The sequence below is a fragment of the Demequina sp. NBRC 110056 genome (genome assembly GCF_002090155.1).
In the GTDB taxonomy this organism is placed as follows: Bacteria; Actinomycetota; Actinomycetes; order Actinomycetales; family Demequinaceae; genus Demequina.
This window is the reverse complement of the sequence record NZ_BBRM01000003.1, coordinates 340,021-397,691: the sequence shown is the minus strand read 5'-3', so window position 1 is coordinate 397,691 and position 57,671 is coordinate 340,021. Positions and strand designations below refer to the sequence as shown.

Below are 57,671 nucleotides of genomic sequence, written 5' to 3'. Positions count from 1 at the left end.
GGGTCCTCCTCGACCAGCGCATCGGCGCCCTGGACGGGGGTGCCAGCACGCGCATCGGCGATGCGGGAGGTGACGGCCTCAAGGGAGGCGTCGGCGCCCTCGGCCTTGGCGCGCTTGACGCCGGCCGCGAGGACGAGCAGCTCGTTGCGGATGGCCTCGGCCTCGCCCAGGCGCAGGAACTGCAGGACGATGCCCGAGCCCTCGCCGCCGGCGACCTCGATCTTGAGCGCCGCGAAGCCGAAGATGCGCGCGAGCAGCGGCTGGACGACATCCACGGCCTGGAGGCGGTCGAGGCGCGCCTGCTTGAGCTGCTTGACGAGGATGCCCTTGCGCTGCTGGATCGCGTCGTCGCTGAGGCGGAACTCGTTGACGCGCCACTGGAGGTAGCCGAACCCGACCGTCAGCGCCATGATCACCAGCACGCCGGCGATGAACCACAGGATGGACCGCGTCACCACGTGGGCGATCTCCTGTACGCCGGGATCGACGCCCGTCCAGCTGGGGGCGATGTTGTACGCGGCGATGGTCAGCGCCACGGCCATGACGGCCCAGCCGCCCAGCAGCGGCGAGACGGGATGCATGCGCGACCACTCGCGCGGCGCGCGGTAGAGCACCTGCGGGCCGCGCGCGGGGATGACGGGGATCGGGTCGTTCACGCGGGGCTCACAGACCGGCCAGCTGGGCCTCGCCGCGGCTGGTGAGGCGGTCGCGCAGGCGGGCGGCCTCGGACTCGGGCACGCCGGCGATCGCGGCGTCGGTGCCGGGGGACGCGGTGTGCAGCTGGACGTTGGCGATGCCGAACGCGCGGGCGATGGGCCCGGCCTGGACCTCGACGTACTGCATGCGGCCGTAAGGCACGACCGTGACGGTGCGCCACATGCGGCCCTTCTTCACGACCAGGTCGTCCTCGCGCTCGACCCAGGCGTGCGCGGTGACCTGGCGGTAGACGAGCCAGCTGCCCCACAGGCCGACGATGAGCGCCACGCCCGCGGCGGTGAAGACCCACGCGCTCGCGAGGATGCCCAGCACGACGCTGGCGAGCAGCGGGATCGCGATCCACAGCCACAGCGTGATGATGCGCGCGGGGATCAGCTTGCGGGACACGTACTGCCAGTCGGCGGCATCGGGCTCGAACAGCGTCATGCGCCCAGTCTGCCAGGCGGCGCGAGGGGCCCGGGCGCGGGGCTCCCCCTACTGCCTCTGCCTCCGCTTCCCTGACAGTTTGAACCAATCGAGGCGACGACACCCCGGTGCATCCCGGCTCACGCGTCACGCACCGGGGTGTCGCGCCGCAGTTTGGTTCAAACTGTCAGGAGGAGGGCCAGTGCGCGGGCTGGGTTCCGCGGGCTCGATCAGGCCGGCTGGGCGTCCGTCTGCTCGAGCTCGTCGTCGCCCCCGTGGCGGCACCAGCGCTCGGCGATGATCCCGGCGACCATCATCGCGAGCGCGCAGGCCGCCGCGATGAGCGCCGAGATGATCACCTCGCGCCGCGGCCCGTGGCTCCACCCGTCGAGCAGGCCGAGCGCGTACCCGCCGCACGCGCCCGCGATGATGGCACCCACGTAGGCGCTCGCCTGCGCGTAGACCACGGTGCGGGCGGCGCGCAGCCCGTCGAGCTCGGGCTTCTTGCCCGCGAGGTACTGGCGGACCTGCCAGCCGAGCCACAGCGCGAGCACGCCGGCGGCCACGCACACGACGTCGAAGGTCCACGGCACCGCGAGGGGCGTCGCGCCACCGCGCTCGATCTGGTCCGTGAGGATCCACGCGAGCGCGAGCGCCGCCAGCCCGACGGCGGCGAGTCGCTGCCAGGTGAGGTGCTGCACGGCTACGGGGTGGGGTCGGCGCTCTCGGAGCTGGGCGGCGGGGTCTGCCGCGCGACCCCGAAGGACGTGCGCGTCGGGACGCCCGGCGTGCCCTGCGGCTGCGTGTCCGTCACGGGCGCCCACTGCGGCGCCGCGGGGGCGCTCGACGCGGAAGGCGTCTCGAAGGGGGCGAGCGGATCGTTCGGGTCGGCCGCCGGAGCCGATGCGCTGGTCGCCGGCTCACCGGCCGTCGCCTCGGGCGCAGACGAGGGCGGGGTGGGCGACTCGGGCGCGGAGGGCTGGAAGGTGGGGCGGGCGGGGGCTGCCGACTCCTGCGCCGGCGGAGTCGACGGTGCCGCGTACGGCGACACGGGCGGCACGTCCGAGGCGGGCGCGACGCTGGGCTGGGACGCGGGCGCGTACGGCGACACGGGCTGGCTGTCGGTCACGGGAGCCACGCTCGGCTGCGACAGCGCGTCTTGCGGAGCCTCGGTCGCGGGCAACGACGACGGGACGGAGGGCTCGGTCTCGTAGGTCGGCACGACGGTGTCCGGCGCCACCTGCTCGGGTGAGGCGGGGCCAGTCTCTCCGGCGAGCGCATCGGCGTCAGGGATCGGAGACGGCTCGGACACTGCCGACGCCGGCGTCTCGACGGGCGCGGGCGCCGACGCGGGGACGGACGCGGCCGCGACGGGGCTGGCGGCCACCGGGGTCGCGCCGGTCACGGGCGCGGTAGGCGCCTGCGCCTGCTCGCCGGTGTGGGCGAGCGCCTCGGGCGCGGGCACGCGGGGCCACTCGGCGCTGACGAGCGTCACGCCGTCGAACTGCGCGGCGCGCGCGAGGTCGGCGACGGAGCCGTGCGGCTCGAGCACCGCGTCGCGCTCCATGGCGACCCACGGCAGCACCACGAAACCGCGCTGGTGGGCGCGCGGGTGGGGCAGGACCAGGTCCTCGGTCTCGCCCTGCACGCCGTCGAACTGGACGAGGTCGAGGTCGAGCGTGCGCGCCGAGCCGGGCACGGTGCGGTCGCGGCCGTGCACCATCTCGATGCCGTGCAGGGCGGCGAGCAGCTCGCGCGGGGCGAGCGCCGTCTCGACGCGCACCACGGTGTTGAGGTAGTCGGGCTGTGAGGCGCCGCCCTCGGGCACGGAGCGGACCAGGGGCGCGACCGACAGGATCGTCACGCCGCTGACGCGGTGGATCTCGTTGAGCGCCTCGCGGAACGTGGGCTCCACCTCGCCGAGGTTGCCGCCCATCGCGATGAGCGCGCGGACCGGCTGCGCGGGGCGCACGTCCATGAGGTCGCGGGGAGGGTGCGAGCCTTCGGGCGAGTTGGGGTCGTCGGGGAAGCCCGCCGACGAGCCGATGCGCTTGTCCGCCCACAGACCGCCGCTCTTCGTGTCGCGACGGATGGTGACGGTCACGTCCTTGAACTCGACGTGCAGCGGCGCCTGGGGCTTGTGGACGGTGACGTCGACGCAGTGCACCCCGTCGAACTCGAGCAGCTCGCGCGCGATGTGCGCGGCGACGGCCTCGATGAGCTTGAACGGCGACCCGGCGAGCACCTCCGCGGCGCGGTCGGCGAGGTCCGAGTAGTTGACGGTCTTCGTCAGGTCGTCGCCGTCGCCGGCAGCGCGAGTCGAGACGTGCGCGACCACGTCCGCGTAGAAGAGCTGTCCTCCCTCGCGCTCGTTCGCGTTGACGCCGTGGAACCCGGTGACCCGGATGCCCTCGACCGCGATCTGGTCCAGCTCGATGCCGTCCTTGACGTACGGGCGCATGTGCACAGTCATGTCCTCACTCTGGCGTGGAAGTGGCGTTCTGCCAAGCAGACGCGACGGCGATGGCGTCGCGGGCGGCGCGGGCGTCGTGCACCCGCACGGCCCAGGCGCCGTGGTGGGCCGCGAGCGTCGTCACGGCCGTCGTGGCGTGCTCGCGCACGCTGGGGTCAGAGGCGTCGATCCCGTCGCGAGCGATCGCGGCGCCCAGGAAGCGCTTGCGGCTCGCGCCGACGAGCACGCGCGCTCCTCCCGACCACTCGCCCATCCGGGCGAGCAGCGGCCAGTTGGAGTCGGCGACCTTGGCGAAGCCCAGGCCGGGGTCGAGGATGATCCGGGCCGGGTCGACCCCTGCCGCGGTCAGGGCGCCGATGCGCTCGCTGAGCTCCGTACCCACCTCACCCACGACGTCGGCGTAGACGTCGAGGTCGTCCATCTGCGTGGAGTGGGCGCGCCAGTGCATCGCGACGTAGTCGCACTCGAGCTCCGCGACGATGCGGCCCATGTCCGGGTCGGCGAGGCCGCCGGACACGTCGTTGACCAGGCATGCGCCCGCGTCGACGGCGGCGCGAGCGGTGCGGGCGCGCATGGTGTCGATGCTCACGGGCACGCCCTCGGCGGCGAGCGCCTCGACCACGGGCAGGACCCGGGTGACCTCCTCGCCGGGCTCGACGCGGGCGGCGCCGGGGCGGGTGGACTCGCCGCCCACGTCGACGATGTCCGCGCCCTCGCGGGCGAGCTCGAGGCCGCGGGCGATGGCCGCATCGGCGCTGTCCCAGCGACCGCCGTCGCTGAAGCTGTCCGGCGTCACGTTGAGGATGCCCATGACGAGGGTGCGGCCCTGGACGGGCAGCGACGGCATGCGGCTCAGCGCCCCACGATGAGGCTCATCGCCTCCGCGCGCGTGGCGCCGTCGCGCATGACGCCGCGCACGGCGCTGGTGACGGTGCGCGAGCCCGGCTTGCGGATGCCGCGCATCGACATGCACAGGTGCTCCGCCTCGACCACGACGATCACGCCGCGAGCACCCAGGTGCTTCACGAGCGCGTCGGCGACCTGGGTCGTGAGGCGCTCCTGCACCTGCGGCCGACGGGCGTAGACCTCAACCAAGCGAGCCAACTTGCTCAGTCCGGTGATGCGGCCGTCCTCCCCCGGGATGTAGCCCACGTGGGCAACGCCGTGGAACGGCACCAGGTGGTGCTCGCACATCGAGTACAGCTCGATGTCCTTGACGAGGATCATCTCCTCGTGGCCCAGCTCGAAGACCGTGCTGAGGATCTCGCCCGGGTCCTGCGACAGACCGGCGAAGAACTCCTCGTAGGCGCGTGCGACGCGGCCCGGGGTGTCCTTCAGCCCGTCGCGGTCGGGGTCCTCGCCGATCGCGAGCAGCAGCTCGCGGACCGCGGCCTCGGCTCGCGCGTGGTCGACGCCCGCCTGACCTGCCGGGCGTACGGGCTCGTCGTCGACGGGGCCGTGAGACGACTGGCTGGGGGACGCCTGGCTGTGGGCACCGCCAGGCACCTCCATCGCCGGGACCACGGGGGGCGGGCTCTCGAGGCCCGCGCCGTCGAGGCGCAGGTCGTCGAACACGTCCCCGCCGTCCGAGGTCTCGTCCGCATCATCCCGAGAGTCCGCGGGCTCGCGCCCCTCCCAGCCCGGCTGCTCGTGGCCCGGCTCGGACTGACCCGGATCGGCCGGGCTCCCAGAGCCCGGCGCGCCGTTGCGCTCCTCGTCGTGGCCGCTCATGCGTCCACGCTACTCGGGGCGCTGCTGGTCGGTCGCGTCGTCCGCGCCCGACTGATGCGGCGCATCGGCGACGTCCGATGCCAGCCCGGCGGGCGCATCGGCGCTGCTGGCGTCGGTCGCCTCGGAGACGACCGCGTCGACCGGCTCCTCCTTGGGCGGCGGCGGGGCCGTGACGGGCTTCTTGCGCGGCGCGGTCTTGGGCGCCCAGTCGCCGCTGATCCAGTGCTTGCGCTTGGCGACCTTCTTGACGTCGGCGAAGATCTCGGCGAGCTCGTTCTCGCCCAGGGTCTCCTTCTCGAGGAGCTCCTCGGCGAGGCGATCGAGGACGCCGCGGTTGGCCTGGAGCGCCTTGGTGGCCTCCGCCATCGCGTTGTCCATGAGCTCGCGGATCTCGTGGTCGACGGTCGCGGCCTTGGCCTCGGAGTAGTCGCGGCCGTGGCCCATGTCGCGGCCCAGGAAGACCTCGCCCGAGCTGCCCGCGAGGCGCACCGAGCCGACGTCCGTGGACATGCCGTACTCGGTGACCATCTGCTTGGCGATCTCGGTGGCCTGCTGGATGTCGTTGCTCGCGCCGGTCGACGGGTCGCCGAACACGAGCTCCTCCGCGACGCGGCCGCCCATCGCGTACGCGAGGTTGTCGAGCAGCTGGTTGCGGGTCTTCGAGTAGCGGTCCTCCTGCGGCATCACCATCGTGTAGCCCAGGGCGCGGCCGCGGGGAAGGATCGTGACCTTCGTGACGGGGTCGGTGTGGTTCATCGCCGCCGCCACGAGCGCGTGGCCGCCCTCGTGGTACGCGGTCACCGACTTGTCGTGGTCGTTCATCACGCGGGTGCGCTTCTGCGGGCCGGCGATGACGCGGTCGATCGCCTCGTCCACCTCGCGCGGCCCGATCAGCTGCTGGTCCTTGCGAGCCGTGAGCAGCGCCGCCTCGTTGAGGACGTTCGCGAGGTCAGCGCCCGTGAAGCCGGGGGTGCGGCGCGCCATGGCCTCGAGGTCGACCTCGGGCGAGATGGGCTTGCCCTTGGCGTGGACCTCGAGCACCTTGCGGCGGCCCTTGAGGTCAGGGGCCTCGACGCCCACCTGGCGGTCGAAGCGGCCCGGGCGCAGCAGCGCGGGGTCGAGGATGTCGGGCCGGTTGGTGGCCGCGATCATGATGACGTTGGTGGTGGCGTCGAAGCCGTCCATCTCGACGAGCATCTGGTTGAGCGTCTGCTCGCGCTCGTCGTGGCCGCCGCCCATGCCGGCGCCGCGGTGGCGGCCGACGGCGTCGATCTCGTCGACGAAGATGATCGCCGGGGCGTTCTTCTTCGCCTGCTCGAAGAGGTCACGGACGCGGCTCGCGCCCACACCGACGAACATCTCGACGAAGTCGGATCCGGAGATGTGGAAGAACGGCACGCCGGCCTCGCCCGCGACGGCGCGGGCCAGCAGCGTCTTGCCGGTGCCGGGAGGGCCGTACAGCAGCACGCCCTTGGGGATCTTGGCGCCCACGGCCTGGAACTTCGCGGGGCTCTCGAGGAACTCCTCGATCTCCTTGAGCTCCTCGACGGCCTCGTCGACGCCGGCGACGTCCTCGAACTTCACCGTCGGGGTGTCGGGCGTCACCATCGACGCCTTGGACTTGCCGAAGCTCATGAGGCGACCGCCGCCGCCCTGCATGCTCGACATGAGGAACCAGAACAGGCCCACCAGCAGCAAGATCGGCAGGAAGCTGAAGAGGATGGTGCTCCAGATCGAGCCGCGCGCGATCTCGGAGTCGTAGCCCTGGTCGAGGTCCGCGTCGACGATCGCGTCGACGATCTGCTCGCCCTGCGGCGCGACGTAGAAGAACTCGACGGTGCCCGGCAGGTCGGCCCACTCCTCGGGGGCGTCCTCGGGCAGGTCGGCGGCGAAGTCCTCGCTCAGTCCCAGTTGCACGCGCTGGTCTCCGTCGACGATCTTGGCGCTGTCCACCAGACCCGTGTCGAGGATCTCGAGGCCGGTCGAGGTGTCCACCCGCTCGGTGCGCGGCGAGAACAGGCTCGGCACCAGCCAGCCGATGAGCACGGCGAACAGGACCAGCAGGATGATGAAGCGGAGATTGAGGACCTTCTTCATGGTGGTCAGAAGCCTACGCGAGTGCTGGTGCGGCCCGGAATGGTTTCGCTCACGGCGTTGGAGCGGGCCGGTCGCGCCTCGCCTCCGCCGCTTCCTGACAGTTTGAACCAAATCGGAGGCGACACGCCGTCTAGCGAAGCTCGCGCCAGCCAGACACGCGTGCAGCCGCCGCTAATTTGGTTCGAACTGTCGGCGTCAGGAGCCCGCTGCGCAGCAGAGTTGCGTGCACGTCATCCACGATCACTTCTGGCCGCTCGACAGCATCGTGGAACATGTAACGCAGCGTCGCGTAGCCCTGGGTCGTTGCCGCCCGGTCGCGGTCCCGGTCGCGGGCCTTCGCGTCTTCCCCCGAGTGATGAGCCGCGGAGTCGATCTCGACGACCACCGACCCCTCGACCAAGAAGTCGACGCGGCCGACCGCCCGCAGCTGGAACTGAGGCACCACGGTGAAGCCCGCCTCCACGAGCTCCACGCGGGCGCAGGTCTCGGACAGCGACTCGCTCCGCGCATCCGCCATCGCGGCGAGCCACGTGCGTCTCGGAGTCCATCCGCACACGAATGCGGCGATGTCGCCTCGACTGATAAGGCCGTCCCGGAGCGCGGCATCGACGAGCGCCAATTGCTCACGGGGTCCGCAGCACAGTGCCGAGAGGTCGATCTGCTGGGCCGCGGTCGTCGGCATCTGCGGCGTTCGGTGGACAACGACCTCCTGCGCGGGACGTTTGCGCACGATGCCCATGGCTCTGGGCTGCGGCACAGCGAGGTGAACCTCCGGCGGCTGCGGATAGACCGGGAGCCCGGCTCGCGCACACCACGAGAGGCAACAGAGCGCCCCACGAAAGACGCTGGCAAGAACTGTGGGTCGAGGAGTGAGCGGCAAAGCGAACACGCCACGGTGCGGTCTCACGATCGCGCCGACGCGGCAGGCGTCCAGCAACGTACCGCGCGCGACACCTGCGCGTTCGAGCTCAGTCCAGCGGGCGACGCCGCGTCGCTTCTGCAACGCTCTGACGGGATCCATGACCGGACCGTGGCGCGCCCTACGTCACTCGTCGAGGCGGCCGGCCCACAGCCGTGGGAGAGGGACGTACATCGAGATCCTGGGGACGCCGGTCTCGCCTCACGCTCCTGACAGTCTGAACCAAAGGCATCGCACGTTGCGGCGTGTCGCGGCGCCTTGACCGTCGACACGCGAGAGGTGCCGCCGGATTTGGTTCAAACTGTCGGAGAAGGAGGCGGTCGCGGAGGACTCGACGGGCGGCCGGCGGCCGGCGCCCGCCCTAGTCCTCGTAGACGCTTGGCTTCAGGATCGCTACGAACGGCAGCGTGCGGTACGACTCCGCGTAGTCCAGCCCGTAGCCCACCACGAACTCGTTGGGGATGTCGAAGCCCAGGTACTTCACGGGGACGTCGACCTGCACGGCGTCGGGCTTGCGCAGCAGCGACGCGACCTCCACGGAGGCGGCGCCGCGCGAGCGCAGGTTGCCCAGCAGCCAGTGCAGCGTGATCCCAGTGTCGATGATGTCCTCGACGATCAGCACGTGGCGGCCGGTCAGGTCAGCGTCGAGGTCCTTGAGGATCCGCACCACGCCGGAGGACTTGGTGCCCGAGCCGTAGGAGGACACCGCCATCCAGTCCATCTGCACGGTGGGCGGCATGCGCCGCGCGAGGTCCGCCATCACCATGACCGCGCCCTTGAGCACGCCCACGAGCAGCAGGTCCTTGCCCTCGTAGTCGGACCGAATCTGCTCGGACAGCGCGTCGAGCTTCCGGGAGATGTCGTTCTCGCTGACGATCACCTTGGTGAAGTCGTCCATGTCGAACTGGGCTTCCACGCGCTACTCCTCGGACCGGGACTTGTGGGGCTTGGCGATGACCAGCCTTCCATACTCCCGACGGGCCTCGTAGCCCCCGGGGAGGGCGACGCCGCCCTGCCCTCGGTAGTCGGTGATGAGCTGGTCGACGGAGGTGACGTGCGCGGCGGTGAGGGGTCCCGCGCCGCGGTTCTCGGCGAGCATCTTGATCATGCGGGTGCGGATCGCGTCGGGCAGCGCGGCGAGCATGTCGCAGCGCCACTCCTCGCCGCGCACGGTGGAGGCCGATGCGCCCATCGCCGACCGTGCCTGCCTCTCCAGCTCGTCGGCGTCGGCCTGGAGCAGCGCGGCCGAGCGCGCCAGTCCCGACACCACGCCGGGGCCGAGGACGTCGACGAGCGCGGGCATCACCTTGGTGCGCAACTGCGAGCGCTTGGGTCCGTCGGGGTGGTTGTTCGTGGGGTCGTGCCACGGGTCGAGGCCGAGCGCCTGGCACGCGGCGACGGTGTCCTTGCGCCGCAGCGACAGCAGCGGGCGGACGATACGCCCTCGCCTCGCGGGGATGCCGGACAGGGCGCGAGCGCCGGACCCGCGGGCGAGCGCGAGCAGCACGGTCTCGGCCTGATCGTCCATGGTGTGGCCGGTGAGCAGGTGCGGGTTGAGCCCGCCCTCGGCGTCGATGCGATTGTTGAGCGCCATGTACCGGGCGTTGCGCGCGGCTGCCTCGAGCCCGCCCTCGCGCCCGACGACCACTCTCTCGATGAACACCGTGTGGATCCCCGCGCGGCGGACCTCCGCGGCGGCGCGCTCGGCGACCTCGGCGGACCCGGCCTGGAGCCCGTGGTCGACGATGATCGCTCCCGTGAGGTAGCCCTCCTTGCGGCCCACGTAGCCGGTGGCCGCGGCGAGCGCCAAGGAGTCCGGCCCACCCGAGCACGCGACCCACACGCGGGTCCCGATGTCGCAGGTATCCAGCGCCTGCCTGACCGCGTTGCGGACGGCGGCGACGGAGGGGTGCGGACCGGTCACGGCATCGCCACAGCGTGCGTGCGCAGCGTCCTAGTCCTCACACCCACATCCTGCCAAAGTCTGGACGAGCGCGTCCATCGCTGCCCGCGGTCCCGCCTGCCCGTAGGGCATGCCGTCGGCGAGCACGGCGAAGGCCAAGAGCCGCCCGTCCGCGGTCTGCACCGTGCCCGCGAGCGCAGTCACGCCGGTGAGCGACCCGGTCTTCGCGCGCAGCGCGCCGGCGGCGTCGGTGCCCTCGAACCGCGTCGCGACCGTCCCCTCGAGCCCGCCCACGGGCAGCAGGTCCAGGACGTCCGCGGTCACCGGGGACGCCAGCGCCGCCACGAGCGCGCCGGTGAGGTGTGCGGGCGCGATCCGGTTGTTCTCGGAGAAGCCCGCGCCGTCGAGCAGCACCAGGCCGGACACGGGCGCCCCGATCGAGGACAGCCCCGCACGCGTCGCCTCGGACGCACCGGCCGGCGTGGTCGCCCGCCCGGACTCCAGCGCGTTCACGAGCGACACGATCTCCGCGATGGTGTTGTCAGAGTCCCGCAGCAGCAGGAACAGCACGTCCGCGAGCGGCGCCGACTCGACGGCCGCCACCTCGATCCCATTCGTGGGGGCCGATGCGCGCTCGGCCTCCCCGTCCACGTCGACTCCCGCGTCCTCGAGGGCGGCGACGAGCACGTCCCCGGCGGCCAGGGAGGGGTCGGGGTAGCGCGGGGCGTAGTGCTCATCGGTCATGCGGGCGATGTCCACCGCGAGGCCCGAGGCCGGCGCGATGTAGCCCTGGTCGAGGGCGTACTGCGGCCATTCGGGATTGATGGGGTCCGCCTCGAACCGCGAATCGTCGACCACCACGGTCACCGGCGCTCCGGGCGCGAAGTCCGCCGACTCCAGGGCGGCCGCCACGAGGTCCCCGATCCCGACGTACCCGTTCGCGTCCTCCCCCGCACCCGCGTGCCCGGCGCCAGCGGCGAGCAACATGTCCCCGCCCGCCACGATCGTCAGCACGCCCGAGTTGGGCTCCCACACCAGCGAGGTCGTCATCCGGTAGTCGGGCCCCAGGGCCGCGAGCGCCCCGACCGCGGTCAGCAACTTGGTGGTCGAGGCGGGCACCTGCACGTCCGCCGCGTCCACGTCCGCGTAGACGTCACCCGTGAGGGCGTCCACCACGGACACGTTCGTCGAGTCGCCGGTGCGGCCATCCGAGCGCACCTGCTCCGCTGCCAGCTGGACGACGGAGGCGGAGGGGACGGGCGCATCGGCGCTCAGGACGCCCACCGGGAAGGAGGGCACGGGGGCGGGGGTGACGGCGGCGGCCGTGCGGAACGGCGCGGGCTCGACGGGCACCGGCTCGTTGGTGATGAAGCCAGGGACGACGTCGTAGGCGTCCGCGACGGCGTAGGCGCCCGCGCCGCCGACGACGAGCGCCGGGACCAGAATCCCGGCGACCACCTTTCCGCGCACGCGTCACCTCCGGTCATGGGCCACACTAGTACCCAGCAACCCGCTCACCGACTCAAGGACTGTCATGGAATTCGACGTCACGATCGAGATCCCCAAGGGCTCGCGCAACAAGTACGAGGTGGATCACGAGACCGGCCGCATCCGGCTGGACCGCATGCTGTTCACCTCGACGCGCTACCCCGACGACTACGGATTCATCGACGGCACCCTGGGTGAGGACGGCGACCCGCTGGATGCGCTCGTGCTGCTCGAGGAGCCCACGTTCCCGGGCTGCCAGATCCGCTGCCGCGCGCTCGGCATGTTCCGCATGCGCGATGAGGCCGGCGGCGACGACAAGGTCCTGTGCGTGCCCATGGGCGACCAGCGCGCCGCGTGGCGCCAGGAGCTCACCGACGTCTCCGACTTCCACCGCCTCGAGGTCCAGCACTTCTTCGAGGTCTACAAGGACCTCGAGCCCGGCAAGTCCGTCGAGGGCGCGCACTGGGAGGGCCGCGAGGCCGCCGAGCGAGAGATCATGCGCTCCTTCGAGCGCGCCAAGGGCACCTCGTTCGAGCACATGAACCCGCTGGTGCCGCCGCCGGGGCACTGACGCTCACTGCTTCGAGAAGGGGCTCGCCGCTGCTGCGGTGGGCCCCTTCTGCTGTGTGGCGACGCGCTCGGGGTGCGCGTCTCGCTGGTCCGTCCTCGACACTTCCGAACATCCGCGACGCGACACGCGGGACGACACGCCGCGCCGGTGGGCGACACGCTGGCGCGGCGAGGCCTGCCATGTTCGGAACTGTCGGGGAGGGGTCACCTTTCGGAGGGCCGATGCGGTCGCCGGGTTCACGTGCACCGCGCCGATGCGCGGGCTGGGTCGACACGCAACGGCGCCCCCGGAGCACTCCCCGGGGGCGCCGTCGGTTCAGCCGATCAGAACTTGCGGTCGTAGCGGTAGAGGAACGCCGCCATCGCCTCTCGCGTGATGGAGTCGTAGGGACGGAACTCCTTCTTTCCACCACCCACGTTCCAGCCAGTGGAGATGCCGGTGGACGACAGCCACGTGATCTCCTTGTAGAACTGCGTCGACGAGCGCGGCGTGTCCGTGAACGGCGATCGCGAAGGTGCGGAGAACGACGGCTTGCCCGCGAACCGGTAGAGGAAGGCCGCCATCGCGTCACGCGTGATGGAGTCCTTGGGACGGAACTCCTTCTTGCCACCCCCGACGTTCCAGCCGGTCGATATGCCCTGCTGGCTCAGCCACACGATCTCCTTGAAGAACTGGCTGTTGCGAGGCACATCCGTGAACGGCGACCTCGACGGCAGGTTGACCTTCGGAGACCCTGCGTAGCGGTACAGGAACGCCGCCATCGCCTCACGAGAGATCGCGTCCTTGGCGCGGAACTCGTAGGTGCCGTTGCCCATGTTCCAGCCCGTCGTGATGCCCTCGCTCGCGAGCCACTGGATCTGGGTCGAGAACTGCGTGTAGTTGCGCGAGCTGGGGTTGCTCGACACGTCCGAGAGCTTGACCGTCGGCTTGGGCTTCGGAGTGGGCTTCGGGTCGGGCGTGGGCTCGGGCTCCGGGTCCGGCTTCGGCGCCGCGGCGACCGTGACACCGGCGGAGGACTTCGTCACTCCGAGCGTGGCCAGGCTCATGGTCACGGACACCTTCTTGCCGGCGTCCGCGGCCTTCGGCACGTAGGTCGCACCCGTGGCGCCGGAGACGTTGGTGCCGCCGACCTTCCACTGGTACGTGAACGCGCCGCCGAGCGTCGGACCCCAGAAGCCTGGGCTCACCGAGACGGTCTTGCCCACCTGGGCGGTTCCGGTCACCTTGGGCTCCGTCGAGACTCCCGGAGCGGTGATCATGGCCCACTGGCTCTGGTCCCAGCCGAGCCCAGCCTTCGAGCGCTGGACCAGCGCGGTCCAAAGTCCGCCGAAGTCGACGTCGTCTGCGGTAGCCGTGTAAGTCACGGTGCAGGTGCCGACGATGCCCGGCTCGATCGCGCCGGAGAGCGGAATCTCCCACTCGAGGATGGAGCGGTCGAAGTCGCCAAACCCGGCCGGCATGAACGTGCAGTCGGACTCGGTCGGCCACACGCCGTCGTAGTCGAAAGCGAAGAGGATCGCGACGCTGTCCGGAGCGGCGAACGCGAGCGGCTCGCCCGTGTCGTTGCGGACCTCGTACTCGAACGCGTACTGCTGTCCCGCGACGATCGAGCTCGCTGCCGGCGGCGTGATCTCGAGTGTGAGGCGGCCATCGCCGGACTCGTAGACCGGGTCGGGTCCGTTGACGAGCGGCAGCACACCGTCGAAGCCGGTGAGCGCGCCATTGGCGGCAAGGGTCACGACCGTCGCCGTCGCGAGGCTGTCGCCGCCGTAGAACGCGGTCGTCGCGCCGAACGCACCCTCGTAGTAGGCCTCCTCGCCGTAGTACGGCCGGAAGGCGATCTTGTAGTCGCCGGGCACGAGACCCGTCGCCGTGTACTCACCGGACTCGTTCGTCACGGTGGTGGAGCGAGGATCGCCCTCACCGCCGCACTCGGAGCACTCGACGGGCTCCCACACTCCCGCCTCGCGCTCCGCGTAGACCAGCACATCCGCATGGCCGTACCCCACGACCGCGTCCGGGTCCTCGTAGCTCAGCACACCGGAGAGCGTGCCGACCTGCGAGATCGGGAAGGTCACCTCGACGGTGTCGTTCTCGACGAGCGAGATCTGCTGGCCCGTGCCGGCCAGGTTCGACCCGCCCAGGTACTGGCGTGCGATCCAGGAGCCCTCGTCGTCCTGCACCGACAGGACGACGTCACGGCCCGTCGGCAGGTCCTCGAAGGTCCACGGCAAGTCGACGTCCGCCTCGAGGCAGATCCCGTCAAGGTACTCGCCCGCGGTGTCCTCCACGAAGAGGCAGAAACTGCCGTCGTAGGGGAACTCGGCGCCCGAGTGCGTCAGGTCGACCTGGAGCGAGCCCACGCTGTAGCTGGCAAGCTCCGCGTCGATGCCGGCGACGTCGGTCGACCCGACGACCACCGCATCGGCCTCGTCGTAGGTGGCCGCGTCGTCGTAGTACTCGCCGTACAGACGGGTCGGCAGCTCACCCTCCTCCTCGTCCCAGTAGTACTCGCTCGCGGAGAACTGCACGATGTAGGAGCCCTGCGGCAGGCCGACGATGGTGTAGTCGCCCGTGCGCCGGTCGAGGGAGCCCTGATAGGTGCGACCCATCTCCTCTCCCATGGCATCGACGTACACACCCTGAAGGGCGGACATGGTCCCGCCGTCGTCGACGCTCACCTTGCCGGAGATCGTGCGGCCCTCGGCCACCTCGATGTCGATGCCGGACTCGGCGCCGTCAACGGGCACCTCCGTCGCCTCGTCACGGGAGTAGACGCCGCCGTAGAACTCCTCGACCACGTTCACCGGCGCGGGCGGGTCGACGTTGTAGTTCCAGTCGCCGACGACTCGGACCGTGTAGTCCGCGTGCGAGAGCCCGGTGATCGTGTACTCGCCAGTCTCGCGGTCGACCTCCGCATCGGCGGTGTCCCAGAACTCGTCGCCATACGACTCGGCGATGACCCTGAGGCCCTGCTCGACGAGCGTCTGGTCAGAGCCCTCCTCGACCGTGATCTTGCCTGAGATCGAGCCGCCCTCCTGGAGCTCGGCATCGATGCCGGTCGCGTCCTCAGTGGTGACGTCGACAATCTCCGCGTCACTGCGATACGCGGCGTCGTCGTAGTACTCGGTGAGGACGTTGGTCTGCACGTCGTACTCGTAGCCGCCCTCCTCGATCCAGCGCCAGGCGCCCTCGAAGCGGACCACGTACTCACCCGGAAGAAGGCCCGTGATGGTGTAGTCGCCGGATTCGGCGTCCACGGTCGCCTGGCCGGAGCTCCAGACGTCGCTCTCCTCGTCAGCTGTCGAGGCGTACACCCGGACACCCTGCTCCAGCAGCGTCGGGTCGCCACCGTCAGCGAGCTCGACGTGGCCAGAGATGCGCGCACCTGCGGAGAGCACCGCGTCGATCCCACTGACGTCATCGCCCGCCACGGTGACGAGCTCGGCGTCGTCGTAGGAGTACGCATCGTCGAAGTACTCGCCGATGAGGCCATAGCGTGCGTAGCCTCCACCCGGCTCAACCCAGACGCCGACCTCGCTGAAGTACAAGTTGTAATCGCCGTCGGGCAGCGCCCCGAAGGAGTAGGAGCCATCGGCACGCACCTGCGTGGACCGGTAGACGTCCACGCCCACACCCTCGAGCGACACCTCGACGCCCTCGAGCCACTCCTCGGAGACACCGTCAGCGAGACTGACCGTGCCGGAGATCGAGTGGCCCTGCTCGAGGGTCGCGTCGATGCCTGACGCATTCGAGCCTGCGAGCGTCACTGGGGTCGCGTCCTGCTCGGACGATGCGTTCTCCCAGTATTCGTCGAGCAGGCCGGTGCTGACATCGGTCCCCAGATACTCGTCGTAGTACGAGTACGCCTCGAACCGCACCGTGTACTCGCCGTCGGGCAGTCCGCTGATCGCGTAAGCACCGCTCGCGTCAGGACGGCCGTAGTACGCGTTCCAGCCGTCCGACTCGACGGCCGAGATGCTGATGTAGTCCATCCACCACTCGGGCGAGCCCTCGGGCAGCGTCACGGTGCCCGCGATCGTGTTACCAAGCGCCAGTTCGGCGTCGATCCCCACCCGGTCACCCTCGGCCACATCAACGAGCGTCGCGTCCATCTCGAACCGCGCGTCGTCGTAGTACTCGGTCATGACACGGGCCGAGACCTCATCACCGGCGTACGACTGGAAGGTCACCACGTACGAGCCCACAGCAAGGCCCGAGATCTCGTAGTCGCCGGTCTCCGGGTCGGCGTACACGCCTTGACCCCCACCGACCTCCGGGTCATAGACGGAGACATAGATCTGCTGCTCCTCGAGCGAGGTATCGGAGCCTTCGGCGAGTCGAACCTGGCCCGAGATCGTTCGGCCCAGATCGAGCGCGATGTCGATGTCCGTGCGCGATCCAGATGCGGTGCTGACCATCTCAGCGTCCCAGCGCGAGTGCGCACCGTCGTAGAACTCGGAAAGCAGGTTGGGACGAATCTCCTCGTTCTCGTCGTTCCAGTACATGCCTGCGTGCGCGTGCACCAGGAACTCTCCTGCAGGCAAGCCCGAAACCTCGTAGGCGCCCGTCACCTCGTCGAACGTCTGGCTGCCGAAGAAGTTGCCGTCGACGTCATAGACGTCCACGTACACCCCGCGCAGCCACTCCTCGGACGCACCCTCTGGGAGCGAGACCACTCCCGAGATGCTGCGGCCCTCGGCGAGGATGGCGTCGATGCCGGTGACGTCTCCCTCGGACAGGTCGAGCTCGACCGCGTCGTCGCGCCGCAGCGCGTCGTTGTAGTACTCGGTCACCACGTTGGTCTTGCCCGAGTCGCCGTATGCTCCCTCGAACTGCACGACGTATGGCACGGGGTAGAGCCCGGTGATCGAGTAGTCGCCCGCGACGTCGAGCCAAGCGGTGGCGTAGTGCCAGCGCGACCCGGCCTGATACTCGGCGCGAACCTCGACTCGCTCGCTCGCGAGCTCTGCGGACGCGCCCTCCTCGATGGCGACGCTGCCCGAGATGGTGGCGCCGGCTTCGAGCTGGAAGTCCACGCCGCTCACGGCCGAGGCATCCACGGCGAGCGTGGAGGCGTCCGCCTCGAACCACTCACCGTCGTGAAACTCGTCCAGGAGGTTGGGCGTGACTGACGCGTCCTCGTCGAGGTCCCAGTACGAATCGACCTGGGCGTTCACGTAATAGTCGCCTGCGGGGACGTCGTCGAGGACGTACGAGCCGTCGGGTCCGACCGACGCAGTCTCGTAGTACGCGTAGTCGGCGTCGTACACGTGGATCCACACAGCCTCGAGCCATGCCTCGGGTGCAGCCGCGGGCAGGTGCACGGTGCCGGAGATCGAGCCTCCGTCCTCAGCGACGGCCGAGCCCGCGGAGACCATGACCGCGCTCGTAGCCAGAAGCGCTGTCACACCTCCCGCGATCGACGTTTTCCAGGCGCGCGACACAGCAGACAGCACTCTTCCCCCTACAGAAGAACGTGATGTCGGGTGGATTTACCCGACATTCATCTGCAGAGAATCTAGGGGTGTCCGGACAACGCTGTCCAGTAGGCAAATCGGACACTTATCCAGGCACGACGTCGTGGCGGAGTGATATTCCTCTCAGCATTCTCGCCATGTGAGACGCGCGCTGGCGTCAATCCGGACAACAGGTCACGAATGGCGACCAAAGGGAACGCAGGCAGAGCGCCGATGCGCGGGCCGGCTTGGCAAGCGGGCGCGGCCCCGTGGGGAGGTCCTCGGGGCCGCGTCCACGTCTGGAGGTCAGAGCCGGTCGTAGCGGTACAGGAACGCCGCCATCGCCTCTCGGGTGATCGAGTCGTAGGGGCGGAACTCCTTGCGCCCGCCGCCCACGTCCCAGCCGGTGGAGATGCCCGTGGACGACAGCCACGTGATCTCCTTGTAGAACTGCGTGCCGGTGCGCGAGGTGTCTCGGAACGGCGACCGCGACGGCGGCGAGAAGGACGGGCTGCCCGCGTAGCGGTACAGGAACGCCGCCATGGCGTCGCGCGCGATGGGTTCGCGCGGACGGAACTCCTTGCGGCCTCCGCCCACGTCCCAGCCGGTGGTGATCCCCTGCTGGCTCAGCCAGACGATCTCCTTGTAGAACTGCGCGTTGGTGGGCACGTCCCGGAACGGCGAGCGCGATGGCAGGTTGACCCTTGGCGAACCGGCGTAGCGGTAGAGGAAGGCCGCCATGGCCTCGCGCGAGATCGGCTCCTTGGGGCGGAACTCGTAGCGGCCGTTGCCGACGTTCCAGCCCGTGGTGATGCCCTCGTTCGCGAGCCACCGGATGTGTGTGTAGAACTGCGTGTAGTACCGCGAGCTCGGGTTGCTCGAGATGTCGACGAGGTTCACCGTCGGCTTGGGGTCCGGCGGCGGTGGGGGCGGCGGGGGCGCCGCCGCGACCGTCCGGCTCGGCGAGGTCTTGCTGACGCCCTGCGAAGCCAGCGCCACAGTGACCGAGACCTGCTTGCCAGCATCGGCCGCCTTGGGCACGTAGGTCGAGCCGGTCGCCCCGCTCACCACCGAGCCGTTGATGCGCCACCGGTAGGTGAACGCAGCGCCGAGCTTGGGGCCGTAGAACCCTGTGCTGACGGACAGGGTCTTGCCCACCTGTGCAGTGCCGGTCACGGCCGGCGCGGTCGAGACGCCCGAGGCGAGCAGCAGCTCCGCGTCGATGACGTCCCAGCCGAAGCCGGTGGTCGAGCGCTGCACCGCGGCGGTCCACAGGCCGCCGAAGGCCACGTCGTTCGCCGTTGCGGTGTAGGTCAGCGTGCAGCTGCCGACAGGCCCGGGCTCGACCACGCCGGCCAGCGGTAGGGACCACTCGGACACGAGGCGATCGAACGTGGTCGACCCATCCGCGGCGAAGTCGCACGAGCTCGCCACCGGCCGCACGCCGGCCGGGTTGTGGGCGAACAGCAGTGCCACCTCGTCCGGCGCGGCGAACGCCAGCGGCTCGCCGGTGTCGTTGCTCACCGCGAAGTGGACCGTGTACTGCTGCCCCGCGGCGACGGTGCTCGCCACGGGCCGCGTCACGGTCAGGGACAGTCGGCCGTCGCCCGAGTCGAACACCGGGTTGGGTGCGCCACCCAACGGCAGCACCGCGTCTGCGCCCGTGATCGCGCCGCCGGCGGCGACCGTCACGACGGTGGCCGCCGCGAGCCGGTTGCTGCCGAAGAAGGCGGTGGGGACGCCGGCGTCGGCGTCGAGGTAGGCCGTCTCGCCCAAGGCCGGGCGGAAGGCGACCTTGTAGGTGCCCGGCACGAGCCCCGCCGCGGTGAAGGCGCCGCTGGCGGAGGACTCGCCCGTGGGCATGGGCTCGCCCAGGTCGCCGCACTCCCAGCACGGGACGGGCTCCCACACTCCGGGGCTGCGCTGCGCGTAGATCAGCACCTCGGCGGAGCCGTCGCCGACGACCTCCGCGGAGGACTCGTACGTGACGGCTCCCGACACGGTGCCGACGCCGACGATGGGCAGGGTCCGCGTCACCGTCGACGCCGCGACCAGCGCGATCTCCGTCCCGGTGCCGGGCAGGTTCGTGCCGCCGAGGTATTGGCGCGCGAACCGGTCGCCCTCGTCGTCCTGCGCGACGACCACGACGTCGCGCCCCACCGGCAGGTCCGCGAAGGTCACCGGCAGGTCGCCGGCCGAGTCCACGCAGGAGGCGTCCAAAGCGATGCCGGCGGTGTCCTCCACCAACAGGCAGAAGCCGCCGCCGTACGGCAGCCCGCCCGTGTACGTGAGGGCGACCTCAAGCGATCCGCGGGGCACCACGTCGAGGGTCGTCGAGAGGCCGGTGACGTTCGACGAGGAGACGGCGACCGCATCGGCTTCACCCAAGGAGGCGGCGTCGTCCCAGTACTCCCCCAGGAGCGCGGTGCGGACGAATCGGCCCAGGCCGTCGTCCCAGTAGTCGTTGGCCTGGAACTCGAGGATGTAGTCGCCGGGCGCGAGGCCCGGGACCGTGTACGCGCCCGTGCCGGCGTCGACGGGCGCGCCGGAGGTGAGTCCGGTGGAGGTCGAGGTGGCGCTCACCCACACGGCCCCGAGGGAGTCCGCCTGGCCGCCGCCGGCGACCGCGACGGTGCCCGAGATCGAGTAGGCAGCAGCGAGCTCCGCGTCGACGTCATCGCGGCCGGAGCCGGCGAGGGTCACGACCTCAGCGTCGGCGGCATCCAGCGCATCGTCGAAGTACTCCGAGATCAGCGGCGCCTCCACCCACGCACCCGAGCCCGGCGCGGAGTACCCGGAGGACACGAACCGCACCCGGTAGTCGCCGTCCGGAAGCCCCACGAACGCGTACGAGCCGTCCGCCGCCACGGGCGTGGTGCGGGACACGTCGGAGCCGATGCCCTCGACTGTCACGTCCACGGCCGTGAGTGCCTGGACGGGCAGCGAGCCGGGGATCGTCACGGTGCCGGAGAGGGTGCGGCCGGCCACGAGGGTGGCGTTGCGCCCGGTGACCGGCGTGCCCGAGACGTTCACGAGCGTGGCGGCCTCTGCGGTCGCGGCGTCGTCGAAGTACTCCGGCAGGATGCCGCTGGTGACGAGCGTGCCCGCGTCCCAGTAGTCCTCGACGGAGAAGTGCAGCCGGTAGCTGCCGGCGGGCACGCCCTGGAGCGTGTAGGAGCCGTTCGACTGCGGCGTCGCGCTGACGGAGAAGCCCGTGCCGTCGAGCGTCGCCACCACGCGGGTGCGCGGCATCCACGCGGCGCCCATCCCAGAGGGCAGCGTCACCGTGCCCGACACCGTGGTGGACGTGGGCAGCGAGATGTTGATCCCAGACTCAGAACCGGACGTGACGTTCACGGTCGTCGCGTCCTGCAGCCGGTACGCGTTCGCGTAGAACGTCCGCGCGAGGTTGGGAGTGACGGTCCCGCCGCCGGAGGAGTACGAGCTGGCCCGCGCCTCGACGCGGTACGGTCCCGCCGGCAGTGCCGAGAGCGTGTAGGCGCCCGTCACGGGGTCCGCGGTGGTCTGCGCGACCCACGTGCCGTCTGAGCCGACCGCCCCGACGGCGACGTGGCCGAGCCACTCGTCGGGCACGCTGTCAGGGATCGAGATGGTGCCGGAGATGCTGCGCGCGGCGGCCAGAGTGGCGTTGATGCCGGAGGCGTTGCCGCTCGCCAGCGACACCTCCGTCGCGTCCTCCCACGTGGACGCGTTGCTGTAGAACTCCGGCACCACCGGGGTGAAGCCGGCGCCGTCCACTCCCCCGCGGAACTCGACGACGTAGGACGTCGGGTACAGCCGGTCGATCGTGTAGGTGCCGCCCGCGACGGTCGCGCTCGTGGCGACGGCGGCGGACGGTGGTCCGTCCACCGGGAACGCGGAGACGTCAATGGGCTTGGACGCGAGCGCGGGCTCGGCGCCAGCGTCCAGCGCGAGCGCGCCGGTGATGGTGCGCCCGGTCTCGAGGGCGAAGTTCACGCCCGTGACAGGCGCGCCCGCGACGGACAGGGACGTGGCGTCATCGGCGAACCAGGCGCCGTCGTGGTACTCGCCCAGCACGTTGGGGAAGAACAGCTCGCCGCCGCCCACCGTGTAGCCGACGACGGAGGCGTGGACCAGGTAGGACCCGTCGGGCAGGCCGGCGAGCGTGTAGACGCCGCTGGGGCCGGGCTCTGCGGTTCTCGCGTAGTCGGACTCGGTCGACGAGACCTCGATGCGGATGGCGTCCATCCATCCGGCGGGCGCGCCGGAGGGCAGCGTGACGGTGCCGGAGATTTCGCCGTCGGCGGCAAGAGCCGAGCCTCCGGAGACCATCACCGCCCCCGAAGCCATGAGCGCGACGGCTCCCCCCGCGATGAGCCGATTTCGGGCGCGTGAAGCGACGACTGGCACTCTGATCCCCCCTCATGGACCGAGCACGCCGGCATTCATTGCACAGCTTGCTTGCTTCGGAACCTACGCCGTGGCGCCGGTGCTGTCCAGGGGTCGTTCACCCGCGGCCCGCGTGGGCAGGGTGCCGCGTGTGGCCTTCGCGCACGTCGCGGGGAGCACGGAGGGCCGATGCGCGCGCTGGGTTCCCGCGGCCGTGGCGGTGCGGGGTCAGTCGCCGATGCGCGTGACGGGGATGGTCAGCGACGTGGACTGGGCGAGCCGGTCGGGGGCGACGCGGCCGTGGGCCCACAGCTCGATGGGTGCAGGGCGGGCGTCGGGGGCGAGCAGGACGCCGAGGACGGCCTCGGCGGTCGCGCCGGAGCCCAGGAGCCCGCGGAAGCTCAGGGAGATGGCGGCGGTCGACACGATGCGCGCGGCGGAGAACGTCCACTCCGACTCGCGGGTGATCCAGCCGGCGCGGACGGTGCCGGACTCGTCGAACTGGGCGTCGGGGATCTCGAAGGTGACGTCGATCTCGGGCAGCGGCGCGACGTCGTTGCCCTCGTTCTGCACGCCCACGTGGATCATGAGCGCGTCCTTGGCGCCGAGCATCCCGTGCTGCGCGAACGTCGCGTCAGGCCGGAGCCGGACGGTGCCGAGCGCGAGCTCGGACACGGCGGGACCGGCGGCCGAGCGCACCACGCGGATGGCCTTCTGGCGCCACGCGGCTGCCGGGGACAACGGTTCGGGCATCACCACTCCTTCGGCGCAAAGGGGACGAGCGCCGAGTGACCAGTGTCAGCCCGGACGGCGCGACACGCCAACGTGTGACGTACCTCGCTCGCGTGCGACTACTCGGGCGGGGTGCCGTAGGTGTAGTGGCCTCCACCCGGCATATGCACTGCGGCCGTCGCGGTGCCCGCGGTGCCCACACCGACGACGTCAAAGCTGCCGCCCGGCGGTGCGGAATCGGGCCGGGTGATGTCGATCGCGCCGCCGCTGACGCTGCCGTTCGGCGGGATGTCACCGATGTAGGTCAGGGTGTAGATGACCGTCGCCCCAGACTCTGTAGCCACGACGTTCCAGTGCGACCCCGCAGTTTGCAGGTACGTCGTCGTGGCCTCATTGCTCGGCAGCGTGAGCGTGAACTGGACCTGAGAGTAGGTCACGGTGGGCGACGAGTTGCGCACCGTGGAGGTGCTGATCCTCAGAGTTCCGGTCGCGACGTCGCTCTCGACGACCCAATCCTGGAGCGAATCGACCACGAGGTCACCGTCCTGCGGCAGATCCGCGGAGTTCTGGGCTGCCGCAGGCACCGCGGTCGCGATCGCGATGGCAGGCGCTGCCCAGGCCGAGCCCGCAAGGACGCGGCGTCGGGACAGCGCAGAGGACGAAGGCACGGTGGCAGGCACGAGGAAGCCTCTCGGGTCGGGAGCACGGACGCATGCGTGGCGAGGATGCGTCGTTGCAGTCGCCGACGACGGCGATTATTCCCAACGCTGAGAGTGACACGCAAGCGTGTGACGGAGTTGGCTCGAGGGCGCGCCTCCGCGGCGAAGACGGCTGCGGGTGGTGGCGGGCGGGCCGGGCTACGGGCGGCCGATGTACGGCATCATGTCGCCGACAGCCCAGTTGTACATCGAGCGCGTCTTGGCGGTGTTGCCGGGCGTGGTGGCCTCCATGACCATGCCGCCGCCGATGTAGATCGCGACGTGATAGATCAGCGACGCGTTCTTGCCGGAGCCCCAGAAGACGAGGTCACCCTTGCGCAGCTGGCTGTAGGGCAGCAGCGAGACGCCCTGATACTGCGTGCGCGACGAACGCGGGATCGAGATGCCCGCCTGGCGCCACGACGCCGAGGTGAGGCCGGAGCAGTCGTACGCCGGACCGTTGCCGCCGTACGCGTACGGGGCTCCCTTGAGGGTCTGGGAGTAGGAGGCGGCCGATGCGCCCTGGGCCGCGCTCGAACGCCAGGAGTTGTCGGGCTCAGGCTCGGGCTCGGGCGTGGGAGGCTCGGGAGTCGTGGGCTCCGGCTCCGGCTCGGGAGTCGTGGGCTCGGGCGCCGGGGTGGTGGGCTCGGGCTCGGGAGTCGATCCGCCGCCGTTGGAACCACCGGAGTTCGAGCCACCGCTGTTGGAACCACCGGACGATCCGCCACTGTTGGAGCCGCCCGAGTTGGATCCGCCGGTCTGGTTGCCGGTCTGCTGGCCGCCGGACGAGCCGGAGCCGCCCGACTGGTTCTTGTCCTGCTCGGCCTTCGCGGCCTCCTCGAGGCGCTTCTGCTCTTCCTCGAACTGGGCCTGCTGGCGGGCGGCGCGCTCGGCGGCGAGCCCGGACTGGCGCTCCTCCTCGAGCTCCGCGGTCACGCCACGCAGCTCCGCGACGCGAGCGACGGCGGCGGAGCGGGCGGTGGCGGCGTCGGAGACGGCCTGCTCGGCTGCGGAGCGGGCGTCCTGGGCGACCACGAGGGTGTCGTTCGCGCGCTGCTCTGCGGCGGCGGCATCCGTGGCGGCGTCCTCGGCATAGCCGCGGGTTGTGTCGGCCACGATCTCGGCCGCACGCACCTCCTGCACGGTCACGTCGCCCTTGGCGGAGGCGCGGTCGATGGACTCGGCGCGCTGGACCACGTCCTCGAAGCCGTCGGCCTTCACCATCGCCTCGAGCTCGCTGAAGCCGCCGGCGTTGCGGTAGTCGGCCATGGCGACGGCCGCGAGCGCGGTGCGGGCGCTCGCGAGGGCCGCGTCGGCCTCCTCGGCGCGCTGGTTCGCGGCGTAGAGGGAGCGCTGCGCGGCGATGTTGTCGTCCTGGGCCTCGTGGTAGTCGACGTCGGCCAGGCGGGCGGCAACGTCCGCCTCGTGGAGGGCGTCCTCGAGCTGTGCGATCGCGGCGTCGAGCTGGGACACCCCCGCGGCAGCGTCGGCTGCCGCGGCACGCGCGGCCTCGATCTCGTCCTGGCCGGGGTAGTCGGCGGCGCGGGCGGGTGCAGGAATCGAGACCAGCATGACGCCCGTGAGGACGAACATCAGTCCGACCACGAGCGCGCGCGCAGACAGGCCCTTCGCCATCGCCACTCGCGCCATCTAGAAGGCCTCCGCCGCCGCTCGTCACTCTTGTCACATGTGTCACATGCGACTCACCTGTCAGATAGTAAACACAAACCACCGCGATGGCTACCCCCAGGTGGGAAACCGGACAAGCCACGCCGTGCCCTATCGTGGCGGCATGGATGACGACGGCATCGAGACCGACGCCTGGGCCGCTGACGAGGGGCCGGGCGCGGGCGCCCCGATCCCCGCATCGGCCGCCTGGCGGGAAGGCGACCACCCGGGACGCCGTCTCTTCGTGCCCATCGGCGACCTAGAGCTCGAGGCAGATCCGCTCGGCACGCTGCCGGACGTGACACTCGCGTACGAGACGTGGGGCGAGCTCAACGCCGCCAAGGACAACGCGGTGTACATCGCGCACGCGCTCACCGGAGACATGCACGTGTGGGGCCCGGCTGAGCCTGGTCACCACACAGGCGGCTGGTGGAACGCGATGGTGGGCCCCGGCAAGCCCATCGACCCCGAGCGCCACTTCATCGTCTCGGCGAACGTCGTGGGCGGCTGCCAGGGCACGACAGGCCCGGCGTCGCCGCACCCCGAGGATGGCGAGCCGTGGGGCTCGCGCTTCCCGTACGTGACGATGCGCGACATGGTCGCCGCAGAGATCAAGCTCGCCGATGCGCTCGGCATCGACCGCTGGAGGCTCATCGCCGGACCGTCCATGGGCGGCATGCGGGCCATCGAGTGGACCGTCATGGCACCAGGGCGCGTGGGCGCGATCGCCCCCGTCGGATCGACAGCGGCCGTCACGGCAGACCAGATCGCATGGTCGACGACGCAGCTCGCGGCCATCGCGGCGGACCCCAAGTTTCGCGGCGGCGACTACTACGGAGCGGCTGACGGCGACGGACCCCACTCGGGCCTGGGCATCGCGCGCATGATCGCGCACACGACGTACCGTTCCGAGGGCGAGCTCGCCGACCGCTTCGGGCGGTCGTACCAGGGCGAGACCGACCCGCTGGGCAAGGGCGGGCTCTTCGCCATCCAGTCGTACCTCCAGCACCACGCGCGCAAGCTCGCGCGACGCTTTGACGCCAACACATACGTACGTCTCGCACAGGCCATTCAGTCGCACGACGTGGGCCGCGACCGCGGCGGAGTCGAGACGGCGCTCGCCCGCTACACGGACGCCGCGCTCGTCGTGGCGGTCGACTCCGACCGGCTGTACCCGCTCAAGAACTCGCAGCGCCTGGATGCGGCGCTGTCAGGGTCGAACGGCGTCAAGGTGGTGCACTCCCCCGTGGGCCACGACGGCTTCCTCGTGGAGTCGGGTCAGCTCAACGCGTTCATGGCGGAGTTTGAGCGCTCGCTGTAGCGGCGTCGGCTAGGGAACGTCTGTCGCCGCCTGCAGGTCGGTCTCGTAGATGTCGCCTCCGCCGGATTCGCCCTCGAGCGTCCCGGCGATCAGGTCGCCGTTCTGCAGGTTTTCGACCTCGACGGTGAGCATCAAGCCGCCAGGCGTGACGACGTCGGGACCGTTGTAGGTCACCTTGGCGTAGTTGAAGTTGTTGGCATCGGATGGCGGCAGGCCGGACCACAAGCCGCCGCCGTCCCAGCCCATGAAGGTGACTCCCGTGGCGGGCACCTCCTCGGCCGAACCGTCGAGGCGACTGATCGAGAACTCGATGGTCGCCCCGGACTTCAAGAAGGCGCCGGTGGGACCGGAGACCGCGACGGTGAAGGTGATCGGGAAGATCCCGGGCTCCCCTGAGTCGGTGACCGGGCTGATCAAGAACGACACCGTGGGCGTGTCCGTCGACGCCGCTGCCGCGGGCAGTGCGCTCGCGATGACTATCGCGGGAGCGGCCCATGCCGCGCCCGTCATGACGCGCCTCCGCGACACCCCAGGTACCAAGAAAGAACGGTCCATGCGCACCCCCCGCAATAACCCCAACTGCCCCTGAGCGCCACGCTAGAGGAGCACCCAGATTGCGTCAATGGTCGAGAATGCGACTTTCCGATGAACTTGCCCGCGTTGCGCCGCTCGCGGGCGGTCTCGCCGTCGGGCGCTACAACCAGGGCCTACGCGACCGAGACGTCCGAGAAGTTGCCTCCACGCGGCGGGCTGATGATGTAGGTGTCGCCGGTGCTGGAGGACGTCCCCTGGCCGGAGATGCTCCAGGTCACGTCATACGACCCGGTCGCCAGCCCTGCGAAGACATGCTCGAACTGGCCGATGTGATTGGCCTCGGAGAACGTCCCGCTCGGGTACACCGACTGACTGGCAGTACTCGGCGCGGGCCCGACGATAGTGATGGTGCACACCACGGCGAGCACGAGGTCGTCGGGCCACTCGTCCGGCGGGTCGAACGTGACGTCGACGTCTACCTGGAGCTGACCATTGGTGAAGCTCTGCGCGTTGCTGTAGTCGACGTTGATGCCGGAGCCCGGTACCAGGATGGAGGCCGCGGCAGCTGGAACGCTCGTCGCGATCACGACGACCGGGGCCGTCCACGCTGCTCCCACGATCAGGCGCCGGCGAGAGATGCCTGAGTGAAACCCCTGACCGTCCACCGGACCTCCCGCGCACTAGGTGTTATGTCACGGTATGTCCGGTTGGGCTGGGCGTCAACGACTGTCGCTGCGCGACTTCGGTCGCGGGCTGTGGCTACGACGACTTAGGCACAGGGATGTTCGTGCTGACCTCAAGGCGCCCCGCGCCCGTCTGCCCGACGAGTGTCGCAACGATGACGCGGTCGCTCACCGGGCTCTGCGGCACACCCTGGTTCCACCCCGCGGAGAAGGTGAATTGCGCGGCCGATGGCGCCGTCAGGCGCGGACCCACGTAGGTGAAGATCACGCTCGGCGTCTGGTTGCCCGGAAGTTGAGCCGGGCTCACGGAGAAGTACCTCGAGTCGTACTCGTAGGTCTGAAGCGTCGCGTTCGCCCGAGGAGAGGTGAGCGTCACGGTGAAGCCCGTGTCCAGATAGGAGCCCGTTGCCGAGACGGTCGAGAAGTCAGCAGTGGCGCTCACGAACGCGTACTCGGGGTTCGAGTTGGCGCTTCCGTTGCCAGCGACCGTCACGACGGGCGCCGTGACCGAGCTCGCCGCTGCCGGTAGAGCACTCGCCACGACGACCGCGGGTGCCGTCCACACGGCGCCCTTCAACACACGGCGCCGGTCGACGGCACCATTCGGATTCGGGCGCGCCGCAGCGCGGGGGTCAGACATGGGGAGCACCTCAGCTCATGCACCGCGGGCGCGCAGTCGCCCGCCTCGCGTGGTCAATTCGTCCTTCTCATAGGACAGAACGATTCGAGTGCTCGGTTCGTTGCCCAGGTCATGCCGTGTGTGAGGAATCTCGCGCCCGCCCCGTTCGAACGAGCGCCTCAGTTCTACGGCGAAGCACCCCGAAGCGCGGCCTCCCGCATCGGCAGCGAGCGATCAGGTGGTTCCCGAGCCGCTGATTTCGGCAGGCACGCCTCCAACAGTTCCGCTCAGCGTGACCGAGTACGCCTTGTTGGGCTGTGCCTGATGGAACTCAACCGTGAACTGCGCCCCGATCAAGTGATGCTCTTGGTGACCTCTTGCGACCACGGGAGCGCCATAAAGGTCTTGCCGTTAACCAAGGCGATCTTGGAGCTCGAGATCGACACCTTCATGGTGTACGTGCCGGAAGCGCCAAGGTTGAGGTCAACGTGCCCGGAGTTCCATCCGCCGTCACCGTTGGGGGTAGCGAGATCTCGCGTTTCCGATGTCGTGTGCACCACAGTCCCTGCCGCGTTGCGAATCTCGAGCTTGTAAGTGATCGGCCACGTCTGGAACTCCTGAGCCGTCGAGACCTGCCAAGCCTGCACACCCGACCCATTGAACGCGGCCTGATCGTTCCAAACGCGGAAACCCATCCCGAACACGTACTGAGCGCGACCAACTCCAGAATTGACGTTGGAGAGCTCGACACCGTTGAAAACTAGCCAGTTGCCCTGGACATCGACTGAGCGCTGAGGCGCGGAGGTTTCGGGCGAGGACGCGGCCGCTGGAATCGCCGTTGCGACGGTGATTGCCGGTGCGATCCAAGCGGCTCCGTGCAGTACTCGGCGTCGCGAGATGCCGTGGTTAGCATGTGCGCGCGCGGGCGCATTCGAGATGTCAGCGGGTGCCATCGTGCTCAATTCCTCCTCAACGGTGCGCGTCCGGGTCCGTTCTCCCGGACTTCGAGGGCGAGGCTCGCTAGGCCGTCAGCCGCTCGTGGCGCTCAGTCATGTTAAGTGATGAGACACGCCGATCTGCGCACTATGACGCAGGTCACAGTTACCAGTATTGAGAGCGAACGCGAAGCATGCGCCCGGTGCCCGCTACAGAAGCGTCCCAGTGAACGAGCGCGAGGCCGAGGCCCCGCCCTGCGTGGTCCCAGAGATCGTCACGGTGTACTGCGAGTTGTCCGCGGCCTTGAAGAACTCGATGTCGAAAGTGTCGCCGGCGCCCACGGACGCGCGTGTGAATGTGTCGTTGCCGCTGGACTTCTCCGGGGAGTTCCAGGCGGGAATCTTCACGTGGGGCTTGTTCCCGTCGGGCACCCACAGCACAACGACTGAGACATTGGTGAGTGAAGCGCCCTGAGGCAGCGCAACGGTCACCCGTAGTGCGTCATGAGTGCCGTTGCTCGCGACTTGCGTGATGGTCGCGCCGGCGAGCGGGCTCGCTGAACCACCCGACGCGGCGGCTTGTGGTGCCGCTGCACCGATCATCACTGCCGGGGTCGCCCAAGCGGTGCCTACGAGTACGCGACGCCGCGAGATACCGGACTTCGCGTGGTGGCGGTTGTCGTTCGTTGTCACTGCTCGACTCTCCTTAGTGGGCGCGAGAGACCGCGCCCGCATAGTTCTTGATCAGTCCAGGTCGTGGTCCGAGAAAACGCTGGACTGGACGTTGACGTTCTGGCTGGTGCCGAACGCCTGGAAGTCGACCCGCTCTGAAGCGCCAAAGCGCCACGTTCCAACAAAGCTGATCTCGAGCGCCGTCGTCGCGCCGCTAGGCGCGCTGACCGGAGACGAGTACACGAAGTCGTAGTGGCGACGGCTCCCAGTGACAGTGGTCGCGCTGAACGACCACCCCGTCGAGCCGGAGGCGATCGTCGGCGCGGTTGCGCCAGCTCGACCTGAATCGAACGAGATGCGCATCCGGACGCCGGTCACCGACGCCGAGCCAGCCGCACCCGCGAAGACGGCGGTCGCTCGAGCCGTATACGCGTTGAATCCGAACAGGATCACTCGCTCGGCGCTCGCGCTCACGAGAGCGAGCGCACCCGGCTGCTGAGGTGTGCTCGATCCGCCGGACGACGCGGCCGCAGGCGCGGCCATGCCGATCACGATTGCGGGGGTCGCCCACGCCGCACCCGTCAGGATGCGGCGGCGGTCGACGGGGCTATCGGAGCGCGCAGGCGCGACCGACGGGTCAGCGAGTGCCATCGTGAAGTTCCTCAGTCTCAAGCGCCAGCCTCCCGAACCTCGAAAGGCACCGGAGCGAGGTATTCCACACCTCACACCAGCCACGGCGTTCCGTCATGTTAAGAGATGAGACACGCCGGAGTGTGATCTATGACGCATGTCACCATTCCTAATATCGGGAAGAGTGCGCGCGAGGTCAAGGCAGGGCGTGGACGATCCCGCGCTCGACGAGCACGGCGACGATCTGACGGATTGCGATCGCCGGGTCGACGCCCTCGGGAACGCCGTACAGGTCGATCAGGATCTCGGCCAGCGAGACGACGGTCTGCTCCTCGTCCATGGTCGCGAGCACCGCTGCGGACGCGACGTGCGACAGCAGCGTCAGGTCGTTGCCCTTAAGCACGAGGAGCTGCCCATCGCGTTCGATGAAGTCATCGACTTCTGAGCGCAGCCGCGCGCCGTCGTCGAGCTCCACCGGCGAAGGGAAGTCGGGAAGGCTCACGCCACACCTCCCACCGCCGCGGGCACCTCGGCCTCCGCGAGGTCTACCGTGCCGTCCGCGAGCGCGGGCACCAGAGCCACGAGGTGCGCGGCCTCGCGATACGTCACGCGCCACACGCCGCCGACGGACTCGACCGTGTCCGCGAGGGTATGGAGCTTCGCAGGCAGATGCGTGATGTAGCTGGTCTGCTCCGCGATCACGGCGAGGCCGTGCAGCAGCGGCATCTGCTCGACGACGGGCTCGTCGCCCGCGTCGGGGTCGCGGTTGAGGATCACGACGCGCGCGAGCGACAGCGACGAGGGCGCCCGCATCAGGTCGAGGTCGTGTGCGGGCATCTGCTCCTTGAGGCGCGCGTCGCGGTCGGTGATGACCGACAGCGGCTTCGGGTACCTCAGGACCGTGCCGTCGAACTCGATGGCCAGCGTCTCGTCGGTGACGTACCCGAAGTGCTTGCCCAGGGTGCGCGAGATGGTCGTCTTGCCCGTCCCCGAAGGCGCCACGAAGCCGACGACCTTGCCGTCCGGCGTCGCGAGACCCGCGGCGTGCAGCATCACCAGTTGGCCGGCGCGCCGGTCGATCGCGCGGACCGTGACGGTCGAGGACAGGAAGTGCATCGCCTGGCTCAGCGTCTCGTAGGTCATCCACCCGTCGGCGCGCGCCTGGAGACGGGCGTCCTCGTCGGCGTAGACCGCGATCGAGATCGTCACGTCCGGCTCGCCCTCGTGCGGCGCGGGTGCCTTGAGCCACAGCCACGTCCGATCGACGAGCGTGGCGAGCGTGTAGGGCGCGTCACCGGTGCACACCACGCGCACGGTCACGCCGAACGCGACCAGGTCGACCTGGTGGTCGCCCGGCTGCATCGCGGGGCGCGACGACGGGTCCTCGGGGAGCATCGACTGCCAGATGGTCGCGACCCAGAACGCCGCGCGCTGGATCTGGTCCGCGAGCGCCTCGATGCGCGCCTCGAGCTCGACGGGGTCGTGCGACATGGGTGGCAGGTCGAAGTCGTCGGTGAGGTCCGCGCCGGCGACGCGCGACATCAGCAGCGCGGGGTGCTCGCGCAGCGGCGCGATCGCGACGACCATCTCGTAGAGGTAGAAGATCTCCGACAGCGAGAAGGTCTTCTTCGCCGCTGCGGGGAAGCGAGCCGCGACCTCATCGCGGTCTGCGCCGTTGCCGCAGATGATCATGTCCGCCTCGTCGACCCAGTCGCGGTTGAGCTGACGCTGGGTGTAGCCGGAGGCGTCCGCGCCGCGGTCCTCGATGGCCTTGACGGTGCGCGGGTGCAGCGGGCCGCCGTCCTGCGCCGTGAGGCCGGCGGATCGGACGGAGATGACGTCGGGGCCGATGCCCCGTGCCTCGAGCTCGTGCCGCAGGAACCGCTCGCCCGCAGGCGCGCGGCCGATGCCCTCGAGGTCGACGATGAGCACCCGGAAGGTGTCCGCGGTCTCGACCCCCATGGGCTACTCCCCCGCCGAGGCCGCCGATGCGCGACGAGTCCGGCGCTGACTGCCACCTGCGTGACGGGGGCCGGCGGGCGCATCGGCGCTGTGGGAGCCGACGGAAGACTCCTCGTACCCGTACCCGTAGCCGTAGCCACGGCTGTCGGGACCCTTGGGCGCGAGACCGTCGAGGATGACGCCCATGGCGCGGCCCTTGACCTTGTCGAGGCTCATGAGGGCGCGGTCGAGCTGGTCGATGGTGGTCTTGCCTGCACGCACGACCACGAGAGCGCCGTCGGTGCGCGCGGTGAGGATCGCGGCGTCGGTGACGGGGATGAGCGGCGGGCTGTCGATGAGGACGATGGCGTTGGGGTCGAGGTCGTCGAGGACCTTGCGCATGGTCGCCGAGCCGACGAGCTCGGATGGGTTGGGCGGCACCGAGCCGGCGCCGAGCACCTTGAGCTTGCCGCCGGGGCCGAAGTCTTGGAGGACGTCGTCGAGCTCGGCGCGGCCGACGAGGACGTCGGTGAGGCCCGCGCCCTCGACGAGGCCGAGGTAACGGGCGATGCGCGGGCGGCGCAGGTCGGCGTCGACGAGGACCACGGCCTGGCCGGAGTCCGCGATGGCGCGCGCGAGGTTGATCGACACGGTGGACTTGCCGTCGCCGGGCAGCGACGAGGTGATGACGATGAGGCGCGGCGGGTTGTCGACGTCCATGAACTGCAGGTTGGTGCGCAGCTCGCGGATGGACTCGACGGTGGCGAACTCGGGGTTGGGCGCGAGCGCGCCCTTGGCTGCGATGGACTTGTCGAAGGGGATCGCGCCCAAGACGGGCAGGTCGAACTCCTTCTCGACGTTCGCCGGGGTGCGCAGGCGCCGGTCGACGGCGCCGCGGATGAGCGCGTAGGCGACGCCGAGCGCTGCACCGACGAGGAGGCCGAGCGCCACCGAGAGCTGCGTGTTGGGATACGACGGGGCGCCGGGGAGGACGGCCGAGTCGAGCGTCTGCAACTCGACCACCGACGTCGCGGTCGCGGGCAGCTCCTCGACCGTGGAGACGTTGTTCTCGAGCAACTGGACGGCGACGACCATGCCCTCGATCCACGCCTCGGCGAGGTCCATGGCCTCCTGGGGCGAGGCGGCGTCGGCGCTGATTCGCAGCACCGCGGTGTCGAGCGGGTTGGTCACGGACACGCGGCCTACGAGGGCCTGTGGGCTCGTGTCGAGGCCGAGGGTGTCGATGGCGTACTCGGCGACGCGGCGGGACTCGGCGATGTCGACGTAGGACTTCACGCGCGACTTGGCGTAGTTGTCTCCGACAAGTGCCTGGCCGAGGTCCTCGCTCACGCCGGTGGTGATGATCGCCGAGGCGTTGGCGGTGTAGACCTTGGTCTGCGTGAGCGTCCAGCCGAACGCGAGCAGGGCGCCAGCAAGCGTGAAGGCGGCGATCGCGATCCAGTGCGCGCGCAGCACCTTCGCGTAGTCCTGCAGCTCCATCCGCTCTCCCTCGCTGTGCCGGAACTGTTGTTCAGGCTACTTCACGGGGGTGACGGAACCGTCACTCGGCGGGTCGTGGGTGACGAGGCCCAGGTCAAGGAGTTGGGCGATGAAGGCGTCGACGTCGGGCGCGACTTGGTCGCGCGGGGCGCCGTACGTGTCGGCGAGTTCCGCGGCGATCTGCTCCTGAGTACGGGTGCCGTCGATGAGGTTCCAGATCGCGAACGAGGTGCCGTCGAAGATGTAGGGGCTCTGCTGCTCCTGGAGGCGCGGGAGGTTGAGGACGACGGTGTAGTCGTCATGGTCGACGTGGGCGAGGCCCTGTGCCCGGTGGAGGGCCGATGCGGTCGCTGGGTTGGTCACTTGTCGTCGCCTTCGCGGAGGAGGGAGTCGTCGGTGATGCCGCGGCGAGCGAGGCGGCGGCCGCGGAGTACATCCGGCATCTGCCGCAATCCCCTGCCGAGTCGCGCGAAACGAGCGCTCAGAAGGGCTCGTCGCGTACCCGCTACTTCTGGGTACATCTGACGAAGCTCGTCCTCTGGCGGCCACAGGACTCTGAGTGCCAGTCGCGACCGCTCTTTCCTGGGCAGAGAGCGAGCGTGGACGCGCCATTGGTTCGCGACGTCGCCTCGGCCGGCGACGCGTTCTCTCCACGCGTCGAGTGCTGGATCCGTACCCGCTGGCGTGGATGCGGGGATCGGTATCGCGAGGCGTTCCAGCACGGGACGAGCGGTATCGATACATCCCGTATCACGAGCCAAGTCGAGCAGGTCCTCCCGTTCGACCGACGAGAGTGCCGGAATGACCGATTCAACCAGATGCCGAACCTCGCGCCCGTGCCGCGTGGTCTGGGAGGGAGTTCGTAACGCGTGCAACGTCGCGACCAGAATCGATGTGCTGCGGTCCGCAGCCTGTGCCCTGGAACCGGCAAAGGTCACGGCGATACGGCGCGCCCACAGCACGTCAAACAAGTCTTCGCGCGAGGTCAGGAACCCTGGAAACGTCCAGTGCACGTCGATGTCGCATGGCCACTGGTCGTGAACCATGGTTGCTGAATGGTCGAGCAGTGCTTCGTAGGTCTGCGGCTCGGGTCGCTCCCGCCAGCCGAGCGCTTCGAGTGCCGCCCGGTACTCCCCGTAGCGTCGAGGCTCAACTAGTACGTCGGCATCGGCGCTCACTCGTTCTTCCCTGATCCCGTGATGGGAAGCCACTAGTCCCTTAACAACGAGTGCCCTCACGCCGGCTTGAGCGGCCGTCGCCGCTGTCATCGCGTGCGCGAGCGCAACGGCGTCAACGAGTTGCAGTCGAGGTCCGGCGCTCATGATGCTCACGGTACCCACGAGAAACCTGAGGCTGATAGCCTCCGGGCGGCCCTTGATCCCGAAGGAGACACTTCGCCATGACCACCACCCATGCCGCCGCGGCGGCGGAGATCGCGCGCGAAGCCGGCGAGGTACTGCTGGAGATTCGCGCCGACTTCGGAGAGGAAGTGCAAGGCAAGGAACGGGGCAATCGAGGCGACGCAGCAGCGCAAGAGCGCATCGCGGCGCTACTGGCCGAGCGCTTCCCCGATGACGCCGTTCTGAGCGAGGAGGCTCGGGACACCGACGTTCGCCTTACGGCAAGCCGCGTGTGGATCATCGACCCTCTCGATGGCACCCGCGAGTACTCCGAGGGCCGAGCCGACTGGGCCGTGCATGTCGCGCTGTGGGAGGAGGGCGAACTGGCGGCTGGCGCCGTCGCCATTCCCGGTGAGGATCTCGTCCTCGACACCGATACCGTCGACCCGGCCCCCGCATCGGTCGCCGAGAAGGTGCGACTCGCGGTGAGCCGCTCGCGCCCACCCGCCATCACCGAACCAGTGCGCGCCGGACTCGACGCAGAACTCGTCCCGATGGGATCTGCTGGCGTCAAGATCGCGGCCGTCGTCCGCGGCCAGGTTGACGCCTATGTCCACGCTGGAGGCCAGTACCAATGGGACTCGGCCGCACCTGTCGCGGTTGCTCGCGCCGCAGGCCTGCACACGTCACGCATCGACGGCTCTCCACTCCTCTACAATGGCGCCGACCCCTATCTACCCGATCTGGTGGTGTGCCGTCCGGAGCTCGCATCGAGGATCCTCGATTTGATCGCCCAGGCCGCCGACCACGGAGACGCTTCATGACCCAGCCCAGTCACGCGCTGAGCCAGCTCGATGCCCTCGAGGCTGAGGGCATCCACATCATCCGCGAGGTCGTCGCCCAGATGGAGCGCCCCGCGCTGCTCTTCTCGGGCGGTAAGGACTCCATCTGTCTGCTGCACCTCGCGATCAAGGCCTTCGCACCCGCGCGCCTGCCGATGCCCGTCGTCCACATCGACACCGGCCAGAACTTCCCCGAGGTGCTCGAGTACCGCGACCGCATCGTGGCCGAGCACGGACTCAACCTCATCGTGGGCTCCGTGCAAGACGCCATCGACGCCGGACGCGTCAAGGAGGAGCCCAACGGCTCGCGCAACCGAATCCAGACGCCCGTGCTTCTCGAGACCATCGAGTCCAACAAGTTCGACGCGTGCATGGGCGGCGCCCGCCGCGACGAGGAGAAGGCTCGCGCCAAGGAGCGCGTTTTCTCCTTCCGCGACGACTTCGGTCAGTGGGACCCACGCAACCAGCGTCCCGAACTTTGGAACCTCTACAACGGCAAGGTCCACTCTGGCGAGTCCATCCGCGTCTTCCCTCTGTCCAACTGGACCGAGCTCGACATCTGGGACTACATCCGCTCGCGCGAGATCGAAGTGCCGAGCATCTACTACGCGCACGAGCGCGAGGTGTTCCTGCGCGACGGCATGTGGATGGCAGCGAACGAGTTCGCCGTCCCCGGCGACGCGGACGAGACCGTGGTCAAGAAGGTGCGCTACCGCACCGTCGGTGACGCCACGCTGACGGCCGCCGTCGAATCCGACGCTGACACCATCGACAAGATCATCGAAGAGACGGCCGCCACGCGCCTGACGGAGCGCGGGGCGACCCGCGGCGACGACCGCGTGTCCGAGGCAGCTATGGAGGACCGGAAGAAGGAGGGGTACTTCTAATGGACCTGTTGCGCTTCGCCACCGCTGGATCCGTCGACGACGGAAAGTCCACGCTGATCGGCCGCCTGCTGTTCGACTCGAAGTCCATCTTCGAGGACCAGCTTGAGTCGGTCGAGGCCGCCTCGAAGTCCCGCGGCAACGACTACACCGACCTGTCGCTGCTCACCGACGGCCTGCGCGCCGAGCGCGAGCAGGGCATCACCATCGACGTCGCCTACCGCTACTTCGCCACCCCGCGCCGCAAATTCATCATCGCGGACACCCCGGGCCACCAGCAGTACACCCGCAACATGGTGACCGGCGCATCGACCGCAAACCTCGCGGTCATCCTGGTCGACGCCCGCAAGGGCCTCACCGAGCAGTCGCGCCGCCACGCCACGATCTCCTCGCTGCTACGCGTGCCCCACGTGGTGCTCGCTGTCAACAAGATGGACCTCGTGGACTGGTCGGAGGCGCGGTTCGAGGAGATCTACCAGGAGTTCTCTGACTTCGCCTCGAAGCTCGACATCCCGGACCTCACCGCGATCCCTGTGAGCGCCCTCATGGGCGACAACGTCGTCGAGCGCTCGGCCAATATGCCCTGGTACGGCGGTACCAGCCTGCTGCACCACCTGGAGCACGTGCACATCGCCTCGGACCGCAACCTCCAGGACGTGCGCTTCCCGGTGCAGTACGTGATCCGCCCCCAGCAGGCGGACTCGCGCGACTACCGTGGCTTCGCTGGTCAGGTCGCCTCGGGCATCCTCAAGGTGGGCGACCAGGTCATGGCGCTTCACTCGGGTCTGACCACGAAGGTCGCCGCGATCGACGGCCCCAACGGCCCCGTCGAGGAGGCCTACCCGCCCATGTCGGTGACGGTGCGCCTCGAGGACGAGATCGACATCTCCCGCGGCGACATGCTGTGCCGCCCTGGCAACCACCCGGCGCCCACGCAGGACGTCGAGGCGATGGTGTGCTGGATGGACCAGGACGCGCTGACGGTGGGCCGCAAGCTCGGCATCTTCCACACCAGCCGTATGGCGCGCGCGATGGTCAAGGAGATCCCGTACGAGCTCAACGTGAACACGCTTCACCGCGACAGCGAGATCAACCAGCTGAACCTCAACTCGATTGGTCGCGTCAAGCTGCGGGTCACCACGCCGCTGCTGCTCGACGACTATGACGAGAACCGGACGACGGGTTCCTTCGTGCTGATCGACGAGGCGACCAACCGCACTGTGGGCGCGGGAGTTGTCCGCGATTCCTGAGCCCGGCCCTGGTGACGTCCTGTACGCGCGCGTGACAGGTAGCGTCTAGCCATGGACGTCGGGCTCCTGATCGCCGCCGTCGGCATCGGTGTCGTCGTCGGCCTCACCGGCATGGGCGGGGGCGCGCTCATGACGCCCACGCTGGTGCTCTTCTTCGGCGTCCCGCCCCTTACAGCAGTGTCCAGCGACGTGGTCGCATCGGCCGCAATGAAGCCCGCGGGCTCGTGGGTGCATATGCGCAACGGCACCGTGAACTGGCAGCTCGTACGGCTGCTCGTCTACGGCTCCGTCCCCGCGGCCTTCGGTGGGGTGCTCATCGCCCACTGGATGGGCCCAGGGCCCGAGGTGCAGTCCTTCGTCAAGCACGCGCTCGGCGTGGTGCTCATCATCGCCTCGCTCGGACTGTTTGTGCGCGCATACCTGCGGCTGCGGGAACACGCGATGCAACGCGACGGCCGCGCAGCGCCGCTGCCCACGGAGCGGCCCGACGTCGTCGCACGGCCTGTTCCGACGATCATCGTCGGCGTGGTCGGGGGCCTCATGGTCGGCCTCACCTCGGTGGGTTCCGGCTCGCTCATCATTATCGCCCTCATGGCGCTGTACCCGATGCTGAAGGCCAACCAGCTTGTCGGCACGGACCTCGTGCAGGCAGTCCCGCTCGTCGTCGCCGCGGCCGTCGCGCACCTCTTCTTCGGCGATGTCGACTGGTCGGTGACCATCCCGATCATCCTGGGCTCGGTGCCTGGCGCGTACCTCGGCGCACAGCTCTCTTCTCGCATGAACGGCGGGCTCGTGCGCCGGGCGCTCGCGATCATCCTCTTCGTCGCAGGCCTCGCCCTCCTCGGCGTCGATGGCGCGTGGGTACTGGTCTCACTCGTGTTCATCGCCGCCGGCGGCACGCTCGCCTGGGCCTGGGTGCGCCAATCGATGGGCTTTCGCCTCTTCACATGGCAGGAGAAGCGTGAAGCCACAGCAGAGCAGGAGCACAATCAGTGACCGAGATCCGCTTGTCCCCCCAGCAACTGAACGAACTCGAGCTGATGCGCGCCGGCGCTTACGGCCATGCGCTGCGCTACGAGCTGCCCACCAAGGGCCCGCACAACGCTACCCTGCGGCTCGCGGGAGCCGTCGACGAGCGGGCGCTCACGCTGCTCGACACGGAGGCCACCCCCGTGGCACGCGTCCGCGTTCTAGAGACGTCCGCTGACAGCCGAGGAACCTGGATTGGCGGCCTCGTCGAAGTCGTTCGCGAGCCCGCGCCGGCCGCCTTCTCAGAGCTTCGGCCCTCGCGCACCGCGGAGCCCTTGAGCGACGCCACGCTGCTGCTGGGCCGACGCAGCGGGCGGCTTGACGGCACCGTTATCGTGACAGACACCGGCGACGCGCACGCCCTCGCCCAAATAGTTAGGGGGCTGCGTACGGACGGGCTCAGAGTCCGAGTGCTCCCCGAACCCGCCGCCGACCACGTGCCCGCCGGGCAGCGCGGCGAGCTTCTTGAGCACCTTGCCTCCATCGTGTTCGCTTCGAACGTCAAGGTCATCCGCGGCGAACAGAAGGCGCCCGGTAATGGCATCGTCGTGCTCTTCACCGGCCTTTCGGGCTCTGGCAAGTCCACCATCGCGCGTCAGGTAACTCGTCGCCTGCGCGCCGAGTCCAGCCAGCGAGTCACCCTCCTTGACGGTGACGAGGTGCGTGCGATGCTCTCCGCCGGCCTAGGATTCTCACGAGAGGATCGCGAACTCAACGTTCGACGCATCGGCTGGGTGGCATCCCAGATCAGCGCGCACGGCGGCATCGCCATCTGTGCGCCCATCGCTCCATACGAATCCATGCGACGCGAGGTGCGCGAGATGGCCGAACGCGTCGGGCGCTTCGTGCTAGTGCACGTTGCCACGCCACTCGAGGAGTGCGAGGCCCGCGACCGCAAGGGGCTCTACGCCAAGGCCCGGGCCGGCGAGATAATGGAGTTCACAGGCATCTCAGACCCCTACGAGACTCCAGAACTCGCAGACGTCACGGTCGGCGCGCACGGCGAACGTGCGGAGTCCGCAGCAGATCGGGTCACCCTCGCACTAGTTGGGGAGTCGGAATTGGGCTACGTGATCTAGTTCATAGCCTGCACCTGTGTTCTCCGTGGCTCACGCCAGGTTTGCGGGGACAGTGGCGGGCCGCTCCCGAACGTGTCTCCGCGATGGCCAGCAATGTTCCGTGCGCACTTACCTTGCTGTTACGGTCTTCGACTGAAGAAACGGCATTCCGGTAGAGTCGGTCGAGTGGTACACCCTGGAGATGGACAAAGACTGAACCCACTTGAATCACCTGGTGTCGCCGAAACCGCCAGTTGGCCACCTGTAATTCCGCTCGCAGAAGCACCTCGCGGTCGCGACAAGTGGGCCCGCGGTCGATTCGCAATGGCGATGTGGTCCTTGGCCGAGTGGAGCCTTGTCACCAATCCGCTCCAAGTTTCTTCTAGAGTGCGGGTCGGCGTGCTCAGGCTGTTCGGTGCGAAAATAGGCAAGCAAGTCGTGTTTCGCGCGCGCACCCGGGTAAAGTTCCCGTGGAATCTAGAGTTAGGCGATGGCTGCTGGGTGGGTGAGGGCGTCTGGATTCACAATCAGGACAAGGTCCGGGTTGGACACGACGTAGTCTTGTCACAGGAAGCCTTCATCACGACAGGAAGCCACGCACACCGCACAGACATGGCGCTGCTAACTAGCCCCGTCGTCGTATCCGACGGTGCTTGGGTCTCAACTAGGGCCGTCCTACTCGGCGGTAGCAGCGTGGGCCAATCAGCGCTCGTCGCTCCCACTGCGGTGGTAGTCGGCGATGTCCCCCCTGGCGCCATCGTTTGGGGAGCGCCGGCTGTTGAGACAGGTCGTCGGTTCTAGTCGTGCCTATGAACTCCCTTCAAGGTCATGGCAGCCGTACACGCCGAGAGCTCAAGAATCCCGCCCTGGCCAAGGTGCACCGACTGATTTCGAACAATAGATTGGTCGTCACCCACTGGTATCGCGGTCGCGCAGCCGCAAGCGAGGTCGTCGGGCATTGAGAGTTTTGCACGTAGTCGCGCACCTCGACCAGGTTGCCTCTTACGGCGGCCCAGCACGAGTTGCAGAAGCGCAAGCGGACTTATTGGCAAACGCAGGCGTTGACGTGACGCTCGTCGGTAGCTCTGGCGGTCCGCATCAAGACTCCTGCTCCCGGGGATCAGGCGCCAAAATCGTTCGGCTGCCTGGCCGCTTCCTCGCAGGCCGCTCTCGATACTTGGGCCTCGTGTCACCGGACCTTGTGGCTTACGTCCGGCGCAGTTCCGCGCGCTTCGACGTGGTCCACGTCCATATGGCACGCGACTTCGTCACACTCTCCGCAGCAGCCGCTGTTTCGGCCGCAACGCTTGTTGTTCAAACACACGGCATGCACCAAGTCGCGAATCGGCTAGCCACAGCGTTATTAGGGCATCGTGTCGACGATGTTCTATCGCGAGCATCCGTCGTACTCGCGTTGACGGAGGAGGAACGGCGTATCTTCGTCGAGCGAGGTGTCCCTCCCGAGCGCGTCGTCACGCACCCTAATTTCACAAGGATTCCAACCGTGGAGTCGTTCCGCGAGCCGTCAGCAACGCCCCAAGTGCTGTTTCTCTCTCGCTTGCATGCGAGAAAGCGGCCGCTCATGTTCATCGAAGCCGCGGCGCTCGTCGCGCCGCGCATTCCGGCAGCGAAATTCGTGCTCGTCGGCCCCGATGGCGGCGAAGCCAAGCGCTGCTTGTCCCGAATTGCCGCGCTCGGCGTAGAGGATTCGGTCTCGTGGCAGGGCCCAGCGAGAGATTTCGAGCTCACTGGCGTGCTCGACGCATCTGCTATCTATGTTCACTCCGCACGAGACGAGCCGTTCGGGCTGACAATCATCGAGGCACTAGCGCGCGGCGTGCCGGTCGTCGTCACGGAGTCTGCAGCCCTCGCTCCAATTCTGCGCAAGTGGCGTGCTGGCACGGTAGTTGGTGATTCGGCGGCTGCCATTGCGTCGGGAGTGAGTGAACTCCTTCAAGACCCGGCTTTGGCTCAGTCTCAAGTGAGGAATGGGCTCGCGTTGGTCACCGATCGCTTTAGCGGCGACGCGCAGCGCGCCCTATTGTTGAGCCACTACCAACAGCGCGCGAGTCCGCTCGTTTGATGAGCAATACAGCTGAAGGCCGTGTCGACCTACAACTGAGTCGCACGTCCTCGGCGCACCATGCTGCAATGGACTAGCGACGGCATGGGCGTGCACGGCGTATTGTCTCTGCGCGCACAGACGTCGTCTGGCTACGATGTGCCCGGCGTGGCCGCTGCACTCAAGTAGAGTTGAGACCGTGATCGCGTCCCACAAGCACGGTTTCGTTTTCTTGAAGACTCTCAAGACGGCAGGAACGAGCATTGAGATTGCGTTGTCCGGAGTGTGCGGGCGGGAAGACATCCTGACACCATTGCACCCGCCTGCAGACGAAGAGGCCCGCCGCGCTCGGTCTGGTCTGGGTGCGCAGAACTTCCGATTCCCGGTCACTCGCGCAAGCACGCTCAGCGGTTCTGACTGGAAGCGCTTTGTCCTCGGGCGTGGATGGAGAAAGGCGTACAACCACATGTCGGCCTGCGAGGTGCGACAGCTAATTGGTCCAGAGCGCTTTGCCGATTACGTCAAGTTTGCAGTAATACGCAACCCGTGGGACGCCGCCGTTTCCCATTACTACTGGCTGCATTCAGACACCCTCTCGTTTGACGAGTACCTGCGCAGTCCACACCTTGAGTTCTTGACCAGAAACTGGGAGATCATTTCGATCGATAACTCCGTGGTTGTGGACCATGTACTGCGGTTCGAGCAACTCTCAGATGACTATTCTTCAATACTCCGGTCCCTCAAACTGCCCGCTGGCGCCGCTCTACCGCACGCGAAGTCAAGTACTCGACCTGCGTCCGCCAGGTACCGGGAAATGTACGACGCAGAGGGCGTGGAACGGGTGCGCTCAGTTGCACATCCACAGATCGAAGTGTTCGGATACGCGTTCTAGGCCAACGCGAGCAACTGCACTGTCAGCAGGTTTGTGGCTACGAAAGGGCGTTGGTCGCTTTCCGCCGTCCAAACCTAATGTGACGAACGCTGCGCCGTGTGTGCCGTTTGGAACGAAAGGTTTGGTATGCGAGTAGAGCCAAGGCGCGCGATTGGGTCGCCATCGTTCCGCTGCTTCGTACCCGCGAAGGGGGTCCCAGTGGAGCGCACTGGCTCGTGCACGCCTAGGTGCGGGGCCGATACCACGAGTCAAATAGTGTTGCTCACGCCCGCAAGAATCTCGGAGCATCGGGGAGAGTGTCGATGAGTCTCAGATCCGCAGCGCTGAGCGGCGGACGTGCCACATACGTTGGACAAGGCATCAAGTTGCTGCTGCAACTAGTTTCGGTTGCGGTCCTCGCACGTCTCCTCACACCTGAGGATTTTGGTATCGCAGCGATGGCCGCCGTGGTTGGCGGAGTTACTGGAGTCATCGCGACCGCTGGAATACCGCAAGCGCTCGTCCAAACGGGGTCGCTCACGCAGGCGCGATTGAGTCGCGCATTCTGGTTCAGCGCACTCGTGGGTGCGGCTGCTTCTGCTCTCGTCTTTCTTGGTGCCTCGACATTGGCTTCTCTAATGGGCGAGAGTGCGCTTCTCGTGGCATTTAGGTTCTTGTCAGTAGGCTACTTCTGCTCTGCAATCGCTGCGGTGTTCGTCGCCAAGCTCACACGCGATCTAAGTTTCCGCAGGATAGTGTTGGCCGAGTCGCTCGCACACGCGGGCGCGATACTGGCGGCCGTGTGGGGGGCACTCGAAGGCCTGGGCTTCTGGGCTCTGATCCTTCAACAGCTGGTTCAGCCACTGTTGCTCGTTGCGTTGGCGGGGCCACTCTCTGGGTGGCGGCCAAGCAGTCCCTTCCGTCGAGCGGACATTTCGGACCTTCTGTCCTTTGGGGTCGGCAGCCTGGGAGCACAGTTGGTGACATACCTCGGCTCCGCAGCGCCTGTCTTCTTCTTGTCCCGTGCCGCTTCCACATACGAGGTTGGAATCTATAACCGAGCGCAGACCGTCACTCAGCTCCCGGTGCAACAGATTGGGCCACCAATCACCCGTGTCGCCTTCCCAATCTTGTCCCAGCTGCGCACGACGCAGTCCTACATTCCCTATCTCCTTCACGGGACTGCAGCGGTCGCCTACAGTCTAGGCACCGCTATGGTGTTGATTAGCGCCATGTCCACGCACGTTGTCGCGGTGTACCTCGGCAGTGACTGGAGCGACGCGAGCCCAATTGTCGCGATACTTGGGCTCGGTCTCATTGCGCAAGCAGTTGGCACCTCACAGAGTTGGGTGTTCTCGTCGCTAGGCATGACTGGTGTGCAGTTTCGCTACGCTCTGCTGTCGCGGGCGATCGCCGTCACAGTCGTGGCGGCCACTGCGGCGAGCGGCGGCGTTATCGTCGCCGCTGCAACGGCAGGCGGCATGCTGCTCCACTATCTGATCATGTCGTTCGTAGCCATGCGGCGATTGGAACTTGATGCTAGGCCGCTCCACCTATTGCAAGTGCGGGTACTACTCATAATGTTCGCGACATGGCCGATCGTGCACATGTGTGCGGGCATCGCGTATCGGCTCGGTGGAGACTGGATTGCACTAGCAGGCGGAAGTGTCGCGTTCTCGCTCTCGCTCGCAGCACTTGTTGGCGCGTCCCGAACCGTTCGCGAAGATATGCGGGGGGTCGTGTCACTCATGCGCGACTCGCTAGCAGGTCCCCGTCGTGCTAGGAGTCAGTAGACAGCGCGGTGGCAGTCTGCGCTCTGTGCGTCTCAGGAAGGGCGGCGATCATCCGTTCGCGTGAACCGGCGGGGTGTACGGCACGCCTCACCGGCGCCCACGCGAGCGGCATCCGTACCTAGCTATGCTTGATGCGTGGCTGACTTCGAGAGGCACCTCAATGACAAGCAACGAGGTTTCGCGTTTGAAGACGCTTCAAGTCGCCTGGGACTCGTCGCCTTCGGAGGGATCAAGGGAGGGCTCGTCGTTCCACCGTTCGAGTTCTTCAGTCTCTTGAGCGATACCCAAGTCACGAAACTGTTCGTTCGCGATCTAGAGCAGTGTTGGTACGCACGTGGCGTACCGGGACTCGGAGAGAATCTACGCGAGGTCGCGACGAGCATCGAGGCCCTAGCGAGCAAGCATGGTTTCCGTCCCGTATTTGTTGGCGTATCGGCCGGCGGGTTCGCTGCTGTAGCCGCTGCGGCGCTGACAGGCTCCGCTGAAGCCCATGTCTTTAGTCCACAGGTGTCGCTACGCTGGGCAGACCGCGTGCGCATGCGGGATGGGCGGTGGCCAGAGCACGTCGCCCGCCTTAGGGACTCCCCAGATCCGATTCTTGACCTGCGCCCTCTACTGAGATCGGCGCCCGGTACACGCGTCTCAATCCACGTTTCTCAGGCGGACCAGTTGGATATGCGTCACGCGAAACTAGTGGAGCGACTCCCAAACGTTGACGTCCATCGTTACGCGGACGGCGGGCACCAGGTCGTGAAGCATCTTCGTGACAGTGGCGACTTGAGCGATATTCTGCACGGCGCGCTTGGATTGGCGTGAAACCGGAACAGCGAAGTCTTCGTCGGCCGAAACCGCGCGGGGGCGTGTCGTGCAACTTCGGGGCCCGACGCACGATTGATGTTGCTCCCGGGTTGTCCGTCGTACGGAGTCGCAACGCAAACTAGTGCGAACTCGCAGTTGGAATCGAAACCGCGGATCTGCAGACCAGGTTAGGTCGGGGCAAGTTAACGCCATCGTAGCGACCACTGCATGGCCGGACTCCTACTAGTCTGAACTCGGGCCAGAAGCTGAGCTTAGGCGGAAGCATGGCCGCGCTGCTCTGGGGCATTCACCCGCGAGCAGAATTTCGAACAACCCGGCCCCCGAGACTCCTGGGTGACGGCCTTGGCAACGGCACCAAGTTCACGCCGCACTCCTCGCCTTAGCTGTTCTTCCCCGTGAGGTTGTGAACGCGGTCGGCGGGCGTTGATCCGTCGAGTGCGGTGTGGGCGCGATGGTGATTGTAGTGATGGAGCCAGTCGTCGTAGGTGGCTGCGCGGGCGGCGTCTGAGCGGTAGGTCTGGGCGTAGGCCCATTCGGCGGCCAGGGTCCGGTTGAACCGTTCGACCTTGCCGTTGGTTTGCGGCCGGTAGGGCCGGATGCGGACATGGGTGATGTCGTCACCGAGGGCTTGAGCAAACACTCTCGAGCGGTAGCACGAGCCGTTGTCTGTCATCACGGCGGTGACGGTGATGCCATGGTCGGCGAAGAACGCGTTCGCTCGATGCCAGAACGCGGCCGCGGTCTCCTTGCGTTCGTCGGCGAGCTGTTCGGAGTAGACCAACCGGCTGCAGTCATCAACGGCGTGGTGGAGGTAGGCGTAGCCGATGCCGCGTTTGCCACTGTTGTGCCGGCCGGTCTTCTTGCCGACCTTGCGCCAGCCTCCACCGTCGGGGATCCGACCGAGCTTCTTGATGTCGACATGCACGAGTTCGCCCGGGGTGTCCTTGACGTAGTGGACGGGCTTGGGCTTGCGCACCGCCAGCCCGGTGGCCTGGTCCAGGTGATGCAGCAGCGGCATCCGATAGCGGGCCAGCACCCGCCCCACGGTCGAGCGGGGGATCCCCAGGTGATAGCTGATGCGGTGGGGACCCCAACGGCGGTTGAACCGCAGTGCAATGATGCGTCGCTCGCGCCTGAGCGACAACCGGCCCGGACAATGGCCGGGCCGCGACGACCGGTCAATCAGTGCCAGCCCGGCACGATACCTGCCAGCCCACCGCGACGCGGTGGCCGGTGACACCTGGAACCGTTCAGCCGCTCGCCGCACCGTCCAATGGTCATCAACGATCAGTGAAGCAAGCCTGCGACGCCCCTCGGGCGTCAAGGGAGCGTTAGCGTGGGTCACGAAGGCCTCCGTGGAACGAAGTGAGTGTGGTAACCCACATCGTCCCGGAGGTCTTCGCTTACTTCACGCGTTCACAACCTCCCAGGGAAGAACACTTAGCGCTCGAAGTCGGAGCACCCGAAGCGCGCAAGCCCAGCGCCGGACGCAATGCTAGTAGCACACCATCTTCGCCCACTCCTGGCTCAGATCGCACTGCCTCGTCCCATTCGGGCTCAGACAATCGACACCACTTGGCGCACTGCTATGCAAACGGCTCACGGCATGGACGGACGAGGCGCGCTTGGTACGAGCCGAACTATCGGGAGCCGAAGGCAACTACGTACCATCGCCGCAACGAAGTGCGTGAGCGCCAAGCGACGCGGCAGCAGTTTGCGCATTTCCCGACTTGCCACTCCAAGGGGGCGCGGATCCAGGAAACGGGTGGTGAATTCTATGGACACATCGCGAAGCGCGAGCGCCACAACTTGAGCCTCGATCGCATCTAGCGCCGGCCCGGAGAGCGGTAACAATAGCTCACGTCGATCTACGACACAGTCCGATTCGTAGCCGAACGACTCCATCTGCTCGCTGCACAGCAACTCAACAGCCTTCGCTCCGGACTCGGACCCTTCGTCTCGCCATGCGCCCGACCGCGTGGAAACCAGCTTTCCGGCGTTGCGTGACTTCCAGTGCTCACCATCGGCCACCACACTCGAAGCGTGGTCTTCGACATCCAGCATCTGCGCCTCGAAGTCACACCTCAAGAACCCGCACAATCCGCGCAACTCAAGCTCTGGATCTCTCACGAGATCCTCATATCGCAAGTTGTAAACGAGGTCCTGCCTCGAGCGCAAGGCGGCCTCACTCTCTGCGAGTCGCTTGCTCCACTCAAACGCTCCCGCGATCTCGGACGAGAACGAAGTCCAGGGAACTTTGGCGAGCGACCGTGCCACATCGCGAGGATCGCGCACCATGTGAACTACGCGAGCCCCTGGCACATACCGCCAGATGCGTTCGATGTGCGCGAGATGCCCCGGGGTCTTCTCTGCGAGAAGGCGGTCGGGGGCCGGCGTCGCCGTGAGCGCACGGATCATGCTCTCAGCAGTGGCCGGGCGATCCTCCAATCGTTTCCAAAGGGTTGCCTCCGTGACGTGGACCTGTTCGGCGACGCTTGTATCGTTGACCTCGATTCGCATGAGCGCTGCAACGGCTTCCCTCGGCCACCGATCGTCACTGATCGCCCGTCTCAAACGCCTGTCGCTTAACGTGCGAAAGAAGTGTGTTTCAGGACCGACCACGAACCCGGTATGGCCCGCGATCATGGACGCGAGCACGGTAGTCCCCGAGCGCGGGACACCGACAATGAACACCGGTGTGCTAGAAGTGCCAGTCACCCAGGAAATCCTTCCGCGAATGAGTCCGGAGTGTAATTGCCGTCATGACTCAGACCAAGCCCTCGGTTTCGTCAGAAGCGTCCCTATGCGGAACGGGCCGGTGCCTACCGTCGAGCCGTACTGCATTCGGAGAAACGGAAGCAGCGAGCTCCGCGACGGAGGCTCTGAAGCGAGCCGTTGAATAGCTGCGCGACCGTTCGTGCAGTTTAGACAACAAATGGTCGGACTGAGCCGCATCTCGAACCACCCGCCAGTCGGGCACGCTGTCCGCGCTAACAAACACGTTTCCGGCTCCTGTGTCGCGGATTACTGGTTCGTCAGCACACACTGCCAACGTCCCGCAAGCATTCGCCTCGACAATTGGCCAGCAAAAGCCCTCGTAGCGTGATGCTTGGATCAGCATCGCCGCATCAACGTAGAGCGAAACGAGTCGCCCATCGTCGATGTCAGCGAGGACCTCAACGCGTGCCTCCAAGTTCTCGCGCCTGACGATCTCCAACTCATCTGGGTCAAGTGGTGGGCCGACGATTTTGAGTGGCAAGCCATAGAACTCAGGGGAACTGCTGGCAGCAATCCACCACTCGATCGCGAGCCACCTTCGCTTCCGCCAGCCCAGCGACGACACCACCAGAGCAAACCGTTCTGTGACTTGTGCCGCTTCGAACACTTCGAGATCGTTGGCGGCCCTGGCGTATGGGATTCTGGGGTGCTGAAAGAACACATCATCGACGGGGTTTGGTATCACGACCATCCGCCTCGGGTCGAGTCCGATGCTCTTCGCGTCACGCCGGGTACCCTCCGAGACGGCAACAAGCCAGTTAGCGCGGCCAAGCGACCGGAGGATCGAGGCTTGGAGGATGCGGCCCGTAGGGCGCGTCTTGTGCTCCGGGATCAACCCGTACGCGGAACGGATTGCGAACACGTCGTGGCATGTCACAATGGTCTGCTTCTCCCTTGGGACAAACATCTGATAGATCGCGTCCGAATGATCGGCGATATGGACGATGGGGAAGTTGCGAGCCACTGACCTAAGTTGGAACGGAAAGTACAAGAGCTTCTCTGCGTAGGCGACCCACTTCCGCAATAGACGAGGTGATCGTCGGCTCAACCAATCTGATGGCTCGATGAGAACTGAGCCCGGGCACGCGGCTTCATAGGCTTCGAACAGTAACCGCGCGTAGCGACGCATGCTGAGACCGTGACTGGGATGGGCTCCCACAACGAGCACGGGCGTGTTCTTCACTTGGCGCTCCCTTGGCGAGAGAACTCTGTCGTCGAGACTGAGTATTGGGGCCGCCGCGAAAGTGCAGAACGGCGAGCCTCAGCACGGCGCGGCGGTCGAGCCATCCGTTGCATGCGTCCCGTCGCGGAGCGGGCGTGGGGCCGATTCTGGTTCCTTGCCACCGCGCGAAAAAGCTGCAGCATCGGCCAGGCAAGTACTCCGAGCAACAGGGCTCGATTCAGTTGTTGAGCTGCTCCGAGAATCGCTAGCTCAAAGAGCACCGTCGAGAAGAGGAAGGTGCTCGATGCAACCACAAGTAGGGCGCGTCGGGAGTAAAAGCCCTTAGACACGATGGCCGCGAGAGCGCCGCCCCCAGCGCCCCAAAGTACCGCTCCGAACGGCCCCCAAAGTGCATAGCCCTCTGCACCGTAGCCTGCTGCCAGCGACACGTCGGCGAACTGGCCAGGCACAGTCTGGGTGCGTACCTCGCGAGTCCAACGTTGCCCCAGTGTCACGCCGTCATCCATCCCGGGCACCGTGTACTGCACGATCCGTTGCGAGAACTCACCCGCGTTGAGCCACGCATTGCTGCCAACAGCTTGCGCGTCAACAATGGCCGTTAGGCCATCGAAACGCTCCAGCACTGACAGCGCTTGCGCCGCAACAACTGAGCCACCGTAGCGCTGCTCATACACCTCGGCGGTGTTGATTCCCTTCAACGGTTGGATGATTGCGAACGCCGCCAGGGCCGCGAGTCCGACAGAGAGTAATGGCTTAGCCAAACGACGACGACCTTCAATTACCCAGCGGACTACCAGCGCCAAGAAGGGAACTAGGAAAGCCGTCTTCGACGCCGCGCCAATGCCTATGAACGCCTCCGTAGCGACAACAACGACCACAGGCAAGGGCATTAGCGCACGCCGCCGCGTGCCTCCGTAGCACACGATGAACACTCCGGCTCCCACGGGGCCCACGGAACGCAAGATCGTAATCGATGCGGTGAGGTCGCCGAGGGGCAGGGTGCGGGCTAAGGCACCGGCAAGCCATAGCACGAGGCCCGTTGCTGCGAGCGCATGCCGGTCGACGTCGGTCAGCATCAGGCCCTTGCCCCTATGCGAAAGTAGCCCGAGGCGCTTCCCAGTGACCGACGCGGCAACCAAGAATGCGATTTGAGCCGTGGCGGCGATCGCGAGCACCGGAACCAGACTTGACGCGTAGCCAGACTCGAGCAGCCGCAAATCGGCGAGCGAGTCGGCATCCCGCGGTTTGGCCAGCAAGAGGTAGGCCGGTCGGATCGTAAACGCGATAAACGAGAAAGCGGCGTTGGCCCCGAGAACTACGCCGAACACCCCGCGATACTTGAAAGCAAGCCGGCCCTGCAACACGACCACAAGGAAGTTTAGAAACACGAGCGCAAGTGCAGGCGCTTGCGAAGTCAAAGCGCTCCGACCTCGATCAAATGGCGCTCGAACTCTGCCGCGCGGTCTTCGTACGTGAATCCGCCTTGCGTTATGAGGCGGTACCCGGCATCAGCCAAGCGCTCGGCGGATGCGGGGTGCGCGGCAAGCTCAGCAACTCGCTCCCACAACTCTGACTCTGAGCCAAACAAGACGGCATTGCGACCATCGTCGAAGAGTTCCTCGTGTTCGCTGGTCCGTTCGAGAAATGCTAGTTGACCGGTGGCAGGGGTCTCAATGCTTCGATTGGTATGGCGGTCACGATTCTCCGAGTTTAGGCGCACTAGCCCGAAACGAATCATGTTGGCGACCGCCGTATAGTCTCCCCCCATTGCAGGAGTCCGCATCTCGACCCCTCTCTGTCCGAAGGGGTATCGCCGCCTCCATCGAGGTCCCACAACGATTGATTGGCCACGCGCGTACCTGGCGAACTGACGCGGCAAGTCCATACGGTCCGGGCGAGCAGCGCCAATGAAACCGACCAAGTACTCGCGGCTACGAAACTCTCTGGTTCGCTTCCTTATATCGGGGTCATAGGCGCCCCACACAAAGTGTGGATGCCGAACTCCGCGCTCGATCAACTCCGGAACGTTGTGCCGCTTCGTGGTGAGGACAATGTCCCACTGAGGCTCGTATTCAAGGTAGGAGTCCGTGATGTTGTCGGGGTTACTCACATCGTCGAACGACATGTGAGCGTGTACGCGCGCCGGCGTCGCGAGTAAATCCTCTTGCGGAAGGTTTACAGTCTTAATTGCCAGGAGCAAGTCCGCATCAAAGCCGCGAGAGACGTCGCCCAACTCGCGTCGGAACGAACTCGCGGCCGCAGTCGACACCTTGCCAGTGAATCGCAGCCTCGCCCAGGTCGGGGTGAGCAAAGTTCCGGCGTGGTATTTCGTAGTGTCAACACTTCGCACGTCGTGCCCCGCGCGACGGTAGCCTTCGGCAACGCTCCGCGAGTTTTGCCCATACGACATGTTGCCCACGACGATCACTCTCACGAGTCGCTAGCCTAGCGGTCTCATGCCGGCGCGTAGCGCTGATAAAGGTCAACGTGGGCGTCCACTGTACGCGCCCACGTCCGATTCGACATGTCGGGCCACCCAGCACGGCCTTCAGACTGGACTGACACCAAGGAAGCTTCTAGCGCGGTGGCGTCGAGAGGCGCATCGAAGAGTTTGACCCACTGACTTCCGAACTCCTTCTCGAGTGATTGCCCATGAGCGTTCCCTTCAATCAAGACAGGAGTACCGACACTAAGGGCGAGAAGTACCGCCCCTGAATTGGTAGTGTTCCGTCGAGGAAAGACAGCAAGTAGCGACTGTGAAATCAGCGAAACGAGCTCGTCGTCCGACGCCCTCCGGGGCACCAGCTTAGCGCCGTCAATCCGATTGACGAGCACCGATAAATGGGCTGCATAGGCGGGCGAGGCGTCACCGACTATCGAAAGCGTGCTCATCCCCTTGGACTTCGGCATGCCCGCCCAAGCGTCAAGTAGTTCCTCAATGTTCTTGTACGGTCGAAGCAACCCGAAGTGAACCACATTGTTGCGACGCTCCAACGGAAGGTCAGGAGCGGAACGGAGCCCATACCACTCACGATAAGAGGGGTGAGGAACTACGGTCGCATCAGCGGTAATCGTTAACGCTCCAGGACTGAGCATGATTCGGTGGTCGACGATCTTCTCGAAGCGCCTCAGCAACGCCTTCTCAACCCCCCCACCCATTTCGTGAGGGCTCGCGTTGTGGACGGTCCAAACTAGGGTCGGACGTGCTACGCGCGGAGCCCATACTAAGACCGCGAAGCAGATCGACTTAGCCCACCTACGCAGTCTTGTAGGACCACGCAACAAGCTCTCCGGCCAGTGCACGTGGAGGATGTCTACGTCCCGCATGAGTAGTGCCAGCCACGAGAACGTCCGTGTCTCGACTCGAGTCGCCAGCCGCGTCACGAGTTCAACGATGTATGGGTTGGAGTTCTCGTCGAGGCTTCCGACGGAGTGCATTACTCGCGGGCGCGGTTGGACCTTCACCACGTGCTCGCTATGCGGTGTTTGAGCGCTCGGGCGAGATCACAGCTGACAACTTCGCTCGGCGCGAGGACGTGGCGGGCGACGGTACCGCTCAAGTGGTAAGCATCTCCTGCCATCCCACGACTAGTCCCCGCACTGGCCGGAATAGTCGAGCCGCACACGCTAGCTCGAGGAACCGAACGCTTGCAGGTTGCGGTCCTCGTACGGTGACAGTCAACGCTACGCGATGCAGCCCTTCGGCGACCACCGCTCGTGCTCGCCACACGATCGTGCGACGCCGACGCGCCGCTCGAGCACACAAGCCGCCAAGACACTCCCGCAAGCGGCGATGTAGCCCTGCCTCTGCACGCTCGACTCAAGCCGCAGACTCGCGCGATCCGGAGCAAGCGTGACGTCGCGGGTTGCCCCACCCTGCCGCGCGTAAGACTCGCGACGGCAACCGCGCGGTCCATGGTGTCACCCGGCGGCATGCACGCGGCGACGTCGCCTAGCTCAGATCGATATGGTTCGACCGCATGACCCACGCTGGCGGTGCGGGCGGCGGGCTCGCACATCGCGCGGTGGTGCGGGAAGTAACGTGGCCGGCATGAACTGGACAAGCCGTCAACTTCGAATCCAACTTCAAGTCTCATCACTCGCCACATGATGGGCCGGCCGTGCACGGCAATACCCTGAAACTCATCGGGTCAATGAGCGTTGTTAGATCGAGAACACTCCGCTAGGCGCCCTGAGAAACGCGTCGCCGCGCGCCGATCATCACCGCACCCGCGCCGATCACCAGCAAAGCACCCGCGCCGACCGCAAGCCCCATGTTCTCAAAACCCGTCGCGGAGAGCTCCTCCGCAACGACCACGGTGACGGTGTCAACGGGGGCCCCGTCCACGAAGAACGAAACCCCCATAGTGCCTTCGGCATTGGGCGCGGTAACGTTCCAGCTCGCCGAGCCGCTTGCAAGCGACTGCGTGGCTGACGTGACAGTGCCTGCGACAGTCGTCGACGCGTCAGCGCCGGACGTCGTCACGGTGATGTATCCCTCGGTCCCTGCCGAGGCAAGGGTGCAGGTAACGGTCCCTTCGGGCACCGTCTGCGTCGCCGAGCACGTGCCGGCAGCGTTCGGGTCAGGGTAGGTGGCACTAGCGGCGGTGGGCACAGCGGCCACCACAGCGGCCAGTGCACCGATGGCGAACGCGCGACGAATCTTCATATCTACTCCAGAGGGTCGGCCATCGTGTGATCGACGAACACAGCGATGCTAACAGTCGTCTCTCTCAGTATCGACCGCTCTGCTGTAAACATTGAGTTTCGGACCCGGAGTCTGCGCGATGCTCTCATTGACAAGTCCCCGGTTGCGGGCGGCGACCTCGAACTCGAGCGTCGTCGTCTCTCCAGGTAGAAGCACCACTCGCGCGGTCGCGATGTCACGTGTGTGCAGTTGCTCGCCATTCAACGAATCTGCCTGGCCATCACGGGTGAAATGTGTCACTCCCATTCCAACTGGCGGCACGATTCGGACATTCGCGTGAAACTCGCCAGAAGGGACGTAGACGTCGCCCCCGCCCACGTACCAAGGGAGGTCGTCGATGGCTTCGTCGTAAGTATGCGTCAACCGGTAGGTCAGGGCCTGCCGGTTGAGGCTACCGTCGGACTCGCACAGGTGGTCCACGACCGACAGCTCCGTGTCGATGTAGTAGCCAATCTTCGAGCCTGAGCCATCGCTGAGAAAAACGCCTAGGTCCTCGCTCCGCGCGATGAAGTCCCCTGCTATATCGGTCGTCTCGAGTAGGTCCTGCTCTGCATCGGTGGCCGACCAGACGAGGAAACGTCCCTGCTCGATCGCAGACTCGGTACCCGCCACCACGCTCGTCGATCCGGTGAAGAGTTGCCCGAACAGGGTCAGGGAGGCGCGAGAGAAGAAGGCATCTTGCTCTGCTGGCTCGTCGAAGGCGAAGTAGACCTTGTTGAGCATCACGTCAGCCAGGTTGTCGTCGGTGATCTCGACGCCGTCGATATCCACCGGCTCCATACCCGAAAGCATCTGCTGCAAAGCGACAGGATCAATCGAAATGACGGCTTCAGGCGACTCACCAGTCTCGCGCTCCCAGAAGGCAGCCATGATCTCGGCAGCACGCGGATACTCCGGGGTGAAATTCACATCCTGCGGGTACCAGACCATGCGTTCGGTGAACACGCGGACTTCGTCCTCCGTGAGCGCCGCGACAGGGTTCTCCGGATCGCGCATGCTCGCGGCCGAGATGTACCGGCCGAGGGACATCCGTCCATCGTCGACCGTGAGCTCAAGCACCGCGCCGGGGATGCCGCCACTCGAGCGCGGCTCGGCATTGTTCTGCACCATGACTATGTAGGAGCGCGGGCCCTCTGCGCCCAGCATCGACGGCAGGACCTCGGCCGCGACATGCGCGCCCTGCACCAAGTCCGTCAGCGTCGCCAGTTGCGACTCCAAGGTCAGGAACGGTTCACGGACAGCGCCGATCGTCGAGCCGAGCGAGACCTCCGCCAGCTCGGCAGTCTCCCCGTGCAGGGTCTGCGCCGAGGACGCGAGGACCTCCCTGTAGGGCTCCAGGAAGTACGGGTCGATACGCCCCTGCTCGATGGGCGGCACCTCGAGCGCGCTCAGGTCGTCAAGATCGGCGAGCGGCCCCAGCGCATCGGTGCTCACGACGGCGACCGACGCCCCCGCCTGTTGCAGCGGAACGGTCTGGTCCTTCACCCACGGGATCCACCCGGCGATGGTCCAATGAACACCGGTGGTGTGCGACGCGAACTCATCCGCCGACGCCTGGAGCGCCGTGACCTCACTCGCGAGCGCGTCCGCGTCCCGCTCGCTCACCGCCTGCTGCGCACCGGCAGCATGGGCCTCCAGCTCGTCCGCGGAGGCGAGTATCCGCCAGCCATCCCACGCGAACAGCCCGGCGAAGAGGGCGAGCACCAGGAGCACACCGCCTACGATCCACGGCCAGATCCGACGCCGAGGCGGACGGGCGTGGGACGGTACCGTGGTCATCGATCTCTCCTGGACTGCTGCGCGGTCGGCACGACAACGAACGACGGGACCAACTAGTGACCAGCATCCTCACGGTGTGCACCGGAAACATCTGCCGATCACCCGCCGCCGAACTGCTGCTCAGAGAGTACCTGGGAGATATCGCCGTGATCTCCAGTGCGGGCACCAGCGCCATGACGGGCCACGGCATCCCGGCGGAGATGCTGATGAATCTCGACGGCGCCGGCCTCGACGGGCGCGAGCACCGCGCGCAGCCCGCCACCGTGGCCCTCCTCCAGGAGGCTGACCTCGTCATCGTCATGGCGGCGGAGCACCGCACGAGGATCGTGCAGGACTCGCCTGCCGCGCTGCGCAAGACGTTCCTGCTTGACGAGATCGCCCGGGCCGGCCGGGCGAATGCCCCGCTCGACGGCGCCACCCCGGCAGAGCGGCTCTGCAACGTACCCGCCGCGATCCGCGACTTCCGCCCCGAGCTCGCATCGGTCAGCAGCACCGACGTGCCCGACCCTTACCGGCGCAGTCAGGCGCGCTACGACGAGGCGTTCGCCGTCATCGACGCCGCCGTCAAGTACATCAGCGCGTGGGTGCGCGGATGAGCGCACAGCGACTCACGGTCGTCGGCATCAACTACGCCCCGGAGATCTCGGGGATCCCGCCCTACACGACCGCCCTCGCCGAGCACTGCGCAGACGCGGGCATGGGCGTCACAGTGGTGACAGCGTTCCCGCACTACCCCCAATGGAAGCGGTACGCGGACTACAGCGGCCTCACCATGACTGAAGAGATCAGTGGCGTGCAGGTCAGGCGCCGCTGGCACTACATCCCCGCCTCGCCTCGCGGGCTCAAGCGCCTCGTGTCCGAGCTCACGTTCGGGGTGACCAGCACGCTCGCTCGGTGGAAGTCGCCGGACACTGTCGTGGTCGTCTCCCCCGCGCTGTTCGGCGCGACCATCTCGATGGCGCGCGCGGCGCTGCGGCGAGGGCGGACGGCGGTCTGGGTGCAGGACCTGTACTCCCAAGGGATGCAGGAGACGGGAGAGGGCTCCGGTGCGGTCGTGCGGATCGCTGGGGCACTGGAGGGGTGGACCTTGCGCAGGGCCGATGCCGTGGTCGCCATTCACGACGCGATGGCCTCCCGCATGGTCGAGAGCCTGGGCGTGGACCGCGAGCGGATCACGGTGATCCCCAACTGGACGCACATTCGGGCCA

48 protein-coding genes and 1 pseudogene (2 of these 49 only partly in view) are annotated in these 57,671 nt (G+C 67.4%); 13 read left to right on the top strand and 36 right to left on the bottom strand.

Going from position 1 to position 57,671, the window contains the following annotated elements:
• The 12 genes and pseudogenes from B7K25_RS06220 to dacB form a co-directional block, all read right to left on the bottom strand.
• On the bottom strand, positions 1-656 hold the 5' end (the start) of the coding sequence (locus B7K25_RS06220; RefSeq protein ID WP_234988099.1) for a PH domain-containing protein. It extends 1,174 nt beyond the left edge of the window; 656 of the gene's 1,830 nt are visible here — the first part of the coding sequence; it begins with the start codon at positions 654-656; its stop codon lies beyond the left edge, outside the window.
• A gap of 7 nt (positions 657-663) precedes the next feature.
• The gene (locus B7K25_RS06215; RefSeq protein WP_084104837.1) at positions 664-1,143 is read right to left on the bottom strand and encodes a PH domain-containing protein; all 480 of its coding nucleotides are present in this window, start codon (positions 1,141-1,143) and stop codon (positions 664-666) included.
• A 209-nt stretch (positions 1,144-1,352) separates the two neighbouring features.
• Positions 1,353-1,823, bottom strand: coding sequence for a DUF3180 domain-containing protein (locus B7K25_RS06210; RefSeq protein ID WP_159450143.1), 471 nt, complete (start codon positions 1,821-1,823; stop codon positions 1,353-1,355).
• 2 nt (positions 1,824-1,825) lie between these two features.
• Positions 1,826-3,595 (bottom strand): 2-amino-4-hydroxy-6-hydroxymethyldihydropteridine diphosphokinase, encoded by a 1,770-nt coding sequence (gene folK, locus B7K25_RS06205; RefSeq protein ID WP_084104836.1) that lies wholly within the window; start codon positions 3,593-3,595, stop codon positions 1,826-1,828.
• Positions 3,596-3,599: 4 nt separating this feature from the next.
• Positions 3,600-4,442 (bottom strand): dihydropteroate synthase, encoded by an 843-nt coding sequence (gene folP / locus B7K25_RS06200; RefSeq protein ID WP_084104835.1) that lies wholly within the window; start codon positions 4,440-4,442, stop codon positions 3,600-3,602.
• Between the two features lie 5 nt (positions 4,443-4,447).
• Positions 4,448-5,107: a GTP cyclohydrolase I FolE gene (gene folE, locus B7K25_RS06195; RefSeq protein WP_084104911.1), complete on the bottom strand. Its 660-nt coding sequence runs from the start codon at positions 5,105-5,107 to the stop codon at positions 4,448-4,450.
• 228 nt (positions 5,108-5,335) lie between these two features.
• A complete protein-coding gene (ftsH, locus tag B7K25_RS06190; RefSeq protein WP_084104834.1) occupies positions 5,336-7,423 on the bottom strand; it encodes an ATP-dependent zinc metalloprotease FtsH in 2,088 nt (695 codons plus the stop codon).
• Positions 7,424-7,553: 130 nt separating this feature from the next.
• Positions 7,554-8,162, bottom strand: coding sequence for a DUF559 domain-containing protein (locus B7K25_RS06185; RefSeq protein ID WP_234988098.1), 609 nt, complete (start codon positions 8,160-8,162; stop codon positions 7,554-7,556).
• 147 nt (positions 8,163-8,309) lie between these two features.
• A pseudogene (locus B7K25_RS14030) lies at positions 8,310-8,444 on the bottom strand (type IV toxin-antitoxin system AbiEi family antitoxin domain-containing protein); the annotation flags it as partial.
• A 259-nt stretch (positions 8,445-8,703) separates the two neighbouring features.
• Positions 8,704-9,240, bottom strand: coding sequence for a hypoxanthine phosphoribosyltransferase (gene hpt, locus B7K25_RS06180; protein ID WP_084104910.1), 537 nt, complete (start codon positions 9,238-9,240; stop codon positions 8,704-8,706).
• Positions 9,241-9,261: 21 nt separating this feature from the next.
• Entirely contained in the window at positions 9,262-10,266 is a 1,005-nt protein-coding gene (tilS, locus tag B7K25_RS06175) for a tRNA lysidine(34) synthetase TilS (protein WP_084104832.1), read from the bottom strand.
• Positions 10,267-10,296: 30 nt separating this feature from the next.
• Positions 10,297-11,715 (bottom strand): D-alanyl-D-alanine carboxypeptidase/D-alanyl-D-alanine-endopeptidase, encoded by a 1,419-nt coding sequence (dacB, locus tag B7K25_RS06170; RefSeq protein WP_084104831.1) that lies wholly within the window; start codon positions 11,713-11,715, stop codon positions 10,297-10,299.
• Positions 11,716-11,779: 64 nt separating this feature from the next.
• Between dacB and B7K25_RS06165 the strand changes: the two genes are divergently transcribed.
• The gene (locus B7K25_RS06165; RefSeq protein WP_084104830.1) at positions 11,780-12,304 is read left to right on the top strand and encodes an inorganic diphosphatase; all 525 of its coding nucleotides are present in this window, start codon (positions 11,780-11,782) and stop codon (positions 12,302-12,304) included.
• A 323-nt stretch (positions 12,305-12,627) separates the two neighbouring features.
• Here B7K25_RS06165 and B7K25_RS13935 read toward each other — a convergent pair whose 3' ends face one another.
• The 5 genes from B7K25_RS13935 to B7K25_RS06140 form a co-directional block, all read right to left on the bottom strand.
• The gene (locus tag B7K25_RS13935; RefSeq protein WP_084104829.1) at positions 12,628-17,685 is read right to left on the bottom strand and encodes an S-layer homology domain-containing protein; all 5,058 of its coding nucleotides are present in this window, start codon (positions 17,683-17,685) and stop codon (positions 12,628-12,630) included.
• 384 nt (positions 17,686-18,069) lie between these two features.
• Positions 18,070-22,095: an S-layer homology domain-containing protein gene (locus B7K25_RS06155; protein ID WP_084104828.1), complete on the bottom strand. Its 4,026-nt coding sequence runs from the start codon at positions 22,093-22,095 to the stop codon at positions 18,070-18,072.
• 267 nt (positions 22,096-22,362) lie between these two features.
• Complete coding sequence (locus B7K25_RS06150; protein ID WP_084104827.1) at positions 22,363-22,887, bottom strand: hypothetical protein; 525 nt, start codon at positions 22,885-22,887, stop codon at positions 22,363-22,365.
• 98 nt (positions 22,888-22,985) lie between these two features.
• Positions 22,986-23,546, bottom strand: coding sequence for a hypothetical protein (locus B7K25_RS06145; RefSeq protein ID WP_084104826.1), 561 nt, complete (start codon positions 23,544-23,546; stop codon positions 22,986-22,988).
• Positions 23,547-23,723: 177 nt separating this feature from the next.
• Positions 23,724-25,214 carry an NlpC/P60 family protein gene (locus tag B7K25_RS06140; RefSeq protein ID WP_144018883.1) on the bottom strand — a complete coding sequence of 497 codons (1,491 nt, stop codon included), beginning with the start codon at positions 25,212-25,214 and terminating at the stop codon, positions 23,724-23,726.
• Positions 25,215-25,356: 142 nt separating this feature from the next.
• Between B7K25_RS06140 and B7K25_RS06135 the strand changes: the two genes are divergently transcribed.
• Positions 25,357-26,553, top strand: a complete 1,197-nt coding sequence (locus tag B7K25_RS06135) for a homoserine O-acetyltransferase (protein ID WP_234988097.1) — start codon at positions 25,357-25,359, stop codon at positions 26,551-26,553.
• A 9-nt stretch (positions 26,554-26,562) separates the two neighbouring features.
• Here the strand turns inward: B7K25_RS06135 and B7K25_RS06130 are convergent, their stop codons facing one another.
• The 11 genes from B7K25_RS06130 to B7K25_RS06080 all read right to left on the bottom strand — a co-directional run bounded on the left by B7K25_RS06130 (position 26,563) and on the right by B7K25_RS06080 (position 35,389).
• The gene (locus B7K25_RS06130; RefSeq protein ID WP_084104823.1) at positions 26,563-27,063 is read right to left on the bottom strand and encodes a hypothetical protein; all 501 of its coding nucleotides are present in this window, start codon (positions 27,061-27,063) and stop codon (positions 26,563-26,565) included.
• A 197-nt stretch (positions 27,064-27,260) separates the two neighbouring features.
• Entirely contained in the window at positions 27,261-27,704 is a 444-nt protein-coding gene (locus B7K25_RS06125; RefSeq protein ID WP_159450142.1) for a hypothetical protein, read from the bottom strand.
• A gap of 142 nt (positions 27,705-27,846) precedes the next feature.
• The gene (locus B7K25_RS06120; protein WP_144018882.1) at positions 27,847-28,410 is read right to left on the bottom strand and encodes a hypothetical protein; all 564 of its coding nucleotides are present in this window, start codon (positions 28,408-28,410) and stop codon (positions 27,847-27,849) included.
• Positions 28,411-28,742: 332 nt separating this feature from the next.
• Positions 28,743-29,342, bottom strand: coding sequence for a hypothetical protein (locus B7K25_RS13565; protein ID WP_144018881.1), 600 nt, complete (start codon positions 29,340-29,342; stop codon positions 28,743-28,745).
• A 192-nt stretch (positions 29,343-29,534) separates the two neighbouring features.
• Positions 29,535-30,017 (bottom strand): hypothetical protein, encoded by a 483-nt coding sequence (locus B7K25_RS13560; RefSeq protein WP_144018880.1) that lies wholly within the window; start codon positions 30,015-30,017, stop codon positions 29,535-29,537.
• A 51-nt stretch (positions 30,018-30,068) separates the two neighbouring features.
• Positions 30,069-30,647 (bottom strand): hypothetical protein, encoded by a 579-nt coding sequence (locus B7K25_RS06105; RefSeq protein ID WP_084104818.1) that lies wholly within the window; start codon positions 30,645-30,647, stop codon positions 30,069-30,071.
• Positions 30,648-30,822: 175 nt separating this feature from the next.
• Positions 30,823-31,128 (bottom strand): hypothetical protein, encoded by a 306-nt coding sequence (locus B7K25_RS06100; RefSeq protein WP_144018879.1) that lies wholly within the window; start codon positions 31,126-31,128, stop codon positions 30,823-30,825.
• Positions 31,125-32,588, bottom strand: a complete 1,464-nt coding sequence (locus B7K25_RS06095; protein ID WP_084104816.1) for a hypothetical protein — start codon at positions 32,586-32,588, stop codon at positions 31,125-31,127. The genes B7K25_RS06100 and B7K25_RS06095 overlap by 4 nt, the downstream gene beginning before the upstream one ends.
• A gap of 3 nt (positions 32,589-32,591) precedes the next feature.
• Positions 32,592-34,067 (bottom strand): polysaccharide biosynthesis tyrosine autokinase, encoded by a 1,476-nt coding sequence (locus B7K25_RS06090; protein WP_084104815.1) that lies wholly within the window; start codon positions 34,065-34,067, stop codon positions 32,592-32,594.
• A gap of 36 nt (positions 34,068-34,103) precedes the next feature.
• The gene (locus tag B7K25_RS13735) at positions 34,104-34,430 is read right to left on the bottom strand and encodes a PqqD family protein (RefSeq protein ID WP_159450141.1); all 327 of its coding nucleotides are present in this window, start codon (positions 34,428-34,430) and stop codon (positions 34,104-34,106) included.
• A complete protein-coding gene (locus B7K25_RS06080; protein ID WP_144018878.1) occupies positions 34,427-35,389 on the bottom strand; it encodes a nucleotidyltransferase family protein in 963 nt (320 codons plus the stop codon). The genes B7K25_RS13735 and B7K25_RS06080 overlap by 4 nt, the downstream gene beginning before the upstream one ends.
• Positions 35,390-35,466: 77 nt before the next feature.
• On the opposite strand from B7K25_RS06080, the gene B7K25_RS06075 reads away from it, so the two are divergent.
• The 9 genes from B7K25_RS06075 to B7K25_RS13550 all read left to right on the top strand — a co-directional run bounded on the left by B7K25_RS06075 (position 35,467) and on the right by B7K25_RS13550 (position 46,012).
• Positions 35,467-36,231, top strand: a complete 765-nt coding sequence (locus B7K25_RS06075; protein ID WP_084104813.1) for a 3'(2'),5'-bisphosphate nucleotidase CysQ — start codon at positions 35,467-35,469, stop codon at positions 36,229-36,231.
• A complete protein-coding gene (cysD, locus tag B7K25_RS06070; protein ID WP_084104812.1) occupies positions 36,228-37,136 on the top strand; it encodes a sulfate adenylyltransferase subunit CysD in 909 nt (302 codons plus the stop codon). The genes B7K25_RS06075 and cysD overlap by 4 nt, the downstream gene beginning before the upstream one ends.
• A complete protein-coding gene (locus tag B7K25_RS06065) occupies positions 37,136-38,383 on the top strand; it encodes a sulfate adenylyltransferase subunit 1 (protein ID WP_084104811.1) in 1,248 nt (415 codons plus the stop codon). Before cysD ends, B7K25_RS06065 begins: the two co-directional genes overlap by 1 nt.
• A 51-nt stretch (positions 38,384-38,434) precedes the next feature.
• Positions 38,435-39,379 (top strand): sulfite exporter TauE/SafE family protein, encoded by a 945-nt coding sequence (locus B7K25_RS06060; protein WP_084104810.1) that lies wholly within the window; start codon positions 38,435-38,437, stop codon positions 39,377-39,379.
• Positions 39,376-40,491, top strand: coding sequence for an adenylyl-sulfate kinase (gene cysC, locus B7K25_RS06055; protein WP_234988096.1), 1,116 nt, complete (start codon positions 39,376-39,378; stop codon positions 40,489-40,491). The genes B7K25_RS06060 and cysC overlap by 4 nt, the downstream gene beginning before the upstream one ends.
• Positions 40,492-41,428: 937 nt before the next feature.
• Entirely contained in the window at positions 41,429-42,553 is a 1,125-nt protein-coding gene (locus B7K25_RS14025; protein WP_084104809.1) for a glycosyltransferase family 4 protein, read from the top strand.
• Positions 42,554-42,731: 178 nt separating this feature from the next.
• A complete protein-coding gene (locus tag B7K25_RS13555; RefSeq protein ID WP_144018876.1) occupies positions 42,732-43,424 on the top strand; it encodes a sulfotransferase family 2 domain-containing protein in 693 nt (230 codons plus the stop codon).
• Positions 43,425-43,726: 302 nt separating this feature from the next.
• The gene (locus B7K25_RS06040) at positions 43,727-45,196 is read left to right on the top strand and encodes an oligosaccharide flippase family protein (protein WP_084104808.1); all 1,470 of its coding nucleotides are present in this window, start codon (positions 43,727-43,729) and stop codon (positions 45,194-45,196) included.
• 135 nt (positions 45,197-45,331) lie between these two features.
• Positions 45,332-46,012 (top strand): hypothetical protein, encoded by a 681-nt coding sequence (locus tag B7K25_RS13550; protein WP_144018875.1) that lies wholly within the window; start codon positions 45,332-45,334, stop codon positions 46,010-46,012.
• Positions 46,013-46,394: 382 nt separating this feature from the next.
• Here B7K25_RS13550 and B7K25_RS06035 read toward each other — a convergent pair whose 3' ends face one another.
• The 8 genes from B7K25_RS06035 to B7K25_RS06005 form a co-directional block, all read right to left on the bottom strand.
• Entirely contained in the window at positions 46,395-47,360 is a 966-nt protein-coding gene (locus tag B7K25_RS06035) for an IS481 family transposase (protein WP_084104807.1), read from the bottom strand.
• Between the two features lie 254 nt (positions 47,361-47,614).
• Positions 47,615-48,733 carry a sulfotransferase gene (locus B7K25_RS06030; protein ID WP_159450139.1) on the bottom strand — a complete coding sequence of 373 codons (1,119 nt, stop codon included), beginning with the start codon at positions 48,731-48,733 and terminating at the stop codon, positions 47,615-47,617.
• A gap of 49 nt (positions 48,734-48,782) precedes the next feature.
• Positions 48,783-49,976, bottom strand: a complete 1,194-nt coding sequence (locus B7K25_RS06025) for a glycosyltransferase (protein WP_084104805.1) — start codon at positions 49,974-49,976, stop codon at positions 48,783-48,785.
• Entirely contained in the window at positions 49,973-51,394 is a 1,422-nt protein-coding gene (locus B7K25_RS06020; protein ID WP_144018874.1) for a hypothetical protein, read from the bottom strand. The genes B7K25_RS06025 and B7K25_RS06020 overlap by 4 nt, the downstream gene beginning before the upstream one ends.
• Positions 51,391-52,410, bottom strand: coding sequence for a glycosyltransferase (locus B7K25_RS06015; RefSeq protein ID WP_144018873.1), 1,020 nt, complete (start codon positions 52,408-52,410; stop codon positions 51,391-51,393). The genes B7K25_RS06020 and B7K25_RS06015 overlap by 4 nt, the downstream gene beginning before the upstream one ends.
• A 20-nt stretch (positions 52,411-52,430) precedes the next feature.
• Complete coding sequence (locus B7K25_RS14020; protein ID WP_371328289.1) at positions 52,431-53,072, bottom strand: glycosyltransferase; 642 nt, start codon at positions 53,070-53,072, stop codon at positions 52,431-52,433.
• Between the two features lie 1,087 nt (positions 53,073-54,159).
• A complete protein-coding gene (locus tag B7K25_RS06010; protein WP_084104802.1) occupies positions 54,160-54,645 on the bottom strand; it encodes a hypothetical protein in 486 nt (161 codons plus the stop codon).
• 48 nt (positions 54,646-54,693) lie between these two features.
• The gene (locus tag B7K25_RS06005) at positions 54,694-56,397 is read right to left on the bottom strand and encodes a DUF4012 domain-containing protein (protein ID WP_159450138.1); all 1,704 of its coding nucleotides are present in this window, start codon (positions 56,395-56,397) and stop codon (positions 54,694-54,696) included.
• A gap of 122 nt (positions 56,398-56,519) precedes the next feature.
• Between B7K25_RS06005 and B7K25_RS06000 the strand changes: the two genes are divergently transcribed.
• Together B7K25_RS06000 and B7K25_RS05995 are read left to right on the top strand one after the other, a co-directional pair.
• A complete protein-coding gene (locus B7K25_RS06000) occupies positions 56,520-57,059 on the top strand; it encodes a hypothetical protein (protein ID WP_159450137.1) in 540 nt (179 codons plus the stop codon).
• On the top strand, positions 57,056-57,671 hold the 5' end (the start) of the coding sequence (locus B7K25_RS05995; protein WP_144018872.1) for a WcaI family glycosyltransferase. Its footprint extends 629 nt past the window's final position; the window shows 616 of its 1,245 coding nt (coding positions 1-616); it begins with the start codon at positions 57,056-57,058; its stop codon lies off the right edge, out of view. Before B7K25_RS06000 ends, B7K25_RS05995 begins: the two co-directional genes overlap by 4 nt.

What these genes read in the sequence shown, in the direction of transcription:
- B7K25_RS06165 (WP_084104830.1), top strand. Translation starts at nt 11,780, where the DNA reads ATGGAATTCGACGTCACGATCGAGATCCCCAAGGGCTCGCGCAACAAG.
- B7K25_RS06215 (WP_084104837.1), bottom strand. Translation starts at nt 1,143, where the DNA reads ATGACGCTGTTCGAGCCCGATGCCGCCGACTGGCAGTACGTGTCCCGC.
- B7K25_RS06120 (WP_144018882.1), bottom strand. Translation starts at nt 28,410, where the DNA reads ATGTCTGACCCCCGCGCTGCGGCGCGCCCGAATCCGAATGGTGCCGTC.
- B7K25_RS06060 (WP_084104810.1), top strand. Translation starts at nt 38,435, where the DNA reads ATGGACGTCGGGCTCCTGATCGCCGCCGTCGGCATCGGTGTCGTCGTC.
- B7K25_RS06155 (WP_084104828.1), bottom strand. Translation starts at nt 22,095, where the DNA reads ATGGCTTCGGGGGCGGTGATGGTCTCCGGAGGCTCGGCTCTTGCCGCC.
- B7K25_RS06130 (WP_084104823.1), bottom strand. Translation starts at nt 27,063, where the DNA reads ATGACGGGCGCGGCATGGGCCGCTCCCGCGATAGTCATCGCGAGCGCA.
- B7K25_RS06095 (WP_084104816.1), bottom strand. Translation starts at nt 32,588, where the DNA reads ATGGGGGTCGAGACCGCGGACACCTTCCGGGTGCTCATCGTCGACCTC.
- B7K25_RS06105 (WP_084104818.1), bottom strand. Translation starts at nt 30,647, where the DNA reads ATGGCACTCGCTGACCCGTCGGTCGCGCCTGCGCGCTCCGATAGCCCC.
- B7K25_RS06140 (WP_144018883.1), bottom strand. Translation starts at nt 25,214, where the DNA reads ATGGCGCGAGTGGCGATGGCGAAGGGCCTGTCTGCGCGCGCGCTCGTG.
- B7K25_RS06135 (WP_234988097.1), top strand. Translation starts at nt 25,357, where the DNA reads ATGGATGACGACGGCATCGAGACCGACGCCTGGGCCGCTGACGAGGGG.
- B7K25_RS06010 (WP_084104802.1), bottom strand. Translation starts at nt 54,645, where the DNA reads ATGAAGATTCGTCGCGCGTTCGCCATCGGTGCACTGGCCGCTGTGGTG.
- B7K25_RS13935 (WP_084104829.1), bottom strand. Translation starts at nt 17,685, where the DNA reads ATGGTCTCCGCGGGCTCGGCCGTCGCTGAGGACGGAGGCTCGATCTCC.
- ftsH (WP_084104834.1), bottom strand. Translation starts at nt 7,423, where the DNA reads ATGAAGAAGGTCCTCAATCTCCGCTTCATCATCCTGCTGGTCCTGTTC.
- B7K25_RS06185 (WP_234988098.1), bottom strand. Translation starts at nt 8,162, where the DNA reads ATGGGCATCGTGCGCAAACGTCCCGCGCAGGAGGTCGTTGTCCACCGA.
- folP (WP_084104835.1), bottom strand. Translation starts at nt 4,442, where the DNA reads ATGCCGTCGCTGCCCGTCCAGGGCCGCACCCTCGTCATGGGCATCCTC.
- folK (WP_084104836.1), bottom strand. Translation starts at nt 3,595, where the DNA reads ATGACTGTGCACATGCGCCCGTACGTCAAGGACGGCATCGAGCTGGAC.
- folE (WP_084104911.1), bottom strand. Translation starts at nt 5,107, where the DNA reads ATGGAGGTGCCTGGCGGTGCCCACAGCCAGGCGTCCCCCAGCCAGTCG.
- hpt (WP_084104910.1), bottom strand. Translation starts at nt 9,240, where the DNA reads ATGGACGACTTCACCAAGGTGATCGTCAGCGAGAACGACATCTCCCGG.
- cysD (WP_084104812.1), top strand. Translation starts at nt 36,228, where the DNA reads ATGACCCAGCCCAGTCACGCGCTGAGCCAGCTCGATGCCCTCGAGGCT.
- B7K25_RS06080 (WP_144018878.1), bottom strand. Translation starts at nt 35,389, where the DNA reads ATGAGCGCCGGACCTCGACTGCAACTCGTTGACGCCGTTGCGCTCGCG.
- B7K25_RS06040 (WP_084104808.1), top strand. Translation starts at nt 43,727, where the DNA reads ATGAGTCTCAGATCCGCAGCGCTGAGCGGCGGACGTGCCACATACGTT.
- B7K25_RS14020 (WP_371328289.1), bottom strand. Translation starts at nt 53,072, where the DNA reads ATGCTCAGTCCTGGAGCGTTAACGATTACCGCTGATGCGACCGTAGTT.
- B7K25_RS06075 (WP_084104813.1), top strand. Translation starts at nt 35,467, where the DNA reads ATGACCACCACCCATGCCGCCGCGGCGGCGGAGATCGCGCGCGAAGCC.
- B7K25_RS06150 (WP_084104827.1), bottom strand. Translation starts at nt 22,887, where the DNA reads ATGCCCGAACCGTTGTCCCCGGCAGCCGCGTGGCGCCAGAAGGCCATC.
- B7K25_RS06065 (WP_084104811.1), top strand. Translation starts at nt 37,136, where the DNA reads ATGGACCTGTTGCGCTTCGCCACCGCTGGATCCGTCGACGACGGAAAG.
- B7K25_RS13565 (WP_144018881.1), bottom strand. Translation starts at nt 29,342, where the DNA reads ATGGCACCCGCTGACATCTCGAATGCGCCCGCGCGCGCACATGCTAAC.
- B7K25_RS06090 (WP_084104815.1), bottom strand. Translation starts at nt 34,067, where the DNA reads ATGGAGCTGCAGGACTACGCGAAGGTGCTGCGCGCGCACTGGATCGCG.